Annotated in this window: 49 protein-coding genes and 3 pseudogenes (1 of these 52 running past the window's edge); 33 read left to right on the top strand and 19 right to left on the bottom strand. The window is 62.7% G+C overall.

Annotated elements, in window-relative coordinates; all coding sequences use genetic code 11:
• The 4 genes from F3H98_RS08665 to F3H98_RS08650 all read right to left on the bottom strand — a co-directional run.
• Window positions 1-68 carry the 5' portion of a GNAT family N-acetyltransferase gene (locus F3H98_RS08665; protein WP_149759742.1) on the bottom strand. It extends 439 nt beyond the left edge of the window, so the window shows 68 of its 507 coding nt (coding positions 1-68); it begins with the start codon at window positions 66-68; its stop codon lies beyond the left edge, outside the window.
• Between the two features lie 88 nt (window positions 69-156).
• Window positions 157-792, bottom strand: coding sequence for a TPM domain-containing protein (locus F3H98_RS08660; protein WP_149759741.1), 636 nt, complete (start codon window positions 790-792; stop codon window positions 157-159).
• A gap of 9 nt (window positions 793-801) precedes the next feature.
• A complete protein-coding gene (locus F3H98_RS08655; RefSeq protein ID WP_188130373.1) occupies window positions 802-1,698 on the bottom strand; it encodes a TPM domain-containing protein in 897 nt (298 codons plus the stop codon).
• A 133-nt stretch (window positions 1,699-1,831) separates the two neighbouring features.
• Window positions 1,832-2,473: a LemA family protein gene (locus tag F3H98_RS08650; RefSeq protein WP_149759739.1), complete on the bottom strand. Its 642-nt coding sequence runs from the start codon at window positions 2,471-2,473 to the stop codon at window positions 1,832-1,834.
• A gap of 192 nt (window positions 2,474-2,665) precedes the next feature.
• Here F3H98_RS08650 and F3H98_RS08645 point away from each other — a divergent pair, with 192 nt between their 5' ends.
• The 6 genes from F3H98_RS08645 to F3H98_RS08620 all read left to right on the top strand — a co-directional run bounded on the left by F3H98_RS08645 (window position 2,666) and on the right by F3H98_RS08620 (window position 6,267).
• On the top strand, window positions 2,666-2,914 hold the full coding sequence (locus tag F3H98_RS08645) for a hypothetical protein (protein ID WP_149759738.1): 249 nt from the start codon (window positions 2,666-2,668) through the stop codon (window positions 2,912-2,914).
• Window positions 2,915-2,919: 5 nt separating this feature from the next.
• The gene (pdxY, locus tag F3H98_RS08640) at window positions 2,920-3,804 is read left to right on the top strand and encodes a pyridoxal kinase PdxY (protein ID WP_149759737.1); all 885 of its coding nucleotides are present in this window, start codon (window positions 2,920-2,922) and stop codon (window positions 3,802-3,804) included.
• Complete coding sequence (locus F3H98_RS08635) at window positions 3,804-4,562, top strand: DUF429 domain-containing protein (protein ID WP_149759736.1); 759 nt, start codon at window positions 3,804-3,806, stop codon at window positions 4,560-4,562. Before pdxY ends, F3H98_RS08635 begins: the two co-directional genes overlap by 1 nt.
• A gap of 32 nt (window positions 4,563-4,594) precedes the next feature.
• A complete protein-coding gene (locus F3H98_RS08630; RefSeq protein WP_149759735.1) occupies window positions 4,595-5,011 on the top strand; it encodes an OsmC family protein in 417 nt (138 codons plus the stop codon).
• 33 nt (window positions 5,012-5,044) lie between these two features.
• Complete coding sequence (locus F3H98_RS08625) at window positions 5,045-5,689, top strand: carbonic anhydrase (RefSeq protein WP_149759734.1); 645 nt, start codon at window positions 5,045-5,047, stop codon at window positions 5,687-5,689.
• Window positions 5,690-5,859: 170 nt separating this feature from the next.
• Window positions 5,860-6,267: a nuclear transport factor 2 family protein gene (locus tag F3H98_RS08620; RefSeq protein WP_149759733.1), complete on the top strand. Its 408-nt coding sequence runs from the start codon at window positions 5,860-5,862 to the stop codon at window positions 6,265-6,267.
• Here F3H98_RS08620 and F3H98_RS08615 read toward each other — a convergent pair.
• Both F3H98_RS08615 and F3H98_RS08610 read right to left on the bottom strand, forming a co-directional pair.
• Complete coding sequence (locus F3H98_RS08615) at window positions 6,261-7,484, bottom strand: multidrug effflux MFS transporter (protein WP_425294824.1); 1,224 nt, start codon at window positions 7,482-7,484, stop codon at window positions 6,261-6,263. The genes F3H98_RS08620 and F3H98_RS08615 overlap by 7 nt on opposite strands.
• Window positions 7,485-7,507: 23 nt before the next feature.
• Entirely contained in the window at window positions 7,508-7,987 is a 480-nt protein-coding gene (locus F3H98_RS08610) for a MarR family winged helix-turn-helix transcriptional regulator (protein WP_149759731.1), read from the bottom strand.
• Window positions 7,988-8,136: 149 nt separating this feature from the next.
• Here F3H98_RS08610 and F3H98_RS08605 point away from each other — a divergent pair, with 149 nt between their 5' ends.
• The 5 genes from F3H98_RS08605 to F3H98_RS08590 all read left to right on the top strand — a co-directional run bounded on the left by F3H98_RS08605 (window position 8,137) and on the right by F3H98_RS08590 (window position 14,911).
• Window positions 8,137-10,191 (top strand): M3 family metallopeptidase, encoded by a 2,055-nt coding sequence (locus tag F3H98_RS08605; RefSeq protein WP_149759730.1) that lies wholly within the window; start codon window positions 8,137-8,139, stop codon window positions 10,189-10,191.
• Between the two features lie 255 nt (window positions 10,192-10,446).
• A complete protein-coding gene (locus F3H98_RS08600) occupies window positions 10,447-10,857 on the top strand; it encodes a hypothetical protein (RefSeq protein ID WP_149759729.1) in 411 nt (136 codons plus the stop codon).
• Between the two features lie 102 nt (window positions 10,858-10,959).
• Window positions 10,960-11,130, top strand: a complete 171-nt coding sequence (locus tag F3H98_RS31030) for a hypothetical protein (RefSeq protein ID WP_188130372.1) — start codon at window positions 10,960-10,962, stop codon at window positions 11,128-11,130.
• Window positions 11,131-11,275: 145 nt separating this feature from the next.
• A complete protein-coding gene (locus F3H98_RS08595) occupies window positions 11,276-13,162 on the top strand; it encodes an MFS transporter (RefSeq protein ID WP_149759728.1) in 1,887 nt (628 codons plus the stop codon).
• A gap of 171 nt (window positions 13,163-13,333) precedes the next feature.
• Window positions 13,334-14,911 (top strand): alkaline phosphatase D family protein, encoded by a 1,578-nt coding sequence (locus tag F3H98_RS08590; RefSeq protein ID WP_149759727.1) that lies wholly within the window; start codon window positions 13,334-13,336, stop codon window positions 14,909-14,911.
• A gap of 165 nt (window positions 14,912-15,076) precedes the next feature.
• On the opposite strand, the gene F3H98_RS08585 is transcribed toward F3H98_RS08590, so the two are convergent.
• Window positions 15,077-16,795: an adenylate/guanylate cyclase domain-containing protein gene (locus F3H98_RS08585; protein ID WP_149759726.1), complete on the bottom strand. Its 1,719-nt coding sequence runs from the start codon at window positions 16,793-16,795 to the stop codon at window positions 15,077-15,079.
• 231 nt (window positions 16,796-17,026) lie between these two features.
• Between F3H98_RS08585 and typA the strand changes: the two genes are divergently transcribed.
• The 3 genes from typA to F3H98_RS08570 all read left to right on the top strand — a co-directional run bounded on the left by typA (window position 17,027) and on the right by F3H98_RS08570 (window position 19,964).
• Window positions 17,027-18,853, top strand: a complete 1,827-nt coding sequence (gene typA / locus F3H98_RS08580; RefSeq protein WP_149759725.1) for a translational GTPase TypA — start codon at window positions 17,027-17,029, stop codon at window positions 18,851-18,853.
• A gap of 64 nt (window positions 18,854-18,917) precedes the next feature.
• Entirely contained in the window at window positions 18,918-19,265 is a 348-nt protein-coding gene (locus F3H98_RS08575; RefSeq protein WP_149759724.1) for a hypothetical protein, read from the top strand.
• A gap of 84 nt (window positions 19,266-19,349) precedes the next feature.
• Window positions 19,350-19,964, top strand: coding sequence for a LysE family translocator (locus F3H98_RS08570; protein ID WP_149759723.1), 615 nt, complete (start codon window positions 19,350-19,352; stop codon window positions 19,962-19,964).
• A 39-nt stretch (window positions 19,965-20,003) separates the two neighbouring features.
• Here the strand turns inward: F3H98_RS08570 and F3H98_RS08565 are convergent, their stop codons facing one another.
• Complete coding sequence (locus F3H98_RS08565) at window positions 20,004-21,401, bottom strand: MFS transporter (RefSeq protein WP_188130371.1); 1,398 nt, start codon at window positions 21,399-21,401, stop codon at window positions 20,004-20,006.
• A gap of 27 nt (window positions 21,402-21,428) precedes the next feature.
• A complete protein-coding gene (locus F3H98_RS08560) occupies window positions 21,429-26,207 on the bottom strand; it encodes an NAD-glutamate dehydrogenase (protein WP_149759722.1) in 4,779 nt (1,592 codons plus the stop codon).
• A 110-nt stretch (window positions 26,208-26,317) separates the two neighbouring features.
• Here F3H98_RS08560 and F3H98_RS08555 point away from each other — a divergent pair, with 110 nt between their 5' ends.
• Window positions 26,318-26,884 carry a peroxidase-related enzyme gene (locus F3H98_RS08555; RefSeq protein WP_149759721.1) on the top strand — a complete coding sequence of 189 codons (567 nt, stop codon included), beginning with the start codon at window positions 26,318-26,320 and terminating at the stop codon, window positions 26,882-26,884.
• 139 nt (window positions 26,885-27,023) lie between these two features.
• Here the strand turns inward: F3H98_RS08555 and purH are convergent, their stop codons facing one another.
• The 4 genes from purH to htpX form a co-directional block, all read right to left on the bottom strand.
• A complete protein-coding gene (gene purH, locus F3H98_RS08550) occupies window positions 27,024-28,640 on the bottom strand; it encodes a bifunctional phosphoribosylaminoimidazolecarboxamide formyltransferase/IMP cyclohydrolase (protein ID WP_149759720.1) in 1,617 nt (538 codons plus the stop codon).
• A gap of 161 nt (window positions 28,641-28,801) precedes the next feature.
• Window positions 28,802-30,568 carry a heparinase II/III family protein gene (locus tag F3H98_RS08545; protein WP_244621650.1) on the bottom strand — a complete coding sequence of 589 codons (1,767 nt, stop codon included), beginning with the start codon at window positions 30,566-30,568 and terminating at the stop codon, window positions 28,802-28,804.
• A 116-nt stretch (window positions 30,569-30,684) separates the two neighbouring features.
• Window positions 30,685-32,109, bottom strand: a complete 1,425-nt coding sequence (locus F3H98_RS08540; RefSeq protein ID WP_149759718.1) for an RsmB/NOP family class I SAM-dependent RNA methyltransferase — start codon at window positions 32,107-32,109, stop codon at window positions 30,685-30,687.
• Window positions 32,067-33,080: a zinc metalloprotease HtpX gene (htpX, locus tag F3H98_RS08535; RefSeq protein ID WP_149759717.1), complete on the bottom strand. Its 1,014-nt coding sequence runs from the start codon at window positions 33,078-33,080 to the stop codon at window positions 32,067-32,069. The genes F3H98_RS08540 and htpX overlap by 43 nt, the downstream gene beginning before the upstream one ends.
• Before the next feature lie 111 nt (window positions 33,081-33,191).
• On the opposite strand from htpX, the gene F3H98_RS08530 reads away from it, so the two are divergent.
• Window positions 33,192-33,404 (top strand): DUF1674 domain-containing protein, encoded by a 213-nt coding sequence (locus F3H98_RS08530; RefSeq protein WP_188130370.1) that lies wholly within the window; start codon window positions 33,192-33,194, stop codon window positions 33,402-33,404.
• Window positions 33,405-33,422: 18 nt separating this feature from the next.
• Here F3H98_RS08530 and F3H98_RS08525 read toward each other — a convergent pair whose 3' ends face one another.
• Window positions 33,423-34,094, bottom strand: coding sequence for an HAD family hydrolase (locus F3H98_RS08525; RefSeq protein ID WP_149759715.1), 672 nt, complete (start codon window positions 34,092-34,094; stop codon window positions 33,423-33,425).
• A gap of 237 nt (window positions 34,095-34,331) precedes the next feature.
• Between F3H98_RS08525 and F3H98_RS08520 the strand changes: the two genes are divergently transcribed.
• The 3 genes from F3H98_RS08520 (at window position 34,332) to F3H98_RS08510 (ending at window position 37,260) form a co-directional block, all read left to right on the top strand.
• Window positions 34,332-35,201 (top strand): transglutaminase-like domain-containing protein, encoded by an 870-nt coding sequence (locus tag F3H98_RS08520; RefSeq protein WP_149759714.1) that lies wholly within the window; start codon window positions 34,332-34,334, stop codon window positions 35,199-35,201.
• Window positions 35,202-35,319: 118 nt separating this feature from the next.
• Window positions 35,320-35,586, top strand: a complete 267-nt coding sequence (locus F3H98_RS08515) for a PepSY domain-containing protein (protein WP_149759713.1) — start codon at window positions 35,320-35,322, stop codon at window positions 35,584-35,586.
• A 411-nt stretch (window positions 35,587-35,997) separates the two neighbouring features.
• On the top strand, window positions 35,998-37,260 hold the full coding sequence (locus F3H98_RS08510) for an SAM-dependent methyltransferase (RefSeq protein ID WP_149759712.1): 1,263 nt from the start codon (window positions 35,998-36,000) through the stop codon (window positions 37,258-37,260).
• Between the two features lie 166 nt (window positions 37,261-37,426).
• On the opposite strand, the gene F3H98_RS08505 is transcribed toward F3H98_RS08510, so the two are convergent.
• The 4 genes and pseudogenes from F3H98_RS08505 to F3H98_RS08490 form a co-directional block, all read right to left on the bottom strand.
• A complete protein-coding gene (locus F3H98_RS08505; RefSeq protein WP_149759711.1) occupies window positions 37,427-38,938 on the bottom strand; it encodes a tripartite tricarboxylate transporter permease in 1,512 nt (503 codons plus the stop codon).
• Between the two features lie 10 nt (window positions 38,939-38,948).
• Window positions 38,949-39,421: pseudogene (locus F3H98_RS08500) on the bottom strand (tripartite tricarboxylate transporter TctB family protein).
• A 48-nt stretch (window positions 39,422-39,469) separates the two neighbouring features.
• On the bottom strand, window positions 39,470-40,450 hold the full coding sequence (locus tag F3H98_RS08495; protein WP_149760032.1) for a Bug family tripartite tricarboxylate transporter substrate binding protein: 981 nt from the start codon (window positions 40,448-40,450) through the stop codon (window positions 39,470-39,472).
• A gap of 233 nt (window positions 40,451-40,683) precedes the next feature.
• Entirely contained in the window at window positions 40,684-40,932 is a 249-nt protein-coding gene (locus F3H98_RS08490) for a hypothetical protein (RefSeq protein ID WP_149759710.1), read from the bottom strand.
• Window positions 40,933-41,396: 464 nt separating this feature from the next.
• On the opposite strand from F3H98_RS08490, the pseudogene F3H98_RS08485 reads away from it, so the two are divergent.
• The 14 genes and pseudogenes from F3H98_RS08485 to F3H98_RS08425 all read left to right on the top strand — a co-directional run.
• Window positions 41,397-42,608: pseudogene (locus F3H98_RS08485) on the top strand (acetolactate synthase large subunit); the annotation flags it as partial.
• Between the two features lie 87 nt (window positions 42,609-42,695).
• A complete protein-coding gene (locus tag F3H98_RS08480) occupies window positions 42,696-43,916 on the top strand; it encodes an iron-containing alcohol dehydrogenase (protein WP_149760031.1) in 1,221 nt (406 codons plus the stop codon).
• The gene (locus tag F3H98_RS08475) at window positions 43,867-44,553 is read left to right on the top strand and encodes a poly(R)-hydroxyalkanoic acid synthase subunit PhaE (RefSeq protein ID WP_149759708.1); all 687 of its coding nucleotides are present in this window, start codon (window positions 43,867-43,869) and stop codon (window positions 44,551-44,553) included. The genes F3H98_RS08480 and F3H98_RS08475 overlap by 50 nt, the downstream gene beginning before the upstream one ends.
• A gap of 14 nt (window positions 44,554-44,567) precedes the next feature.
• Window positions 44,568-45,668 (top strand): class III poly(R)-hydroxyalkanoic acid synthase subunit PhaC, encoded by a 1,101-nt coding sequence (gene phaC / locus F3H98_RS08470; protein WP_149759707.1) that lies wholly within the window; start codon window positions 44,568-44,570, stop codon window positions 45,666-45,668.
• A 2-nt stretch (window positions 45,669-45,670) separates the two neighbouring features.
• On the top strand, window positions 45,671-47,674 hold the full coding sequence (locus F3H98_RS08465) for an acyl CoA:acetate/3-ketoacid CoA transferase (protein WP_149759706.1): 2,004 nt from the start codon (window positions 45,671-45,673) through the stop codon (window positions 47,672-47,674).
• Window positions 47,625-48,209 carry an alpha/beta fold hydrolase gene (locus F3H98_RS08460; RefSeq protein WP_188130369.1) on the top strand — a complete coding sequence of 195 codons (585 nt, stop codon included), beginning with the start codon at window positions 47,625-47,627 and terminating at the stop codon, window positions 48,207-48,209. The genes F3H98_RS08465 and F3H98_RS08460 overlap by 50 nt, the downstream gene beginning before the upstream one ends.
• A 44-nt stretch (window positions 48,210-48,253) precedes the next feature.
• Window positions 48,254-48,544, top strand: a complete 291-nt coding sequence (locus tag F3H98_RS08455) for an alpha/beta fold hydrolase (protein ID WP_149759704.1) — start codon at window positions 48,254-48,256, stop codon at window positions 48,542-48,544.
• A gap of 98 nt (window positions 48,545-48,642) precedes the next feature.
• Complete coding sequence (locus F3H98_RS08450) at window positions 48,643-50,454, top strand: sensor histidine kinase (RefSeq protein ID WP_149759703.1); 1,812 nt, start codon at window positions 48,643-48,645, stop codon at window positions 50,452-50,454.
• Window positions 50,451-51,329 (top strand): annotated as a pseudogene (locus F3H98_RS31715) (sigma-54-dependent transcriptional regulator); the annotation flags it as partial. The gene F3H98_RS08450 and the pseudogene F3H98_RS31715, both read left to right, overlap by 4 nt.
• A gap of 84 nt (window positions 51,330-51,413) precedes the next feature.
• Entirely contained in the window at window positions 51,414-51,776 is a 363-nt protein-coding gene (locus tag F3H98_RS31710; protein WP_244621662.1) for a helix-turn-helix domain-containing protein, read from the top strand.
• A 650-nt stretch (window positions 51,777-52,426) separates the two neighbouring features.
• Window positions 52,427-53,332 (top strand): AraC family transcriptional regulator, encoded by a 906-nt coding sequence (locus tag F3H98_RS08440; protein ID WP_149759701.1) that lies wholly within the window; start codon window positions 52,427-52,429, stop codon window positions 53,330-53,332.
• Window positions 53,333-53,556: 224 nt separating this feature from the next.
• A complete protein-coding gene (locus tag F3H98_RS08435; protein WP_149760030.1) occupies window positions 53,557-54,159 on the top strand; it encodes a (2Fe-2S)-binding protein in 603 nt (200 codons plus the stop codon).
• Between the two features lie 3 nt (window positions 54,160-54,162).
• The gene (locus tag F3H98_RS08430) at window positions 54,163-55,140 is read left to right on the top strand and encodes an FAD binding domain-containing protein (RefSeq protein ID WP_149759700.1); all 978 of its coding nucleotides are present in this window, start codon (window positions 54,163-54,165) and stop codon (window positions 55,138-55,140) included.
• Complete coding sequence (locus tag F3H98_RS08425) at window positions 55,137-57,353, top strand: xanthine dehydrogenase family protein molybdopterin-binding subunit (protein WP_149759699.1); 2,217 nt, start codon at window positions 55,137-55,139, stop codon at window positions 57,351-57,353. The genes F3H98_RS08430 and F3H98_RS08425 overlap by 4 nt, the downstream gene beginning before the upstream one ends.
• An 18-nt stretch (window positions 57,354-57,371) precedes the next feature.
• Here F3H98_RS08425 and F3H98_RS08420 read toward each other — a convergent pair.
• Window positions 57,372-57,671: transposase (locus tag F3H98_RS08420; protein WP_149759698.1), on the bottom strand; the 300-nt coding region annotated here is incomplete at its 5' end.

The following is a 57,671-nucleotide window of genomic DNA, read 5'->3' as shown; positions in this document are numbered from 1 at the left end:
TGCACGTCGGCGATTGCGTCCGCGTCCCTCGGTTCAGCCTTGCGAATATCTACCGTCAGCGTGGTCATGATTTGTTAACCATAGCTGCGTCGGCAGCCAAAGCGCAAGACGACCAAGAGTAGCAGTCAACCTTTCGCACAAGCGACAAAACGGGGGTCAGATCTCGACCAGATGATCGTCCAGTTCGTTGATGTCGTCTTCGCCGACGGGAAAATGCGTCGAAAGGAGGACGCCGACCGTTTCGATGGCCCCGACGAAGCCGTCGGCCAGCCGGCCTTCGCGCGCACCTTCGACAAGTTGCGTTACCACGCCGTCCCAGGTTTCCTGCGGGACTTTCTGGTTGATGCCGGCGTCCGCCACGATCTCGGCATATCGTTCCGCCAACGAAACGAAAAGCAGAACGCCGGTACGCGCGGTGGTGATGTGGACATTGCGGGCGAGGAACTGCTTCACCGCGTTGGCATGCGCATGACGGTATTTCAGCCGACGCGGCACCAGCCAGATGCGCAGCCGCGGAAACAGGAACAGCACCAGAAGCGCGGTGGCGAAGGCCAGCAATTGCGCTGCGACAAAGACGTGCATCTTCAGGTCGTACCACCAGTATTCGAGCAGGAAGGCGATAACCAGGCCGACGGCCAGCATGGCGAGCGCCAGCATGAAAGCCGCGGGGAAGAAGTAGCTGTCGCTGGATCGGGCAACGACACAGTAGATCTCGCCGGCGGTCTTGTCCTCGGCGTTGCGAATCGCTTCGGTGACACGGGCGTGTTCGTCTGGCGACAAGGTTTCGGTCATCGCTCTCCCCTACCAGCTTCCCGACGAGCCGCCGCCGCCGGACGAACCGCCACCACCCGAAAACCCGCCGCCGCCACTGCTGCCGGATGACCAACCACCGCCCCCCGATGACCAGCCACCACCGCCGCCGCCCCAGCCGCCTGACGAACGGCCTGAACCGGAGTTGTAGCTGAAATCCATGCCCAGCCAGCGATAGCGGCCGGGGCCGATCTTGCGGCCGAAGATCGGCGGCAGGATCGCCATGGCGAAGCCGCCGAAGAAGATGGTGCCCCAGATCACAAGGAAAATGACGACCTCGACCGGGATGCCATCGCTTTCCTGCCGTTCGTTGCGTTTGGCGCGCGCTTCGAGTTCGGCGGCGTTGCCTTCCAGCACCATGACCATGTCGTCGACGGCGCCCGATATGCCAGCCGAAAAGTCGCCGGCGCGGAAGGCCGGCACCATCGTGTTTTCGATGATCAGCTTGGTGTGCAGATCGGTCAGCGTGCCTTCGAGCCCGTAGCCGACCTCGATGCGCATCTTGCGGTCGTTCTTCGCGACCAGCAGCAGGACGCCGTTGTCTTCGCCGGCCTGACCGAGTTTCCATGCCCTGAACAGGCGGTTGGCATAGTCTTCCAGCGGCTCGCCATCGAGGCTGGGAATCGTGGCGACGACGATCTGGTCGGAGGATTTCTGCTCGAAGGCCTGCAGTTTCCGGGTGAGTTCGGCTTTCGTCGCCGGGTCGATCATGCCGGCATTGTCGACCACGCGGCCGGTAAGGGCCGGCAGTTCGGCGGCAAGCGCGGCGAGGGGAAGGAGGAGGACAAAGAGAAGGGCGCCGAGCAACGTAAGGCAGGCGCTCCATGTTGCCCCCCTCTGTCCTGCCGGACATCTCCGCCTCAAGGAGGGAGATCGGCTGTCATCCATGTTTCTGCCAGTTTCAAGGGCTGAGACCGCGCCGAAGCTGCCAATCTCCCCACCTCTGGGGGAGATGCCCGGCAGGACAGAGGGGGGCGCGAAGAAACGCAATGTTGACGGGCTCAAATTGGCTGGCGGGGACCTACCCGCCCTGCTTCGGCGCGCCGAAATCGACCTTCGGCGTCTCCATCTTGTCCTCTGCGACCGTGAAATTCTGGAACGGCTCGTTATCGGTAAACCAGAGTTTTGCCCAGATGATCGACGGGAAGGTCTTTAGCGTTGTGTTGTAGACGCGTACCGTCTCGATATAGTCGCGCCGGGCCACCGCGATGCGGTTCTCGGTGCCCTCGAGTTGCGCCTGAAGCGCGAGGAAGTTCTGGTTGGCTTTCAGGTCGGGATAGTTCTCGACCACGGCGAGCAATCGGGAAAGGGCGCTGGTCAGGCCCGCCTGGCTGTCCTGGAAAGCCTTGAAAGCATTGGGATCGCTTAGCGTCTCCGGGGTGACCGTCACTTGCGTCGCCTTGGCGCGCGCCTCGACCACACCTTCCAGCACCTCTTTCTCATGGCTGGCATAGCCCTTCACCGTCTCCACCAGATTGGGGATGAGGTCGGCACGGCGCTGATACTGGTTGAGCACCTCGCTCCAAGCAGCCTTGGCCTTTTCTTCTTCCGTCGGAATTGTGTTGTAGCCGCAGGCGGAAAGAACAGGCAGGACAAGCATCAGGAACAGCACTGCCGGCAGGACGCGCAGGCTGGAAGGCAAAGACGCTGTTTGGGCGAACATCGGTAATTCCTCGCATGACGATCGACGCCACGACCATAGTCACATTCGCCGTGCAAGGAAACGCTATGCGGCGTGTTGTTGCCGTTGCGGATTGCCCATGGCTGGGGCTTGCTGGCCCAGACGACCGCCCTGAAAACCGATTCCTGTTTTCGGAGCCATGGGCTAAGCTAACAGATATGGGGACGGAGACAGATGAGCGGCAGGGATAAGGACAGCGAAGCCGAATCACGGCGCATTCTCGACCGTGCTGCGGGCGAATCCGATCTTGAGTCGTCGATAATTTCGCGCACGGTATCCCGCGTCCGCAATCACGTAGCCGCGGAGGATGCTGACAAGGATGACTGGGCGGAATATTGGGGAACCCGGATCGGCCGCGGCATAGGCATGGCGATCGTCGTCGGTCTGGTGGTCTGGTTTTTCGTCTTTCTCATGCGCGGATAGAATTCATGGAAATGCAGCAGACCGATACACCGCGCGCGGTGATCGTCATATCGAGCCATGTGGCGCGCGGTTCTGTGGGCAACCGGGCTGCTGTCTTCGCGCTTGAGACGCTTGGCTTTCCGGTCTGGGCAGTTCCGACGGTGATCCTGCCGTGGCACCCCGGTCATGGCCGCGCAACACGTATCGTTCCGGGTACGGAACAGTTTTCCAGCCTGCTCGGCGACCTTGAAAGGGCGCCCTGGCTGGGCGAAGTGGCCGCCGTGCTGTCGGGTTACCTGGGCGATGCCAGGCAAGCGACCGCGGTTGCCTCGCTGGTTGCCGCGGTGCGGGTGAAGAACCCCAAGGCGCTCTATGTCTGCGATCCCGTGATGGGCGACGTGGGCGGCCTCTACGTGCCGCAGGAGATTGCGGAGGCGTTGCGCGACACCTTGCTGCCGATCGCCGACATCGCCACCCCCAACCGTTACGAACTGGCGTGGATGGCCGGCGCCGAACTCGGCGACATCAAGTCGGTGATGGCCGCGGCACTGGTCGCGGGGCCGTCGACCATGCTGGTCACCTCGGCGCCGGCGATGATGGCCGGCGGCACCGGCAACCTGCTTCTGACCGCTTCGGACGCGCTGCTTTCCGAACACCGCATCATCGAGCGGCCGCCCAACGGGCTCGGCGACCTGACGGCGGCGGTTTTCCTGGCCCGGCTGCTCGACGGCCAGCCGGCCGCCAAGGCGCTGCAATCGACGACGGCCTCGGTGTTCGAAATCCTGGCGCGCACCGCCAAGCGCGGCGCCGACGAACTGACGCTCGAAACCGATGCGCAGAGCCTGTCGCATCCGATGGCGATGGTGCACCTGCGCCATCTCATGCACCCGGGCAAGGATCGCCGGGCCTGATGCCGACGATCGCCGGCGTCGACGGCTGCAAGGCCGGCTGGGTCACCGTGGTGCTGGCGCCGGGTAGAGAACCGGAGGCTTCGGTGTTCGCACATTTCGCCGCGCTGGTCGCGTCGTTGCCGGACGACGCCGTCATTGCCGTCGACATGCCGATAGGGCTGCCCGACTTCACCCGCCATGGCGGGCGCGGGCCGGAGGTACTGGTGCGGCGCCTGCTCGGCGAGCGGCAGTCGAGTGTATTCTCCATCCCTTCGCGCGCCGCCGTTTACGCCGTCGACGAGGCGTTTTCCACGATCGAGCGCTGGTATGCTGCGCATCGCGAGGCCAGCCGCATCGCCCGCGAGACCTCGAATCCGCCGCGCGGCGTCTCCATCCAGGCGTTCGGCATCTTTTCCAAGATCCGCGAACTCGACCGTCTGTTGATCGCGCGACCCGAACTGCGCGGCAGGGTCGTCGAATCGCATCCGGAAGCGGCGTTCCGGCAGCTGAACGGCGGCAGGCCGATGGCGTTGCCGAAAAAGATCAAGGGCAGGATCAATCCGGCCGGCATGGAGGAGCGCAAGGCGCTGCTTGCAAGATGCGGCCATTCGCGGGCATTCCTTGCTTCGCCAGCTCCGCGGGGCGCAGGCGAAGACGATTTTCTGGATGCCGCCGCGATGATGCTGGTGGCGCAGCGCTTCGCGCAGGGTGAAGCTGTTAGTTTCCCCGATCCGCCAGGAGCCGACAGTTTCGGCAATCCGGTCGCGATCTGGACCTAGGAGCCATGAGTTGAAAATGAAAGGAAATTGCCATGAAGGCGCGCATTAAGTGGGTTGAGGGCCGGACGTTCGTCGGCGAGTCCGGCACCGGGCACAAGGTGGTGCTCGGCACCGCTTTCGGCGAGGATGGGCGCACGCCCGGCCCGAGCCCGATGGAGATGGTGCTGATCGGTACCGGCGGCTGCTCGGCCTACGATGTCGTCCACATATTGGAGAAGGGCCGCGAGGCGGTAGAGGATTGCGTTGTCGAGATGGATGCCGACCGCGCCGAAACCGATCCCAAGGTTTTCACCCGTATCCACATGCATTTCATCGTGAAGGGCAGGAACCTGGCGACGGCCAAGGTGCAGCGCGCCATCGACCTGTCGATCGAGAAATATTGCTCGGCCTCTGCGATGCTCGCCAAGACGGCCACGATTACCCACGATTTCGAGGTGATCGACACTTGATCGACGCTGACGTTTGCCGTTAATTGCCCGCCGATGTCCAATCTCCCCGACCAACTCCTCGCCGGTTACCGCAACTTCATGGGCGGCCGTTATATTTCCGAGAGCGGCCGCTATCGCGAATTGGCGCGAGAAGGACAGACGCCGGAAACGATGGTGATTGCCTGCTGCGATTCGCGCGCAGCGCCCGAAGCGATCTTCGACGCTGGACCGGGCGAACTGTTCGTGGTGCGCAACGTCGCAAATCTGGTGCCGCCCTACGCGCCGGACGGCGAGTACCATTCAACCTCGGCCGCACTCGAGTTCGCGGTTCAGAGCCTGAAGGTGAAGCACATCGTGGTGATGGGCCATGGCCGCTGCGGCGGCATCAAGGCAGCGCTCGCCCCGGACGCCGAACCGCTGTCGCCGGGCGACTTCATCGGCAAGTGGATGAGCCTTGTCGCGCCGGCAGCCGACGCGGTCAGCGGCAATACCATGATGACGGCAGGCGAGCGGCAGACCGCGCTGGAACGCATCTCGATCCGCTATTCGATTGCCAATCTGCGGACGTTCCCGTGCGTCAAAATACTTGAGAGCAAGGAAAGGCTGTCGCTGCACGGCGCCTGGTTCGACATCTCGACGGGCGAGCTCTGGGTGATGAACCGCGAGACCGGCGATTTCGAGCGGCCCGACCTGGATTGAGGCTGGCATTAAACCGGCGCTGTCGGAGGCGACGCACTACAGCGCGGCGCGCCGAATGGGATTCGGCGGCCGCGCTGTAGCTTCTTGTTTGCGCATGTCGTTATCGCAAAACCGCTGCACACTTTTGCGCGACATGCGTTAGGCTATAATACCGCCCGGAGGACGAGAAGATGACTTTGTCACGCTTCTTCCTGGCCATGGGTGCGGCATTGCTGCTGGCGGTTTCGGCGCGCGCCGACGAGGCTGTCATCGACCGCTGGTATGCGGCGCTGCTGGCCGTCGACCGCACGGCGATCTCGGATCTGCTTTCCGACGACGCGCGCATAAGGCTCGACGATCTGGGCATCGAGCAGAGCAAGGCCGAGTTCGTCGCTTCCATGGACGAATGGCAAACGGCGGGCGCCGGCGCGACGATCCGGCACAAAGTGGAGAAGACCGAGGCCGGCGTCGTGACCGTGATTGCTTGTTATGATTTTCCGGCGAACGACATCCTGATGCGGGAAACCTTCGCCATCGCCGGCAACGCTATCACCGCAAGTTCGCAAGCGGCGGTCGCGGAAAACTGCGACGCCTATTGAGCGATCGGCGGCTCGATCCGTTCGCGCGGCGAGATCACCGGCTGCACCGGTTCGGGCAAGCGCCGCCATAAGAACCATGCGATGACGGCGGTGAAGCCCATCGTCGGGATGACGGTGGCCATTGCCACCACCGCGTCGCCCAGCCACGCGGCAATCATGCCGCCGAGCAGGCCCGATCCCATCTGGACAAAACCGGTGAGCGATGCCGCCGCCCCGGCGATCTTCGGGAACGGCGCCATTGCGGCGGTGGTCATCGCCGGCATGACGAAGGCGATGCCAAACGCATAGGCGCCGACAGGGCCCATCACGGTGAGCAGGGAAGGCTCCTGGAGCCGCAGCAAGGTGGCCAGGAGCACGCTGCCGATGGCGACAAACCCCAGCCCGATCGGCACCAGGCCGAAAGCGCCGAGCCGCGGCATCAGGAAGCGCACAGCCACCGAACCGGTAAAGAACATGCCGGTCTGAGCCAGCATGGAGGCGCCGAACGCGGTCGGCGACAGGCCGACCCGGTCGATGAGGATGAAGGAAAGTATGGTGGCCTGCGCATAGATCGCCCCGGTGGTGCCGGCTATGATCAGGCTGCACAGCACGAAGTAGCTGCTGCCGAACAGCGTGTAATACGATGCGAGCAGCGCCCTCGGACGGATGCGCGAGAGATCGCGGGTCACCGTTTCTCGCAAGCCGAAAATCGCCACCAGCACGATGGATACGCCCATTACGACCATCAAGATGAAGACGGCATGCCAGCCGAAAAACTCCATGGTGACGCCGCCGATCACCGGCGCAAATGCGGGTCCGATGGCAAGTATCATGCCGATCAGGTTCATGATGCGCGCCGAGCGATCCTGGGTGAAGAGATCGCGCACGATGGCGCGCGACATGGCGACGCCGACAGCCGCGCCTATGCCCTGCATGAAACGGGCGGCAATCAGGATTTCAATGGTCGGTGCAAACAGCGCCATAAGGCTGGCGGCGAGATAGATGCCCATGAAGGCGACGGTAACCGGTCGGCGTCCGAACCCATCCGAAAGCGGCCCGCAGACGAGCTGCGCGAGGGCAAAGCCGGCGAAATAGAGCGAGATCGTCATTTTCACCGCAGCCTCGGTGGTGCCGAAGGCAGCGACGAGTTCCGGCATCGCCGGGGTGAACAGCGCCATCGAAACCGGTCCGATGGCGACCAGAAGGGCGCCGATCAGGCTGACCCGGCGTTCACTCATCAGCGGCGCTATCTCCTGCTGGTTCATGATGCCGAACCCGGAGATCGCCGCTGCGGCTCGCCGCGTTGTTCTGCCAGGTTATTGCGCACTGTTTTCAGCACCGACAGGAAGCGCTCCCATTCGGCCGGGTCGATGCCGCGCGCCGCCCTGTGCCGAATCGAGGCCGACATCGACTGGATATCGCCGATCACGGCGTCGGCGGCTTCGGTGATCTCGATCAGATTGGCACGGCGATCGGCGGGGTCGGGCCGGCGGGTGACCAGACCGCGCGCCTCCAGCCGATCGAGGAAGCTGCTCAGGGTCATCGCCTCGACGCCCATGCGCTCGGCCAGCACGTTCTGGCGTACGCTGCCGGCGCGCGCAGCATGGATCAAGGTGCGTCCCTCACCCGCCGTCAGGCCGATGCCTGTCTCGCCGATACGGCGGTCGAGGTCGGCGCGGATCAGCCGTGAAATGTCGGTCGCCAGAAATCCGAATGTGTCGGTATCAATCTTGCGTGCCATCGAATTTAATAAGCTTACCTGATTATCATGATCCCTTATTGATTCGTCGACCCGGCGTCAAGACGGTTGCAGCGGCGGAGCAGTCGACCTACATCGGTTGCGTCATTCTCCATGGCGATGGAAAACCATCCCAGCACGAAAGAGCCTTCATGTCCGAGAAACGGCCAGACCTCTCCGCCCATCCGCTTACGCACTGGACCGGGCCGCTCGGCCTGCCGGATTTTTCGAAACTGACCGATGATGCTTTCGGGCCGGTTTTTGATGCGGCACTTGCCGCCCATGACGCGGAAATCGACAAAATTGCAGGAAACGTCGCGGCGGCGACCATCGACAACACGCTCGCCGCGCTCGAATTGTCAGGGCGGGCGCTCGACCGCGTCTCCTCTATCTTCTGGTGCCGGGCCGGCGCCCACACCAATGACGAAATCCAGGCGATGGAGCGTGAGATCGCGCCGAAGATGGCCAAGCACTGGTCGGCAATTTCGATGAATGCCGCCCTTTTCGCCCGCATCGACGCGCTTTACCAGAAACGCGCCGACCTCGGGCTCGATGCCGAGACGTTGCGGGTCCTGGAGCAGAGCTGGAAGAATTTCGTGCGCGCCGGCGCGAAGCTCGGCGATGCCGGCAAGAAGCGGCTCTCGGCGATCAACGAGGAGTTGGCATCGCTGGGCGCGACATTCGGCCAGAACGTGCTGGCCGACGAGAAGGAATGGGCGCTGTTCCTCGATGCCGGCGACGATCTTGCCGGCCTGCCGGAGTTCTTGAAGAGCGCGATGGCGGAAGCCGCAGAATTGCGCGGCCAGAAGGGCAAATACGCCGTCACGCTGTCGCGCTCGATCTACGAGCCGTTCACGACGTTTTCCGAGCGGCGCGACTTGCGCGAAAAAGCCTTCCGCGGCTTCGCCATGCGTGGCGAGAATGGTGGCGCTACCGACAATACCGCCGTGGTGAAAAAGACGCTCGAGCTGCGCGCCGAGAAGGCGAAGCTGCTCGGCTACGCCAACTACGCGGCGCTGAAACTCGACGACACGATGGCGAAAACGCCTGACGCGGTGTTCGGCCTGCTCGATCCGGTCTGGGACAAGGCGCGCGAGAAAGCCGCCGAGGACCAGGTCGAACTGCAGCGGCTTGCTGCCGCTGGGGGCCACAACCATGCGATCGCCGGCTGGGACTGGCGCCACTACGCGGAAAAGCTGCGCACCGAGCGCTTCGCCTTCGACGAGGCGGCGCTGAAACCCTATCTCCAGCTCGAACGCATCATCGAAGCCTGTTTCGACGTGGCGACCAGGCTGTTCGGCATCCGTTTCGAGGAAAAGCGGGGGATCGCGACCTGGCATCCCGACGCACGGGTCTTCGAGGTGAAAAACGCCGACGGCAGCTTGCGCGGTACGTTCGTCGCCGACTATTTCGCACGGCCGTCGAAGCGCTCCGGCGCCTGGATGAGCGCGCTGGAATCCGGCCATAAGCTGGGTAGCGGCGCCAGGCCGATCATCTACAACATCATGAACTTCGCCAAGCCACCTGCTGGCGAACCGGCGCTGCTGTCGGTCGACGAGGCAAAGACGCTGTTTCATGAGTTCGGCCACGCGCTGCACGGCATGCTGACCGAGGTGACGTGGCCGTCGGTCGCCGGCACCTCGGTGTCGCGCGACTTCGTCGAACTGCCGTCGCAGCTCTACGAACATTGGCTGACCGTGCCCGAAGTGCTGGCCAAGCACGCGCTCCACTACAAGACCGGCGAGCCGATGCCGAAGGAACTGATCGACAAGATGCTGGCGGCCCGCACCTTCAATGCGGGCTTCAACACGGTCGAGTTCGCTTCTTCCGCGTTGGTCGACATGGCCTATCATTCGCGCCCCGATGCCCCGGAGGATCCGCTTCGTTTCGAAGCCGAAACGTTGAAGAAGCTGGAAATGCCGGATGCGATCATCATGCGCCACCGCACGCCGCACTTCCTGCATGTGTTTTCAGGCGACGGTTACTCGGCTGGCTATTATTCCTACCTGTGGTCGGAGGTACTCGATGCCGATGCCTTCGCGGCCTTCGAGGAAACCGGCGATGCCTTCAACCCGGCGCTTGCCGAAAAACTGAAGGAACACATCTATGCCGCCGGCGGCTCGGCCGATCCGGAAAAGCTCTACACCGCATTCCGGGGCAAGATGCCGACGCCGGATGCAATGATGGCCAAGCGCGGGTTGCTCTAGCCCGGCCTTTCCCGCAGACAGCTCGCCTCAAACCTGGCGAGGACCGGGCATTGCCGCATAAGGGCGTGTCCGGCTCCGGTTTTTGCACCGTGGGCAAAACCGAGGGCGCGGCGTAGCGGCCGGGGCCCGCCGCTTCAGGTCCGAACCAAAGATTCTCCTCCTATCCTGCCAAAGGCGCACTGGCCTTGCAGTGCGTCAACAGGTAGTGTTTGTTCGACAAACGTTGCCGATGGTAGGAATCGCCTTAGCCAGGTCATGCTGATCGAGCCGCCCCAAACAATTGGGTACAAGCGACCACGAGCCTTACTCCGGCTGCTGGCGCTGCTTCTGCTCGCGCTGGCGATCGCGGAGGTGCCGTTTGGCACCGCAAGGGTTTCCGCGCAGGCAAGCGAACCGGCCGGAAATGCGTGGCTGGCGCAGCCTGACACCGGACCTGCACGTCATTCCCTGTCGGAAAAAACGGCTCTGGAAATCTGGGTCGACGCAACTCTTCAAGCCGTCACCAGCTATCCCTACGGCCATACCGACGAACCGGTTCTGGCGGCGGCAGGCCCAGGGGGCGGACAGATAAAATGCGTTGCCGCGCACGGCTCCCTGCTTGCCACTTATGTCTTTCCGGTGTCGGCCTGTCTCAGCAGCGCCCGCGACCCGCCTTTGACGGCCTGACTGCCTGCTTCCACGGAAGCCGCAACCCAAACCAACAATTTGCCGCTCCCGCATGCCGACGCTTCAATGGCCGATCGCGGCAACCATAGTCAGGAAAACATCATGTCAAAGACCCATCCGCTCGGATTCCGCATCGAACGCGATATCAAGGAAGCCCTTGTGAAGGCCGCCAAGGACGACCATCGCTCGGTCTCCTCTCTTGTCGAACTGGTGATGGCGCGCTGGCTTCGCGAAAGAGGCTATCTCGTCGACAGCAAGGATAAGGCCGCCTGACCGGCGTATCATACTAAGGTCATAATCCCAAAGCCGCGCTGGTTCGTCCTGCCAGCCGGCGTTACTAAAACATCGCGAAAGTTGCTCGCGCGTCGTCGGAATTCTTCGGTCGTGCGAGCAACGGATGTTTTTGGGAGGACACACAATGGCAATGGCATCGACGGCCGGTGGCGCAAGCCGCGGCATGACGAGAGAGGAAAAGAAGGTCATCTTCGCTTCCTCGCTCGGCACCGTGTTCGAATGGTACGATTTCTATCTCTACGGATCGCTCGCCGCCTTCATCGGCGCGACCTTCTTCGCCTCCTATCCGGAAGCGACACGCAACATCTTCGCGCTGCTGGCTTTCGCCGCAGGCTTCCTGGTGCGCCCGTTCGGCGCGCTGGTGTTCGGCCGCATCGGCGACCTTGTCGGCCGCAAATACACCTTCCTGGTCACCATCCTGATCATGGGCCTGTCGACCTTCCTGGTCGGCCTGCTGCCGGGCTCCGCTACCTGGGGCATCGCGGCGCCGGTCATCCTGATCGCATTGCGCATGCTGCAGGGCCTGGCGCTCGGCGGCGAATATGGCGGCGCGGCGACCTATGTCGCCGAGCATGCACCTGACGACAAGCGTGGCTTCTACACGTCATGGATCCAGACCACGGCGACGCTCGGCCTGTTCCTGTCGCTGATCGTCATCCTCATCGTGCAAGGCTCGATGACCAAGGAAATGTTCGCGGCCTGGGGCTGGCGCATTCCGTTCCTGCTTTCCTTCATCCTGCTCGGCATTTCGGTCTGGATTCGGCTTTCGCTGAACGAGTCGCCGACCTTCGTGCGCATGAAGGAAGAGGGCAAGGGCTCCAAGGCCCCGTTGTCGGAAGCCTTCGGCCAGTGGAAGAACGCCAAGATCGCCATCCTGGCGCTGCTCGGCCTCACCGCCGGCCAGGCCGTTGTGTGGTATTCCGGCCAGTTCTACGCGCTGTTCTTCCTGCAGAACGTGCTCAAGGTCGACGCCCGCTCGGTCAACATCATGATCGCGATCGCGCTGGCGCTCGGCACGTTCGGCTTCATCCTGTTCGGCTGGCTGTCGGACAAGATCGGCCGCAAGCCGATCATCATGGCCGGCCTGGCGCTCGCCATCGTCACCTACTTCCCGCTGTTCAAGGCACTGACCTGGGCCGCCAATCCGGCGCTCGCCACCGCGCAGCAGAACACGCGGGCAACGGTGACAGCCGCTCCGGGCGACTGCAAGTTCCAGTTCAACCCGGTCGGCACGGCGAAGTTCACGACGTCTTGCGACATCGCCACTTCGTTCCTGACCCGCAATTCCGTTCCCTACGATGTGGTCGCGACCGCAGCGCCGGGAACTGCTGCAACCGTCAAGATCGGCGAGGAAACGGTAACGTCCTATGATGCGGTTGCCGCGGGCGACAAGGCGGCCGGTCTCGGCAAGGCGTTCGAGAAGGCCGTCAACATTGCCCTCCATGACGGCGGTTATCCGCTGGTTCGCGGCGCGGCAACGGTTGCCGACCAGAAACTCGACGCCTTCATTGCGGCCAATCCGGAAGTCACCCTGGATGCCGCGGCGATCCGCGCCGGCGAGAAGAAGACCATTCCTCTCGACCAGGCGGTGAAGGACAAGGTGTTGACCGCGGAAGAGGCGGCTGGCGCAACCGAGATCACGGCCTACAGCATCCCGGCTGCCGGCGCCTTCACGATGGTTGCGGCTGCCGACCAGGTGAACTGGCCGATGGTCATCGCCATCCTGTTCGTGCTCGTCATCTATGTGACGATGGTGTACGGCCCGATCGCGGCGATCCTGGTCGAGATGTTCCCGACCCGCATCCGCTACACCGGCATGTCGCTGCCTTACCACATCGGCAACGGCTGGTTCGGCGGCCTGCTGCCGGCGACAGTCTTTGCCATGAGCGCGGCGAGGGGCGATATCTACTACGGCCTCTGGTATCCGATCGCCATAGCCGCGATGTCGCTCATCATCGGCACGCTCTTCGTCAAGGATACGCTGGGCACCGATCTGCACGCCAAGGACTGAACGGCTGATCCGAACCGAAATTGCACCCGGCGCGGCGACGCGCCGGGTGTTTCCGTCTGGCGGCATCGCGACGTCACGGAAGTTTCAACAAAAATTCACGCAACTGAAATCGTCCTGCCACCCGGGCAACGGAGTGTGCGCGCTCCGTTCAACGCCATCCCGGAGACAGCCATGAACCCCCGCCTGAAACTGACCCGCCGCGCTTTCGTGACCTCGGCGAGTGCCGCCGGCCTTGTCGGCGCCTCCGGACTGGCGCTTCCCTTCTATTCCCGCGCCAATGCGCGGCCCCAGTTCACCCACGGCGTGCAGTCCGGCGATGTCGACACCACCTCCGGCGTGATCTGGACACGCGCGGACCGGCCTTCGCGCGTCATGTTCGAAGTGTCGACCACCGAAAGCTTCGCCAATGCGCGCAAGCTGGCGACGCTCGACGCCGTGCCGGAGAGCGATTTCACGGCGAAGCGGCTCCTGACCGACCTCGCTTCGGATCAGGATATTTTCTACCGGATGACGCTTGCCGATCTGTCCGACCTCAATGTCGTCTCGGAACCGATCGTCGGCCGCTTCAAGACGGCGCCGATGTCGAAGCGCGACATCCGTTTCGCCTGGTCCGGCGACACGGTCGGCCAGGGCTGGGGCATCGACGACAAGGGCATCTACACCTATGCGACGATGGCGAAACACACGCCGGACTTCTTCCTGCATTCGGGTGACACGATCTATGCCGATGGGCCGTTGAAGGCGGAAGTCGACCTGAAGGACGGCACCAAATGGCAGAACAAGGTGCTTACCGAGGAGAAGAGCAAGGTCGCGGAGACGCTCGCCGAGTACCGTGGCCAGTGGAAATACAACATGATGGACGAGCATTGCATGGCCTTCAACGCCGTGTGCCCGACCTTCTTCCAGTGGGATGACCATGAGGTGGTCAACAACTGGTCATCTTCGAAAGACCTGACGGCGGATGACCGCTACAAGGAAAAGTCGGTGGCGCTGCTGCAGTCGCGCGCCGCGCGCGCCTTTCATGAGATGACGCCGATCCGCTTCACGCCGGCCGAACCGGGCAGGGTCTACCGCAAGATCGCCTACGGGCCGCTGCTCGACGTGTTCTTCCTCGATTTGCGCTCCTATCGCGGCCCCAATGGCGACGCCGTCGAAACCGAGATGACGCCGCAGTCGCGTATTCTCGGCGAAGAGCAGGTGAAGTGGCTGAAGCGCGAGCTGGCCAATTCCAAGGCAACCTGGAAGGTGATTGCCTCGGACATGCCGCTCGGCATCATCGTATGGAATGACGCGGCCAACAAGAAGGGCGCCGAAGCGATCGCCAACGGCCAACCGGGAGCTGCAAGCGGCCGCGAACTCGAGATCGCCGATCTCCTGCGCTACATCAAGACCGCCGGCATCGACAACACGGTCTGGTTCACCGCCGATGTCCACTACACCGCCGCGCACTACTACAATCCCGACAAAGCGGCATTTCAGGACTTCAACCCGTTCTGGGAGTTCGTCTCCGGCCCGCTGCACGCCGGCACGTTCGGTCCCGGCGATCTCGACCCGACCTTCGGGCCCGAGCTGAAATATGTGAAGGCGCCGACCGCCGAGCAGGGTCAGAACCTTCCGCCTTCGGCCGGTCTGCAGTTCTTCGGCCTGGTGGACATTAACGGCGCCGGCGAGCAGATGACGGTGCGGCTGATGGATCGCGACGACATCGAGCTCTACAAGGTGACGCTCGATCCGGTCCGTTCGGCCTGATTGCCTTCCTGGAGCGGTTCACGATTCCATGGAATCGTTCAGCCGCTCCAGGTCTTCGTTTTGTCGCGTTTCCGAACCGGAAAACCGCTACTCACTTTTCCTGGAAACGCTCTTGGCGGCGCCTGCATGACGATGGCCAGCCGTTCGGCCGGCCATCGTTGCCCGTCAAGCCGCGCTGACCAGTTGCGATTGGCCGGCGATGGCGATCGTCGATCCCTGCGGCACGACGCGCACCTGCAGTGGCTGGGCGCGGCCGCGAATGTCGACTTCGCGGATATCGAAGGCGGAAAGGTCGAGGCCCGAGAGCCGCACCGCCTGTTCGGAGACGACCACCGAGGCGTCCAGCTCCTTGGCGACCAGTTCGAGCCGGCTGGCGACGTTGACGGTGTCGCCGATGGCGGTGACGTGCATGACTTCGCGGTAGCCCATCGCGCCGACGATGGCCGGGCCGGCGTGGATGCCGATCGCCACCCGCAGCGGCGCATTGATCTCGCCGGCGAGCTCGTCGTTGAGCCGCTGGAGGTCATCGAGGATGACGGCCGCGGCGACCAGGGCCTGCCGGCAGGCCTCGACATTGGTGGTGTCGACGCCGAACAGCGCCATTGCGCCGTCGCCGATGAATTTGTCCATGCGTCCGCCCGCTTGTTCGACAGCCTTCCCAACCATTGCAAAATAGCGGTTGAGGAGGAACACGATATCGAAGGGAAGCCGGTGATCGGAGAGTTCGGTGAAGCTCCTGATGTCGCAGAAAAGGATGGCGATCTCGCGCTCGCGGCCGGGCGTTGCAGGCTGCGTGGCAAGCGTAAGTGCGCGGCGGCGGTCTGGAATGAGCAGCGGCGTGACGCTGAGATCGCTGGTTGGATGCAGCTGGCAGGCGAGCCGAACGTCCGGGTCGGCGCCAATCCTGGCAAGTGTCGCCCGTTCGATCGGACCCGCGGGAGGCATATCGTCCAGTCCCTCGGATATCTTGATGCGGCAGGTCGAGCAGCGGCCTTTGCCGCCGCAGACCGCATAATGCGGGATGCCGCCCATGCGGCTCGCCTCAAGCACGCTGTGGCCTTTGGCGACACGCACGACATGGCCGTCGGAATAGCGGATCTCAACGAGGTTGCGGCGTTCGCGCCGCATCCGCAACGCCCGCAGCGCGAATACCGCCGCCAGCATCGCCGCGAACGAGCCCCTGACTGCCGGCAGAAGCCAGCCTTTCACGCGTACGCCCTGCTCGATGATTGCGGGGTCGACAGCCGACGCGACGTAGTCGGTTTCCGCCACCGCCCTGCCGCCATCGGCAAAGCCGAGCAAGGCCAGCACGGGAACAAGCACGGCGGCAACTAGCAGCCAGGGCGCGGCGCGCGGATACCAGGGCCGGTAGCGCAGCCAGAAATACAGGCCGAGGCAGCCATGCCCCCACACGACGACCACAGCAACCGCCTGCCAGAACCCGACCACGGGATTGTCGATCCACAGCGCCCGCAATACGTATTTATAATCATCCTCGACGCCGGTCAGCGTATGCATGACGCGGGTGCCGATGACGTGTTCGGCCAGCAAAAGCGGTATCGCCAGCCCGAAAAACACCTGGAGGGCCTCGCGCGCCGGCATCACCAGCGAACGCCGCCGGTAGAGCGCCAGGAGCACCAGCAGGAGATGGACGACGACAGCGCCGTAAAGGACGACGCTACCCAGCGGATTGCGCCAGATCAGCAGGAACCACGGGCGGACGGCCTCCGCCGCCGGAATGGATACCAGCAACAGCGCGTGGTTCAGGAGGTGCATGGTGACAAAAGCCATCAGCACCAGTCCTGATGCCAGCCGGGCTGTCCGCAGCTTCTTGTCGGACAGCCATTCTTCCGCTCGAGCCTGCGATAATTGCGGTACGGCCATAGGCAGTTCTGTACTCCTTGTTGACAGCCTGCGGCAGAGATTCGGCAGTTTCGGCCAATAAGCGCCAGCTGCCGCGTCCGGTCAATCCACGGTTGCCATCACGAAACCGTGGAGCTGCATTGCTTGCCGCGCCAATCCGTCCCCCTTTCGCAGCTGCGAAAAAACCTGTATGAGCGCGCCAACGAAATTGGGCGCCATCGGTTCGCGCCCCTTAATCTCCCGAGTGAAACCATGAATCTCCGCAATATCGCGATCATCGCACACGTCGACCATGGGAAAACCACGCTGGTCGACCAGCTTCTGAAGCAATCCGGCTCGTTCCGCGAAAACCAGCGCGTCGCTGAACGTGCGATGGACTCGAACGACCTCGAAAAGGAGCGTGGCATCACCATCCTCGCCAAGGCGACCTCGGTCGACTGGAAGGATACCCGCATCAATATCGTCGACACTCCGGGCCACGCCGATTTCGGCGGCGAGGTGGAGCGCATCCTGTCGATGGTGGATTCGGCCATCGTGCTGGTCGACGCCGCCGAAGGCCCGATGCCGCAGACCAAGTTCGTCGTCGGCAAGGCGCTGAAGGTAGGCCTGCGGCCGATCGTGGTGATCAACAAGATCGATCGCCCCGATGCCCGCCATGTCGAGGTGGTCAACGAGGTGTTCGATCTTTTCGCCGCGCTCGACGCCACCGACGAGCAGCTCGACTTCCCCATTCTCTATGGCTCGGGCCGCGATGGCTGGGTCTCGGAGAACCCGGAGGGTCCAAAGGACCAGGGCCTGGCGCCACTGTTCGATCTCGTGCTCAAGCACGTTCCGGCGCCGACCGTTCACCCCGGTCCATTCCGCATGATCGGCACCATCCTGGAAGCCAACCCGTTCCTCGGCCGCATCATCACCGGCCGCATCGAGAGCGGTTCGCTGAAGTCGAACCAGGCCGTAAAGGTGCTGCACCATGACGGCTCGTTGCTCGAAACCGGCCGGGTCTCGAAAATCCTGGCCTTCCGCGGCCTGGAACGCCAGCCGATCGAAGACGCGCAGGCGGGCGACATCGTCGCCATCGCCGGCCTGTCGAAAGGCACCGTCGCCGACACCTTCTGCGACCCGTCGGTGACCGAGCCGCTGCACGCCCAGCCGATCGACCCGCCGACCGTCACCATGTCTTTCCTGGTCAACGACAGCCCGCTCGCCGGCACCGAAGGCGACAAGGTGACCAGCCGCGTCATCCGCGACCGCCTGCTGCGCGAAGCGGAAGGCAATGTGGCGCTGAAGATCGAGGAATCGGCGGACAAGGATTCCTTCTTCGTCTCCGGCCGTGGCGAATTGCAGCTCGCGGTGCTGATCGAGACGATGCGCCGCGAAGGCTTCGAGCTTGCCGTGTCGCGCCCGCGCGTCGTCATGCAGAAGGGCGAAAACGGCGAACTCCTGGAGCCTGTCGAGGAAGTCGTCATCGACGTCGATGAGGAGCATGCCGGCGTCGTCGTGCAGAAAATGTCGGAGCGCAAGGCAGAGATGATCGAGCTGCGTCCCTCGGGCGGCAACCGCCAGCGCCTGGTCTTCCATGCGCCGACCCGCGGCCTGATCGGCTATCAGTCGGAACTTCTGACCGACACGCGCGGCACGGCGGTGATGAACCGGCTGTTCAATTCCTACCAGCCCTACAAGGGCGAACTGCCCGGCCGCACCAACGGCGTTTTGATCTCCAACGAACAGGGCGAGTCCGTCGCCTATGCCATGTGGAACCTCGAAGACCGCGGCCCGATGGTCATCGACCCGGGCGTCAAGGTCTATCAGGGCATGATCATCGGCATCCACTCCAGGGACAACGACCTGGAGGTCAACGTTCTCAAGGGCAAGAAGCTGACCAACATCCGCGCCGCCGGCAAGGACGAGGCGGTCAAGCTGACGCCGCCGATCCGCATGACGCTGGAGCGGGCGCTCGCCTGGATTCAGGACGACGAGCTGGTCGAGGTGACGCCGAAGACCATCCGCCTGCGCAAGCTCTATCTCGACCCGAACGAGCGCAAGCGGTTCGAGAAGACCAGGGTAAGCGGCGCGGCCTGAAGACAGCCTCGGCGCTTCGCCTTCCGGCGTCGGCGCGTTATGCTCCCGGTGACGAGGAGCATGCATGCCGAGCCGGACATACCAGCTTTTTGCCGAAGCCATGGCGGCGCGCCGGCCGGTCGTTTGCATGTATGACGGCTATCCGCGCGCCATCTGCCCGATCATCCTCGGCCATTCCGACGGAGCCGAGAAGGCGCTTACTTTCCAGTTCGACGGGCTGGGCAGCAAAGGGCCGGTGCGCGGTGACTGGCGTTGCCTCGAGTTGGACAAGGTCAGCCATGCCGAGTTGATCGACGGGCCTTGGCATTCCGGTCAGCGGCACAGCCAGGCGCAAAAATGCGTCGGGGATGTCGACCTCGACGTCAACCCGGACAGCCCATACGATCCGAAGCGGCGGCTCGGCAAGCCGTAGCGGCTAGCAAGATCGCCCTGGCCCCCAGCCTCGACGAAAAGCGCAATTTGTGGCAAAGACGCACCGGTTTGGAGGAGTTTCGTCATGCAGCTCACCTCGCTTCTCATTTTCGCCGCCGCATTGTTCGTCGCCGCCGGGTCGCCCGGCCCATCGATTGCGGCCCTTGTGGCGCGGGTGATTTCCAAGGGTTGGCGCGACGTGCTGCCGTTTCTCGCGGCGATGTGGATCGGCGAGGCGATCTGGCTGTCGCTTGCGGTGTTCGGGCTGGCCTTCGTGGCGCAGACTTTTCACTACGCCTTCCTCGCCCTGAAATGGGCGGGCGTGGCGTATCTTCTCTATCTCGCCTGGAAGATGTGGACCGCGCCGGTCGCGGTGGCGGAAGGCGCGCTGCCGGAGAAGGATTCGCTGGCAAAACTTTTCTTCGCCGGCATGGCCGTGACCCTCGGCAATCCGAAGATCATGATGTTCTACCTGGCGCTCCTGCCGACCATCATCGATCTTGGATCGGTCACCGTGCTCGGCTGGGCGGAACTGACTGCAACGATGGTGGTGGTGCTGATCGCGGTCGATGTAGCCTGGATCGTCGCCGCCGCCCAGGCACGGCGTCTCCTGAAAAGCGCCCGCGCCATGAAGATCGCCAACCGCATCAGCGCCGCGACGATGGGCGGTGCTGCGGCTGCGATCGCCGCGCGCTCCTAGAGCCCCCCTTCACGCTCCCCATGTGGGAAAAGTACAGAGTTAATCCGACACCCTGTCCGCCGGATAGGGTGTCGGCCACAGCACGGCCATGCCACCGATCAGGAACACAAGGATCATCGCCATGCCGAGGCGCGGCGAACCGCTGAGCGCGGTGACCGTCGCCACCAGGAGCGGCCCCAGGAAACTCGTAGCCCGGCCGGCCAATGCATAGATTCCGAAGTAGCGCCCCGCCTCGGCGGACGTGACGCTGCGCGCCAGATACGAGCGCGACGACGCCTGCACCGGACCGAATGCCAGGCCGATCAGCAGGCCGAAGACGATGTAGGCCTTTTCCGCCGGCGTTCCGAACAGCCCGCCCGTGTCGGCGCCCGGCAGCATCAATGCGCCGAACAGAGTATAGCCTGGCCCGGTCGAAACGATGCCCACCGTGGCGATGATCAAAAGCCCCAGCGCGATCATCACCACGGCTTTCGAGCCCAGCCCGGTGTCGAGCCGGCTGGCGACGAGACAGCCGAAAATCGCAACGACGTTGAGGATGATCCCGAAAACGCCGATCTCGGTGATCGACCAGCCAAACATTGCCGCCGCGAATACGCCACCGAGGCCGAGCAGCGCGTTGACACCGTCCTGGTAGATCATCCGCGCGATCAGGAAGCGCAGGATACCTGCGCGCCGGCGCACTTCGCCAAGTGTCGATTTCAGCTCCGCGAGGCCCTCGCGCACCGCCGGACCGACAGGCATACCTTTCCTGCCATCGGGGGTGAAGAAGAACATCGGCAGGATGAAGACGAAATACCACAGCGCCGACAGCGGGCCGGTGGCGCGTGCATCCTCGCCGAGGCTGGGGTCGAGGCCGAACAGCGGATCGGCGCCGATGATCGTCTTGCCCGTTTCCGGCGAGCCTGCAAGCAGCGCGACGACGAAGATCAGCGCGATCATGCCGCCGAGGTAACCAAGCCCCCAAGCGATGTTGGAAATCTTGCCGATCTCGGCCTTGGGCACAAGCCGGGGCATCATGGAATCGTTGAAGACGGTCGAGAACTCCGCCGCGATCGAGGCCAGCGAGAAGAAGAAGACGGCGAAGAACAGGCTTGATCCGGGTGCTGCAAACCACAGCATGCAGAGGCTGAAGATCTTGATCGCCGCGAAGACCGCGATCCACGGCTTGCGCGGGCCGGTCTGGTCGGCGATGGAGCCGAGCACCGGCGACAGGATGGCGATGACGAAGCCGGCCGCCGCGATGCCGTAGCCCCAGGCCGCCTGCCCCATGGCCGGATCGGCAGCCATGCGCGAGACGAAATAAGGACCGAAGATGAATGTTGTGACCACCGTGAAGAACGGTTGCGCCGCCCAGTCGAAGAGCATCCAGCCCCAGATGCCTCGCCGCGGCGCGCGCCGGGTTTCGGCGGCGGAAACCGCATCCATGCTTTCAGCCATGTCCCCTCCCGCGAATACCGCCGGTGTCTACTGACCGGTCAGGTCGCCCATCAGTCCCGATGCCACCGACAGCCGCGACACGGTGATGTCGCCGCCTTCGGTCAGCGCCTGCAGACGCTCGCGCGTGCGGGCGATGCGTCCGCCCCCGGCTTCGAGCCAGGCGGCGACCGGGTCGGCCTGTTTGCCGAAACCGGCGAGCGCCGAGGTCGCGATGCCCCTGCGTGCAGCGCCGATCATGTCGGTCGCGCGCGAAAGCGCCAGCCCGTCATAGTAGTCGGCTGGCGTGATCGAACGTGCGGCGTCCTCGATGCGGGGAATGCGGAACGCATCGCTCACCGCGAAGAAGGCGCGTGCCGAGGCGAGCAGGTCGGCGCCGGCATTGCGCGAAACAAGCGCGATGTCAGGCAGCAGTTCGGCCACCGTCAGGGCGGCGAGCTGCTCGGCGAGCCGCTCCGGCGCGCCGGCCCGGAAGAAGGATTCGCGCCGCTCGTCCAGCCTCTCCTTCATGAAGGGCGGCAGCAACTGTCCAATCTTCGGCTCGAGGATCTTGCGGGCCTCGCGCAGTTCGGCGATGCGCGTGCCGAGCGGCGCGTCGCCATGGTCGTTCTTGAGGAACCATGCGGTCGCCGCCGCGATCAACCGCCCGGCGGTCTGGTAGAGGTCGAGCTGCGCCTGGCCATCGATCTTGTTATCCAGCGCGTCGATATCGGCATAGACGCTTCCCAGCGCGAAGCCATCGCGCACCACGGTGAAGGCGCGCACCACATCGCCGGCGCTGCGGCCGGTCGAATCCTGCAGCCGGCTGACGAAGGCCGGTCCACCGCGGTTGATCAGATCGTTGGCAAGCACACGCGCGACGATTTCACGCCGCAGTCGGTGGCCATTGATCTCCGCATGGTATTTCCTGGCCATGCGCTCGGGGAAGTAGGCGAGGAGGTCGCGCTCGAAATGCGGATCGTCGGCGACGTTGCCGGCAAGGATGTCACTGAACAGGACGATCTTGGCATAGGCGAGCAGTACGCCGAGTTCGGCGCGCGTCAGCGGCTCGCCGCGCACCTGGCGTTCGGCGAGTGCTGCCGGCGACGGCAGTGTTTCCACTGCCCGGTCGAGCAGGCCGCGTGCTTCCAGCGCCGCCATGAAACGCGCCTCGTGCGGCATGTCGGCGATGCCGCGTTTGCGCGCCAGCGAAAGCGCCAGGGTCTGCTGGTAGTTATTGGACAGCACCAGCGAGCCGACTTCACCGGTCATTTCGGCCAGCAGCTTGTTGCGGGCCGGACGCGTCAGCGCACCCTTGCGCATCGCCGAAGCCAGCGCGATCTTGATGTTGACCTCGACGTCGGAGGAATTGACGCCGCCCGAATTGTCGATGGCGTCGGAATTGCAGGCGCCGCCGAGCAGGTTGAACTCGATGCGGGCGCGCTGGGTGACGCCGAGATTGGCGCCCTCGCCGATGACTTTCACGCGCAGCTCGGCGGCGGTGACCCGGATGCCGTCATTGGCGCGGTCGCCGACTTCCTGGTTGCTCTCGCCGGTGGCGCGCACATAGGTGCCGATGCCGCCGAACCAGAGCAGGTCTACCGGCGCCTTGAGGATGGCGTTCATGATCTCGGCCGGCGAGGCGACCGTCTTCGCCAGGCCGATCGCGGCTGCCGCGGCTGCCGGCAGGGCGATCGACTTCTGGGCGCGAGAAACGATGATGCCGCCGGCTGAAAGCTTCGATTTGTCGTAATCCTGCCAGCTGGAACGCGGCAGGTCGAACATGCGCCGGCGCTCGGCCATGGAAGCCGCCATGTCCGGATCCGGATCGATGAAGATGTCGCGGTGGTCGAAGGCGGCGATCAGCCGCGTCTGCTCCGACAGGAGCATGCCGTTGCCGAACACGTCGCCCGACATGTCGCCGACGCCGATCACGGTGAAGGGGGTGGTCTGGATATCGCGGTTGATTTCGCGGAAATGCCGCTTCACCGCCTCCCAGGCGCCCTTGGCGGTAATGCCCATCTTCTTATGATCGTAGCCGGCCGAGCCGCCCGATGCGAAAGCGTCGTCGAGCCAGAAGCCATGCGCCTCACTGATGCCGTTTGCAGTGTCGGAAAACGTCGCGGTGCCCTTGTCGGCAGCCACGACAAAATACGGATCGTCGCTGTCGCGGCGCACCACGTTCGCCGGGGGGATGACCGTAGCGCCATCGAGATTGTCGGTGATCGACAAGAGGCTGGAGATGAAATTGACATAGGCTTTGGTGCCGGCCGCAAAGGTTGCGTCGCGGCTGCCGCCGACCGGCAGACGTTTCGGGAAGAAGCCGCCCTTGGCGCCGACCGGCACAATGACGGCGTTCTTGACCTGCTGCGCCTTGACCAGCCCGAGCACCTCGGTGCGATAGTCCTGCGCCCGGTCCGACCAGCGCAGGCCGCCACGCGCCACAGGACCGAAGCGCAGGTGCACGCCCTCGACCTCGGGCCCGTAGACGAAAATCTCGCGCCACGGCCGCGGCTCGGGCAGCCCGTCGACCTTGCGTGAATCGAGCTTGATCGCCAGCGAGCGGCCGTCGGTTCGCGTCGCCGGCGCGAAATGGTTGGTGCGCAGCGAGGATTCGATCAGGTTGAGGTAGCGGCGGATGATCGTGTCGTCGTCGATGTTCGGCACCGCGTCGAGCTCGTCCTTGATCTTCGCCTTCAGGTGCTTTGCCGTGACCTCGGCCTCTGCCTGCAATGCCGGATCGAAGCGGGTGACGAACAGCTGGAAAAGTGCACGCGCGAGTTCGGGATAACGGTTCAGCGCCGCCGCGATGAAATCCTGGCTCTGCGGAATCCCGGCCTGCTGCAGGTAGCGGCCGTAGGCGCGCAGGATGCCGATTTCGGCCGAACGCATCGACGCGGTCTGTGCCAGCGCATTGTAGCCGTCATTGTCGGCGTCGCCGCGCCAGACGGACAGGAACACTTCCTCGAACAGGTCGCCGCCGTCGTCCAGCCTGATCGGCTTGCCGAAGGCGTTTTCCAGCTCCATGTCGTGCACGAAGACGGTATCGCCGTCGGGGTCTCCGACCTCGAACGTGCGTTCGCTGATGACGCGGAAGCCGGTGTTTTCAAGGATCGGCACGCGCCGGGAAAGCGCCACCGGCGTGCCGAAATGATAGATCTTCAGCGACGCCTGCTCGGGCTGCTGGCCGGGCTGCCGGTAATAATCGATGGCGATCGGATTGGCCGCATCGAGCTTGGCGATCTGCCGGGCATCGCCAAGCGCTTCCGCTGGCGTGAAGGTGCCGCGGTAGCTTTCCGGGAAACGGCCGGCGATTCCGGCAAGCACCCCGTCGGCGGCGGCGTCCGCGGCAGCCTCGCGCAACCCGTCCTCCCAGGTCCGCACGATGTCGCGCAGGCCCGCCTCCAGTTCCTGCTGGTCGACTTTCGGCGTCTTTCCGCCCGAGCGCCCGATGATGAAATGCACGCGCGCCAGGCTGCCTTCGGGAAAAGCTGGGTAATAGGCCGACAAACGGCCGTCGAACTTCTTCTTAAGGAAATCGCCGATGCGCTCGCGCACGATGGAATCGTAGCGGTCGCGCGGCACGAAGACGAGGATGGAGACGAAACGGTCGAACTGGTCGGCGCGCACCAGAGCCCTGACGCGCGGCCGTTCGCCGAGCGCCAGGATCGCCTCGGCGTGCTTGCGCAGCGTCGGCACCGCGACCTGGAACAGTTCGTCGCGCGGGTAGGACTCCAGCACGTTGATCAGCGCCTTGCCGGAATGATCGCCGGGGTTGAAACCCGACTTGGCGATCACCGTCTGGGCCTTGGAGCGCAGATAGGGGATCTTCAGCACGGAGCGGGTGTAGGCGGTGGAGGTGAACAGGCCGACGATGCGCAGCTCGCCGGCGAGCTTGCCCTTCTTGTCGTAGGTCTTGACCCCGACATAGTCGAGATAAATACGCCGATGGACCACCGACTTGGCGTTCGCCTTGGTGACGATCAGCGGCTCGGGTCCGTGCAGGAAGGCGCGGATTTCAGGCGTTGTCGTCACCGCTTCGGTGCCGCGCCGCAGCACCAGAACGTCGGGATCGGCCAGGATGCCGAGGCCGGGCTTCTCCGCCCGCTCCAGTGTGCCGCTCTTCTCGCCGCCCGAATACTTGAATTCGCGCATGCCGAGGAAGGTGAAATTGTCGTCGCGCAGCCATTCGAGGAAGGCGATCGCCTCGTTGACATGGTCCTTGTCCAGCGGCACCGGCGCGTAGCGGAATTCCGAGATCGCCTGGTCGAGCCGGGCAAGCATCGGCTTCCAGTCGGCCACGGCGGCACGAACCTGCGAAAGAATGCGCTGCAGGCGCTGGCTGAGGCCGACGGCTGCATCTTCCGACAGCGGCCCGACATGCACCTGGATGACGCTGACCCGGTCGGCTTCGTGGTCGCTTTTGGCCGTGCCGGCGTCGCCCAGAATGTCGCTGACGCCAGTCTTTCCGTGTTTCACCAGCACCACGGGATGCAGCACCAGCGTCGGCTCGCCGGCGGCTTCAGTGATCTCGCCGAGGATGGAATCGAAAAGGAAGGGCATGTTGTCGTTGACGACCGTGACCACCGTCACCGGTCGGCCAGCCCTTTCGATGCCGGCGCCGGCGTCGATTGCCACGACGCTCTCGCCCTTGCGGTGACGGGCAACCGCCCGCCGGGCGAATTCCGCAGCCTGTTCAAGCACCTGGGGTCGGTAGGTGGAAATATCCTCGGCCGGCGCGCGCGCCAGAAGGATGTCCGCAAAACCGGTCCTGGCCTTGGCGGCCTCCGGCGTTTTGGCTGCTGCCTTGGTGGATTTTCTGGCTGCCATCACGTTCTCTCCCACCGTATGCTTTTGCGACTATCGTAGCAGACTAAAAGTGTTTTGCGACCGCGATCCGTGCATGGAATGTGCAAATTTCAGATGAAGAGGAGATGACCGTGAGCGAAAAGATAACGGCGCTGGATCTGCCGCCTGCGGGCGAATTGAGCGAAGCGACGAAGGCCTATTTCGACAAATGCCGGGAAAAGCTCGGCCTGGTGCCCAACGTGCTTCTCTCCTACGCCTTCGACGAGAAGAAGCTGCGCGCCTTCACAGACACCTACAACGACCTGATGCTCGGCGATTCCGGCCTCTCCAAGCTGGAGCGCGAGATGATCGCGGTGGCCGTTTCGTCGGTCAATCACTGCTACTACTGCCTGACCGCGCATGGCGCTGCGGTGCGCCAGCTTTCCGGCGACCCGGCGCTCGGCGAGATGATGGTGATGAACTACCGTGCCGCCAACCTGCCGCCGAAACAGAAGGCGATGCTCGACTTTGCGGTGAAGCTGACGGAAACGCCGGCAAAGATCGAGGAGGCCGACAGGGCGGCATTGCGGCAGGCCGGCTTCAGCGACCGCGATATCTGGGACATCGCTTCCACCGCCGCCTTTTTCAACATGTCGAACCGGGTCGCCGCGGCCATCGACATGCGGCCGAACGCCGAATACCACGCCATGGCGCGGTGAGGCTTCCGTTCCCGACGGGGAAGAAGGCCGTACCTAGCTAGGCCAGTTCCGGTTCTTTCAGAACCGGTAACTCGCTCTAACTATTTGTTTTGCCGCATTTATGCGGACGCCAAATGATTCCATTTGGCTGCAAAATGCTCTAATGCCGGAAATGCCGTACGCCGGTGAACACCATGGCGATGCCGTGGGCGTCGGCGGCGGCAATCACCTCGTCGTCACGCATCGAGCCACCCGGCTGGATGACGGCGGTGGCGCCTGCCTCGATGGCTGAAATCAGCCCGTCGGCGAAGGGGAAGAACGCGTCGGAAGCGACCACCGAACCCTTGGTCAGCGGTTCGGAATGGCCCGCGGCTTCCGCAGCGTCGAGCGCCTTGCGCGCCGCGATACGGGAAGAATCCACCCGGCTCATCTGGCCGGCGCCGACGCCGACCGTGGCGCCATCGCGGACATAGACGATGGCGTTCGACTTGACGTGTTTGGCCACCCGGAAGGCGAATTTCAGGTCGGCCAGTTCCTGCTCGGTCGGTGCGCGCTTGGTCACGACCTTCAGTTCCAGCCCGTCGACCACGGCTATGTCCCTGCTCTGCACCAGAAGCCCGCCGGCGACAGACTTCACCACATGGCCCGGCGTGCGCGGATCGGGCAGGCCGCCCGTCACCAGCAGGCGAAGGTTCTTCTTGGCGGCGATGATCGCCTGCGCTTCCTGGGTGGCATCGGGCGCGATGATCACCTCGGTGAAAGTCTTGACGATGTCTTCTGCCGCTTCGGCATCGAGCGTGCGGTTGGTGGCGACGATGCCGCCGAAGGCCGAGACCGGATCGCAGGCCAGCGCCTTGGCGTAGGCCTCCTTCAGCGTGGCGGCTTCGCCGACGCCGCAAGGATTGGCATGCTTGATGATCGCCACAGCCGCACTCGCTTCGGGATCGAACTCGCCGACCAGCTCGAAGGCGGCGTCGGTGTCGTTGATGTTGTTGTAGGAAAGCTGCTTGCCCTGTAGCTGACGCGCCGTGGCGACGCCCGGCCGCTTGTCGCCGTTGATATAGAAGCCGGCCGACTGGTGCGGGTTCTCACCATAACGCATGACCGCCTCGAGCTTGCCGCCGAACGCCCGCCATGCCGGCTGTTCGATGTCGAGCGCCTCGGCGAACCAGCCGGAAATGGCCGCGTCGTAGGCGGCGGTCCGCGCGAAAGCCTTGGCCGCGAGCTTCTTGCGGAAATCGAGCGACAGCGAACCAGTGTTCATCTCCAGCGCATTGAGCACCGCAGCATAGTCGCCGGGATCGGTGACGATGGCGACATAGGCGTGGTTCTTGGCCGATGCTCGCACCATGGCCGGGCCGCCGATATCGATATTCTCGACGATCGACGGGTAATCGCCGCCGGAGAAGCGGACCTCCTCGAAGGGGTAGAGATTGACGACGACGAGATCGATGCCTTCGATGCCGTGCGCATGCATGGCTTCGACATGTTCGGGGTCGTCGCGCACGGCAAGCAGGCCGCCATGCACGGCCGGATGCAGCGTCTTTACGCGACCATCCATGATTTCGGGAAAGCCGGTCACGTCGGAAACGTCGGTGACCGTGATTCCGGCGGCGGCGATCGCCTTGGCCGAACCGCCAGTAGAGATCAGCGTCACGCCTAGCTCCTGCAACGCCTTGGCAAATTCCACCAGGCCGGTCTTGTCGGAAACCGAAAGCAGCGCGCGGCGCACGGGCACGAGATCGGGCGCGGGGATCTTTTTGGATGCGACGGCCATGCGGTTCTCCAAGGGGCAACATTTGGATAGAGCGGAATGCATTCAAGTCGAACCGGCATTCCGCTCTATCTGCTTGTTTTAGCCGCATTTGTGCGACGCCAGGTGATTCACCTGGCTGCAAAATGCTCTCTAGCCGCGCCCTATCACAGGGCTGCCCGGAATCAAACCGGCGTGTTGCCGAAAACCGTTTTGTGACTTCGGGTTTCGGATCGCGAAGGCGGCTCGACGATGCGTGTGCGCGTCAACTGCCAGGCGATCTCCGGCATTTCGGAAGCCCGAAACGAGATGACGATCTGGTTGGCGCGGCGCGGGCCGCTGAGGCCGGCGAAAAAAATGGATTCCTCGATCTCGGCCGCCGCTCCGTCGCAGGAGAACGCCCAGCTGTCGGCGCCGCCGGCGGCAAGCACCAGCCGCCCCTGGCCATCGCGGTAGATCTGGGTTTCGGGATGCACATGGAAACGCAAAGTGACGAGGTCGCGGCCGTTGTTGCGCGGCGCTTCGCCGCCGGCGCGGAAGAAACGGTCGACGCCTTCCAGGAGGTTGCCGCCATCCGAGAGCGTCAACTCGCGCTCGTGGAAGAGGCCGAAGCGCGAGACATAGCCATCATGGCTCGCGACGAAGCCTTGCGCGCCGTCGGCGTCGGTACGCTGGCAGGGAACATGACGAGGGCCGGCGACCAGCGGCGTGCGCAAGAGGCCGTTGACCCTGGCCGAATGCGTGAAACGCGCCGACGATGTGTCGTTCAGCGTTGCGGTCGAATGGGCGGCGGTGGCGCGCGCCAGCGGCCGGAACTCATCGGCGCCGAAATTGTCCACGCCGGCGTTGACGACATAGTGGTTGCGCCCGGAAGACAGTTCGAACGAAAGGCAGCCGGCATGCGCGTGGCCCGAAACGTCTGGCGGGGGTACCGCGCCCGTATCGGCGATTACCGTGGTGCCGCCCATCGACAGGCGCTCGTAACCCGAATGCGGCGCGTGGAGCAGCGGCGCGCCCGCAGTATCGTCATGGCGCAGCACGGCGGCGATGCGGTCCTGGATTGTCGCGCCCATGCCGTTGAAGCGGGCAAGGCTGCCGTCCTGGTGGCGGAAGAAGCGCAAGGCCGGCAGCATGCGCTCTATGGCGCCGATCAGCGCGTCGGGCGGTGCTTCGGCCTGGTTGGCGTAGGTGTGGCGCAGCGGCAAAAGGTCGGCCAGAAGCTCCAGCACGATCATCGGATTGCGCGAGATATGACCGCCGTCGGGGAGAATTTGCCGGTCGAGTTCCTCGGCGAGGTTGCGCGTCGCGTTGCGAACGGCAGAACTCGGCGCCGGCAGCGACAAGGCGGCAAAGGCAAGTGCGACGCGGCCGCGCAGCCGCTCGCTGCCGTCCGGCATGTCGCGCGCCATCGACCGCAGATAGCGAATCTGCACCGCCAGTGAGCGCAGGAAGGCTCGGTAGAACGCAAATTCCGCGCCCTGCAGGACGACCGACGAATGCTGCAGCCAGGCGATGATGCGGCGGGCCGTCGTTGCCGGGTCCCATGCGACGCCGGAAATCTTTCCGCCATGCGTGGCGATCCAGTCTGAGACCAGCGCGCGGGCGTTGGCTGCGGCAAGATCAGTGCCGGCGGCGCGCATGTGGCGCAGCCAGCGGAACCCGTGCAGCGATTTCAGCCAACCGCGATGCACCACCGGCATCTGGAACGGCGATTGGCCGCCGGTGTCGACCAGGTGGCCGGCAAGCGGAAAGCGTCCGTAATAGATTTCGAGCGCGATCTGCTGGTCGGCAAGCCTCAAATCCGGTGGCGCGATGAGAACGCGTTCGGGCGTGCGGCCGGTATAACGCCAACGGTAAATAGGGCCAGCGCGCAGCCTGCGGCGGGTCCGTCGCCAGACCTCCCGCGCCACAAGCACCCAAAGATGCGGTGCGTTGCCCGCTGCACTAGTCAAAAACCCGAATCCTGTCGTCGCCGCCTTGCTCCCCTTATCCATAATTTATGGTTAGCGAATGGTTTAGAGCGTCCGAAATCGCACCGCCGGGCCTCGAAGAATACATGTAGGCAATGTCACAAACGGCGGAAACGAGCGGCAAAGAAACCGTCGAGGCCGGAAATGCCGGGCCTGCCGAGGTCGAGGTCGGCTGGCGTGGTGCGCAGAGCCCCTGACGCGGTGACGAACGGCGCGATGCCGGCAATCTCTTCCGGCAGCACCGGATCGTGCTCCACCAGGCTGGATTCGCGCAGCAGCGCTTCGACCAGCGCCTCGCCTTCCTCCGGGTCGAGCGAGCAATTGGAGAAGACGATGCGGCCGCCGGGCTTCACCAGCTCGATCGCCTTGTCCAGCAGCCTGCGCTGCAGCGCCGCCAGCTTGACGATGTCTTCCGCCGACTTGGTCCATGGCACGTCGGGGTGACGGCGCACCGTGCCGGTCGAAGAGCAGGGCGCATCGAGCAAAACAGCGTCAAAAAGTTCCGCCGGCTGGTATTGCGCGATATCGGCCTGGACGATTTCTGCCTTGAGGCCGAGGCGGTCGAGATTGGTCGCCAGCCGGGCGAGCCGGTTCTTCGATGTGTCGACGGCGGTGACATCGGCGCCGGCGACGATCAGCTGCGCCGTCTTGCCGCCAGGAGCTGCGCAGAGGTCTGCGACGCGTTGGCCGGCGACATCGCCGAGCAGCCGCGCGGGAAGGCTGGCGGCCGCATCCTGCACCCACCATTCGCCATCGCTGTAACCCGGCAGGTCGGCGACGTTGGCGGCAAGCTTTTCCACCCGCACGGTGCCGGTCGGCAGCACTATGCCGCCGAGCTTCTCGGCCCAGCCACCCGCTTCGGATTTCACGCTGAAATCGACAGGAGCTTCGGTACGATGCGCGGCGAGGATGGCGTGCGCCTTCTCGTCGCCATAGGCGGCCGTCAGCCGTTCGATGAACCAGTCGGGCGCATCGCCGGTGGCGGCGAGCATTTTCGGCAGCTGATGGTCCTTGGCGCGCGCGATGCCGCGCAGCAGGCCGTTGACCAGCCCGGCGAAGCGGGCGGTGCGCGGGTCCGACTTCGCATGGGTGACGGCGAGGTCGACGGCGGCGCTGTCGGGAATGTCGAGAAACAGAATCTGCGCCGCCCCGACATGCAGCAGGTGCGACAGCGAATGCGCGTTGCCGGGCAGCGGCCGCTCCAGGCGGCGCGCGATCAGCTTGCCGATGGTGACCCGGAACCGCAGCGCGGTGACGAGGATGGCGCGCACCAGCGCCCTGTCGCGCATGTCCAGCGCGCGAAACTGCGGGTGGCCGTGTTCATGATCGGTCAGCCCGTCGAGCGGGGTTTTGGCGTCGATGACGGCGGCAAGCAGTCTCGCCGCCGCTTTTCGCGCGGGCAGGCCGGGAACGAGAAGATCGTCTTCCGCCGCTGCGGCGCCATGGTGTCTCGGGGGTCTGCCGGCGACCTTGGCCTTCGTCACGATGCCGGGCCTTTCGGCCCGGTGGGATTGCGACCCCATTTGCCGGCAGGACGCGTCGGCTTCTTGGCTTGCGTCGACGGAGCGCCCCACGGGCCGGATGGCGCTGGCCGTTCGGCCGCCGGCGTCTCGGGCGCACGCGGTGCGGTACGGCTGGACATGCCACCGCCCATGCTGCCCGCCATCTGCTGCAGGGCGGCGATGCGGTTCTCGGTGTTGGGATGGGTCGAGAAAAGATTGTCCATACGCTCGCCGGAAAGGGGATTGATGATGAAGAGGGGCGCGGACGCAGGATTGCGTTCGGCGTCGGGGTTGTGGATGCGTTCGACGTTGCGGGCGATCTTGTCAAGCGCCGAAGCAAGCGAAAGCGGATTGCCGCAGATTTCGGCGCCGCGCCGGTCGGCCGAATATTCGCGCGTGCGGCTGATCGCCATCTGCACCAGCATCGCCGCCAGCGGCGCCACGATCATGGCGACCAGCACGCCGATGAAGCCGAGCGGATTGTTGTTGTCGCGGTTTCCACCGAAGAAGAAGGCGAAGTTGCCGAGCATGGAAATCGCGCCGGCCAGCGTGGCGGTGATCGTCATGGTCAGCGTGTCGCGGTTCTGCACATGGGCAAGCTCATGCGCCATGACGCCGGCCACCTCGTCATAGCTCAGCCGGTCGAGCAGCCCGGTGGTGGCGGCGACCGCGGCGTTCTGCGGGTTGCGGCCCGTGGCGAACGCGTTGGGCTGTGGATTGTCGATAAGGTAGACCTTCGGCATCGGCAGGCCGGCGCGCTGAGCCAGATCGCGCACGATGCCGTAATACTCAGGGGCGTTGCGCTCGTCGACCTCGACGGCATGGTGCATGCGCAGCACCATCTTGTCGGCGTTCCAGTAGCTGAAAAGGTTCATGCCGGCGGCGATCAGGAATGCGATCGTCATGCCGCCCGATCCGCCGATCAGATAGCCCACGCCCATGAAGAGGGCGGTCATGAAGGCCAAAAGCATGGCGGTGCGCATCACGTTCATCGTCAGCTCCTTGTCGTCCAGAGGCGGTTGTTTGGGGTCGATCCGGTCCAAAACCCAGTCTATATGATGGGAAAGCCGTGCCGTTCTTTCAATAATAGCCCGAGTATGCCGATGCCCGAAGCCGAAGACCAGGAAAAGGCGCAGCCCGCGGAAGAGAAAGCGCTGACGCCGGCCGCAAGGCGCGCGCTTCAGGAAGCCGAGGCGCGCCGCAAGGCCTATCTGCAACATGAGGCAGAGTTGCCGAGGGAACTCGGCGGCCGCGGCGGCAAGGAACCCGGCCGCTACGGCGACTGGGAGGTCAAAGGCCTGACAAGCGATTTTTGATCCCGGACGCCGCCGGGATCAGCAGGCTACGGCGGCCGTCTCGGTGGCCAGCAGCATCAGGCCCTCGTCGTCCGGAACGGCCCGGATGCCGTCGTAGCTCGCAATCATCAGATGCTCGGTCTCGACCGGATGCTGATGGGTGGCTGTGATGACGACCACGTCGGCGCCGGCAGCCCGTCCTGCATCGATGCCGGCAGGCGCATCCTCGAAGACGAGGCAGTCGCTGGCATCGACACCCAGCCGCTTCGCGCCCAGCAGATAACAGTCAGGCGCGGGCTTGCCATCCGAAACATCTTCGCCGGTGACCATGGTCCGGGGAAACGGAATGCCGGCTGCGGCCATGCGCTTCAGCGCGAGGTCGCGAGGCGCCGAGGTGACGATCGCCCAACGCTCCGGCGGCAGCGCGGCGAGGAAAGACAGCACGCCCGGAATCGGAAGGATGCCGTCGATATCGGCGATTTCGTCCTCCAGCAATTGCAGCGCTTCTTTCTGCGCATCGACGCCGGGAAGGCCGAGCCGGTTGATCGTGTCGATGGCGCGAATGCCGTGCACTGTTTTCAGGAAGGCCTCGACATCGAGGCCATGGCGCTCGGCCCAGCTTCCCCAGACCCGCTCGACCACCGGAATGGAGTTGAGCACAGTGCCGTCCATGTCGAAGAGGAAAGCCGCGAATTTCTTGTTATTGAACATAAGGTCCTCGATGCACAGGTCACGGGAATGCCGTCGCTTCGACGGCGATGTGTTCCCGATTTCAGGAATGGGATGGGATTGCGGGGAACCTATGGCATCGGCCGGCCGATGAAAACCCTGCACGCGCAAAGTTTCGCCGGCGTATCAATGGGCCGTTTTTGTTAGCCGGTGGAACCCGGGCGGCGGTTTGACGTTGTGAGAAAACACGTTTTTCCCTCAAACATCGAAAGTGCCGCGATGCTGATCAGGCTCGGCTATGAAATCGCCATCGAGTGCCCGCAACCCATGGCGGTCATCTCGCTCCTCGATGTCAATCCCGACCGCAAACACGACATCAAGCGCCAGACCAAGGTGCTGACCTCACCGCATGTGCAAAGCAGCGTCTATCGCGACGGGTTCGGCAATGCCTGCCGGCGCTTCATGGCGCCGGAAGGCGGCTTGCGCATTCTTTACGACGCGGTAGTCGAGGATAGCGGCGAGCCCGACCCGCTCAACACGCTGGCGCAGGAGACGCCGATCCAGGACCTGCCGCCGGAAACGCTCGTTTTCCTGCTCGGCAGCCGCTATTGCGAGACGGATCATCTCGGTGATCTTGCCTGGGGCCTGTTCGGTCACCTGCCGCAGGGCTGGGTGCGTGTGCAGGCGATCTGCGACTATGTCCACAACCGCCTGTCCTTCGGCTACGGTTATGCGCGAGCGACCCGCACGGCGGCGCAGGCGCATGACGAGCGCGTCGGCGTCTGCCGGGATTTCGCCCATCTCGCGATCACTCTCTGCCGCTGCATGAACATCCCAGCCCGCTACGTGAACGGCTATCTGGGCGATATCGGCGTGCCGCCGGATCCCGCGCCAATGGATTTCAACGCCTGGTTCGAGGCCTTCCTCGACGGCAAATGGTATACGTTCGACGCCCGCCACAACGTTCCACGCATCGGTCGTGTCGTCGTGGCGCGCGGCCGCGACGCCACCGACGTGCCGCTGCTGCACAGTTTCGGTGCGCACAAGCTCACCACCTTCAAGGTGTGGACCTACGAGCAGGACAGCCATCCGGCCGGTCCGCCCGAGCATGGAATCGACCGCACGCTGACGACGCCGCTGCTTGCCTGACCGCTAATAATACGAGCAATGCTGAGGCTCAGCCCGCTTCCCCGACGATGTTGCGGAACCGGTTACAGGGCTGGCTCGTTCTGGTTGCGGCACAGACATCTGGAAGGAGCCGCCAACCATGCGCATCGCGATCCCTGGACTTCTCATGACGGCGCTTCTTTTGACCGCTCCCGCTGTGGCGCAAACCCAGCCACAGCCCATGCCGCCCGACAAATCGCTGAAACTTTCCGAGATCATCGCCAAGATCGAACAGCGCGACCAGTTCCGCTACATCCACGAAATCGACTGGGACAGGGACGGCTACTACGACATCACCTACTACACCTCCGACAAGGCCAAGGTGGAGATCAAGATCGATCCGGTGACGGGCGAGACGAGGATGTAAGCATCGCGGCCTCAACCTCGCGGTATCGCAATTGCGCTCTGCAGCGTGATATTCCAAAGGAAAAGGCCGTTTCTCAGGGAGAAACGGCCTTCCGTGTTTCCGTCCGTGGCGCGGCCTGTGGCTATGCCCTCTTCGGGATCATACGCCGCGCATCTCGCGCCTTAACGGGAAGACTGCTTCCCGAAAGTGCAATCCGCTGAGGCCACGTTCTGGAAAACGAAATCACTCGACATCGGATCACCTCCTTTCGATCTGTTGAACACAACCATATGATGGGGGCTCGCGGCCGGTTTGACAAGAGCACCCGCAACCTGCCGGCGAACATGCACGGATCGAGCCGGCCCGGTGAGGCGGTCGGCACTTAGCCATCGCCGTTCGGACGGACTCGATTCCAGGGTCAAGGGAGGGGGCATGGACGCAGGCGAAAGGGCGGCGCGTATCGTCCGCACCGTGGTCGAGACGCTGAAACCCGGCTTCGCGGTCAGGCTGTGGACGGGCGAGCGGATCGGACCGGCGACTGGGCCGACGCTTGTTCTGAACGATCAGAACATCGTCTGGCATGGGCTGCGCCGGCCCAGCGTGTCGACGATCATCGAGATGTGGGTGTCCAAGGCGGTCGACATCGAGGGCGGAACGCTGTTCGACATCTTCGACCTGCGCTCGGAAGGCAAGCTGCGCACCAAGCTGAAGACACTGCCCAAGCTGCAGTTCCTGCGCGACCTGCCGGTCGTGCTGTTTTCGGGGCCAGCCAGGCAGGCGGGCCTTACCGGCCGCGACCCCTTCGCCAGCGGCTCCAACGCCGAGGCGATCCGCCACCACTACGACATTTCAAACGACTTCTACCGTCTCTTTCTCGATGAGCGCATGGTCTACAGTTGTGGCTACTTCACCGATTTCGCCAACGGCATCGACCAGGGGCAGGCCGACAAGCTGGAGCATATCTGCCGGAAGCTGCGGCTGAAGCCGGGCGAGCGCCTGCTCGACATTGGCTGCGGCTGGGGCGCCATGCTGATCTACGCCGCCAGGCATTACGGCGTCACCGGTCACGGCGTCTCCCTGTCGCCACAGCAGACCGCGCTCGCCCGCGAGCGCATCCGCGCCGAAGGCCTCGAGGATCGCATCACGATCGAGATCAAATCCTATGCCGATCTCGAAGGCAGCTTCGACAAGATCTGCTCGATCGGCATGTTCGAGCATATCGGGATCGCCAACCACGCGGCCTATTTTGCCAGCGTGCGCCGGCTGCTCAAGCCTGACGGCATCTACCTGCATCACGCCATCGCCAAGCGTTCCAAGGGCAGCCTGCGCAAGACGCTGCGCAAGGGCGCCGAATACCGGGCGCTGCTCAAATACATCTTTCCCGGCGGTGAGCTCGACACCATCGGCATGACGCTCAGCGGCCTCGAAACGCATGGGTTCCTCGTCTACGACGTCGAGAACCTGCGCGAGCATTACGCCCGCACCTGCAGGCTTTGGGCGGAGCGGCTGCAGAGTCGCTTCGACGAAGCGATCGCCGAAGTCGGCGAGCCAAGGGCGCGGCTCTGGCTTCTCTACCTCACCGGCAGCTCGATCACGTTCCAGCGCGGCTCGACGCAGATATTCCAGACTGTGGCGGTCAAACGCGGCCACGGCCTGAGCGTGCTGCCGCCAACGCGGGTGGACCTCTACCGGTAGGCCCGCCGCATGAAGAGCATCGACGGCAAGGTGCCTTGCCCGCTTTCGTGCGTCGCAGGCGCTCGTAGAAACCTGACACCATCCGCGGCAGTCCCCTGATGCCGCGGATGGTGCCTGGCCAGCTGCGCGCCTTATGGCGGGCAGTAAGGGGGTGCACTACGCCGGCCTATCCCTCTTCTTCCACGAAGACCTCGTCCCGCTTCTTGCGGACGGATGGCAACAACACGACGACGAGGACCAGGATGGCGATGGCAATGAGCGTCGCGCTTATCGGGCGCGTCACGAATGTCATTGGATCGCCATGCGACAATTTCATTGCCCGCCGCAGGTTCTCCTCCAGCATCGGGCCGAGCACAAACCCCAGCAGGAATGGCGCTGGTTCGCAGTGCAGTTTGACCAGGATGTAGCCAAGCAGGCCGAATCCGGCAACCGCGAACAGATCGTACGGGTTCGAGTTCACGCTGTAGACGCCGATCGCGCAAAACGCCATGATGATCGGAAACAGCACATAGTAAGGAACCTTCAGCAGCCGGACCCACAGTCCGATAAGCGGCAGGTTCAAGATCACCAGCATGATGTTGCCGATCCACATCGACGCGATGATGCCCCAGAAGAGCGCCGGTTGCTCGGAGGCCACATTTGGCCCAGGCACAATCCCCTGGATAATCATCGCTCCAATCATCAATGCCATTACGGGATTGGCGGGAATGCCGAGCGTCAGCATCGGGATAAACGACGTCTGGGCGCCGGCGTTGTTGGCCGACTCGGGTCCCGCCACGCCGGCAATGGCGCCGCGTCCGAACTCCTCGGGCGACTTCGAGAGACGTTTCTCGATCGTGTAGGAAGCGAACGCGGCGAGGATCGCTCCTCCGCCGGGCAGGATGCCCAAAAGCGAGCCCACCCCGGTGCCTCGCAGGACAGGCCCGACGATGGCTTTCATTTCCTCGCGTGTCGGTAGCAGGCCGCTGATCGTTGTCTGCATGACTTCCCGCGTCCGCTCACTCTCAAGGTTGCGCAATATCTCCGCGACGCCGAACACGCCGATCGCCACCGCCACGAAACTCAACCCATCCGTATAGGCGCTGATGCCGAGGATGAAGCGCGGAACCCCGGTGAATACATCCGTGCCTACCAGGCCAAAAAGCAATCCCAGCGCCAGCATACAGAGCGCCTTGATGACCGATCCATGTGCAAGGGCGACAGACGAGACGAGACCGACGATCATGAGCGAGAAGTTCTCAGCCGCTCCGAATTTCAACGCGATGATGGTCAGGGGAGGCGCGAAAAGCGCGACCAGAAAAGTCGAGATTGTTCCCGCGAAGAAAGAGCCGATAGCCGCGACTGCCAAGGCCGTGCCCGCACGCCCCCGTCGCGCCAACTGATAGCCATCGATCGCTGTCACCGCCGAGGACGACTCACCCGGCATATTGATGAGGATGGCGGTGGTCGAGCCGCCGTACTGAGCCCCGTAGTAGATGCCAGCAAGCATGATCAGCGCGGATACGGGATCCCCGAGCTGGAACGTGATAGGCAGCAGCATGGCGATGGTCGCCGTGGCGCCGATGCCGGGCAACACCCCGATCAACGTGCCCAGAAGGACGCCGATCAGGCAGAAGCCGAGATTGCCCAACGTCGATGCAGTCGCAAAGCCCAGGGCAAGATTCGAAAAGATCTCCATTTGCCTGACCTCAGAAATCCAGCCAGGGGCCAAAGCGCTGATACGGCAGGCCAAGGCCGTAGCTGAATACAACAATGGCGAAGAGCGCCACAGCGACGGCGATCGCCAGCGCTTGCGATGCCCGAAGCTTTACGCTGGCGAAACCGGCGATCAACGCCGTGCAAAATACCGCCGGAACGAACCCCAGGCCCCGGACTGTCAATCCGAACACGATGGGGCGGGCAGAATCAGGAGCATGCCCCGCCACGCAATCGCACCGACAGGCTCGCTTTTCGTGCGTAATGAAAGGCCGACGACGACGGCTCCAAGCATGATCAAAACGCACGCCAGGATCAGAGGGAAATAGCCGGACCCCATGTCCGTAGCGGTGCCCAGATCAAGGCCTAGCGATTGGGTCCCGAAAAAGAGTCCGAACCCAATGAATATGGCGCCGCACGCCAAATTGGATCTGTCGACCGTCAATGCCACCGATACCTCCCCCATGTAGCGAACCGCCACCTCCCGTGGCGGTTCGCATTGCCCCCGCTGAACCTAGTCGAGGGTAACGCCAACGCTTTTTACGATAGGCTCCCACTTTGCCATTTCGGCCTGAACATGCTTGCCGAGCTCCTCTGGAGTAGAACCCACGATGGTGGCGCTGAATTCCCCCATTCGCGCTTTCACATCCGGATCCGACAGAGCGGCCAGCGCAGCCTTGTTGAGCCGCGCGACGTTTTCCGGCGGCGTGCCGGCAGGCGCAAACAGCGCGTTCCAGGTGTAGGTCTCATAGCCCTTGACCGTCTCGTCGATCGACGGCAGTTCCTTGAAGGAGCTGGCGCGCTCCTTGGTCGTGACGCCAAGCCCCTTGAGGGTTTTCGCCTTGATATGGCTGGAAGACGAAGGGAGGTTGTCAAACATGATCGGCACCTGATTGCCAATCACATCGTTCAAGGCCGGGCCGGCCCCCTTGTAGGGGATATGCTGCATTTCGACCCCGGCCATGCTTTTAAACAGTTCGCCGGACAGATGCAGCGGCGTCCCGTTGCCCGACGAGGCGTAGGAGTATTTGTCGGGATTGGCCTTCAGGAGATCGACGAGTTCCTGGACGGAATTGACGGGCAGTTCAGGATTGACCATCAGCACATTGGGAACAAGAACCAAAAGCGAAACCGGCGCGAAATCCTTCTGAGGGTCGTAGGGCTTCGTCTTCAGCATCAACGGGTTGAGCGCATGCGTTGCGACCGTACCCATCAGGATCGTATAACCATCCGGCTCGGCCCGGGCCACCTGACCCGCTCCAAGATTGCCGCCGGCGCCGGCGACATTTTCAACGATGACCTGCTGGCCGAGATCCTTTGACATGCTCGCCGCCAGAACCCGCGCCACGAGATCGGTCGAGCCTCCCGCCGCGAACGGAACCACCAATGTAACCGTGCGCTCCGGATAGGTCTGGGCCCAGCCGGACGTAGCCCACGCCATACCGCAGGATAGCGCCAACCCGAGGGCCGATCGTCTATTGAGTTTCATTTTCATTCCTCCGCGTTGATCGCCGGGAAGATGTGCCGTCATATCCAAGAGCAACCGTTGCAGCAGCGTCCGCAGGCGGCGGACACCGACTGCTGAACAGGCTGAACTCGCTTCAAAAGGGTTGACTTCCTCCCGAAAATCGAAGGAGCAAATGTCATGCCAGTCCCCTTGGGGCCGGCGATTCAAGGCCCTTGGCGTGTTTGGACACTCAAGCCGGGCAATATGTTGCCCGGGCCGAGTCAATTCAGGCGGTTATTTGCCTCGTAAGAGTCTGGCGCCGATTGACACAGCCATGATCTCGCCACGCCCGGATTGCTGGAAATTGTTGCGTACAAGCGGTGGTCTTTCTGCTCACCAAACAGCGTGGCCAGGCGGCGCAGCGCCGCGATCCGCCTGTAGGGCGGCAACCATTGGTTCCTGTCAGCAAACGTCTGCGCAGCCAGGTCGATCTTCGCCTCCAGCGTGCAACCCGGATGACGGGTAAACATCCGCTCGTCGCAGCCTGACGATTGGCGATTCTCCGCCCGTATGTGTGAAGCGGAGCAAAAGACGGGAGCCCAGGAGCCTAATAAGCGCGGCAGGGGCTACTCCCGACGCTGGTGGGAATGGCCTATCGCCTTGGAAGCGCAAGCGAGAATTTGCCGCATCGGTATTTAGTCAGGCAACAAATTGCCAAAACAAGAAGAGGCCTAATACATCCCGCTGCAAGAAAACAAGGGAAATCAGCAGCTTACACTTATCTCGGCGAATATCGAAGGCAAGGATTTGAATTGGCACATTGGTTGCTTCGACCTGAAACAAAGAAGTTACATAGGGATGGAGACCAAGCCGTGATCCAGTCGTTCAGCCTATCAACCAGGCGCAGTTTACCGGCCGCGTGCAGTGCCGCTTACGGAAAAAATCCAGACGCGCGCGCGGCCGACACCCTCCGCTTCCACGCGAAAAGCTTTGCCGGCCCGGGCCGGTTCATCTCGAGCTTCCGGAAGACGTTGCGGGCATGGAGATCGATGACGTTCCGCTGATCCCTCCACATCCGATCGATCGGGCAATCCCGGCCCCGGCAGCTGTGGACCGAGCCGTCGACATGATCCTGGCCGCAAAGCGCCCGATCATCCTGATAGGCGCCGGCGGCAACCGTCCTCAGTTGGTAGAACCGCTCTCTGCATTCGTGCGCCGTGTCCGTCTTCCGTTCTTCAACACCCAAATGGGCAAGGGCGCGGTCCACGGCGGATCCAACCTTTATCTGGGCACGGCTGCATTGTCGGAGCGCGACTATGTCCATGCGGCTGTCGACAAGGCCGATCTGATTATTTCCATCGGGCACGATACGGTCGAAAAACCACCGTTTCTGATGCGCAGCGCCGGCGGACCCAGGGTGCTTCACGTCGGGTATTTCTCGGCGACAGTCGAACAAGTCTATCATCCGGACGCCGAACTTGTCGGGGATATCGGAGCCAGCGTAACGCTGCTCGCCGACCGAATGGGCGGCAAGCTGGATCCGGATCCCACCATCCTGAAGCTGCGCAAGCAGATCCTCGAACGCATCGCCGAACGCGCCGATGAAGATCGGTTCCCGATAGCGCCACAACGGATCGTGCGCGATGTTAGGGCCGTCATGCCGGACGATGGCATCGTGTGTCTCGACAATGGCATGTACAAAATATGGTTCGCGCGAAACTTTCGCACCTATACCGCCAACACGCTGCTTCTCGACAATGCCTTGGCGACCATGGGAGCGGGTCTGCCGTCCGCGATGATGGCCGCCATGCTTTTTCCGGAGAGGCGCGTGATGGCCGTCTGCGGCGATGGCGGGTTCATGATGAACTCCCAGGAGATCGAAACCGCGGTCAGGCTGGGCTTGAACCTCGTTGTCGTCATTTTGAATGACAGTGCTTACGGGATGATACGCTGGAAGCAGGCCGTGGACAATTTCCCGGACTTTGGCATGACATTCAACAACCCCGATTTCGTAAAGTATGCCGAGGCCTACGGGGCGGACGGAACACGGATCACAAGCACCGATGAACTGGGTCCTGTGCTTGAGGCGGCATTCCAGAAGGGCGGCGTCCATATCATCGATGTGCCGATCGACTACTCGGAAAATACGCGTGTGCTGGTCGAGGAGTTGAGAAACAAGTCGATCGACAGCGAAGTTGTCGCCTGACGCTGGCGCGGTCGGCCTCTTGCCGGCTGCGGTTCGAAGCGGGCGTTCCCCATCCACAACGAAATTTGCCTGGAGAATCGCGTGCCACTGAATTTCCAGTTTCAAACCGTTCCCAATCTGATCTGCGAGCCGGGCGCTTCGAGCAAGCTTGGCGAAATCGCCTCGCGCTACGGCAAGCGGATCATGCTCGTGACCGACAAGGGGGTTCGCTCCTATGGGGTGACCCGGCCCGGTGAGGAGAGTCTCCTGGCCGCCGGACTCGAACTGGTCGTTTTCGACGAGGTCGTCGCCGATCCGCCGTCGCACCTGATCGAAAAAGCCGCCGGCCTCTGCCGCCAGGCAAAGATCGACGTGGTCGTCTCCATCGGCGGCGGAAGCTCGCTCGATACCGCAAAGCTGGTTGCCTATCTGGCCAGGTCGGATGATCGTCTCGAAGACATTTATGGTGTTGGCCTCGCCAAGGGGCAGCGCTTGCCGCTCATTCTGCTGCCCACCACCGCGGGTACCGGTTCCGAGGCGACCCCCATAGCCATCGTGACGACGCCGACGACCGAAAAGAAAGGCATCGTGGCTCCAGTGCTCTATCCGGACTGGGCCATTCTCGACGCCTTTCTCACTCTCGGTCTGCCGCGACCTGTCACCGCCGCCACCGGCATCGATGCAATGGTTCATGCCATCGAGGCCTACACCAGCAAGATCAAGAAGAACCCGATCTCGGATCAGCTTGCGTTGCAGGCATTGCGCCTGCTCGCAGCAAACATACGAACCGTCTGTGCGCAGGGCGACAATATCGATGCGCGATCGCAGATGCTGCTTGGTTCCACACTTGCCGGAATGGCCTTCGCCAATGCACCGGTGGCCGCGGTGCATGCCCTCGCTTACCCAATCGGGGCCCTCTTTCACGTGCCGCATGGCCTGTCGAATGCTCTGGTCCTGCCTCACGTTCTCGCATTCAACGCGCCGTATGCAGCGGAACTTTATGCCGAGCTGGCCGAAATCATGCGACCTGGCTACCGGAGTGCGTCGCCGGCTGCCGGCAGTTCAAGCTTCATTGCGGACATGACGGCGATCTGCCGCGACTGCGGCGTGCCTAGCACGCTGTCGGCAGTCGGCATTGGCGAAGGTGACCTGCCGAGGCTTGCGGATGACGCGATGAAGCAGACGCGCCTGCTCGTCAACAATCCGCGGGAGGTGAGCCACAGCGATGCATTCAACATCTATGCGGCTGCATTGAAAGCTATTGGGAGGTGGCAGCGCAATGACGACAGGCGCGGAGAATGCCACCGAAAAAACGTCGCGTGCATTTGAGGAGATGGCGGAGTTCTGGAAATCGATGGTGCAGACCAGCGGCGACGCGGGCAAGGCCTGGGCGGATTCGATCATGCCGTTGTTGTCGTCCAGGATGGCGGAAGCCAATCCCCTCGGTGCGACGCAGGGAGGTGGCATCGCCGAAGCGATACGGCAGTTGGTCGAAGGACCAAAGCTGGCGGATGTTTGGGACATCGACAGGCAGCTGATCTCGCTGTCGGCTGCCTGGTTCGAAATGCGGCAGCGGATGGCGAGTTATCAGGTAATCGCGGCCGCTCCGTGGGCGAAGACATTCGAGCGCTACAACGCGGCACTGGCCGCCGAAGTCACGGATGGCGAAAAGCGAAAAGCAGGCTGGCGCAAGGATTTTGCCGATTGGTCGGCAATCGCCAACGAAGAGATGACAAAGAACCAGCGGTCGGAGGAGTTTCTGGCGGCTCAGCGCGACCTGCTGCGCGCTGCGCTGACACTGCGCGCACAACAACAGCAGTTCGCCGACACGGTGGCGAAGTCGCTTGGCTATCCCACGCTGAAGGATTTCGACGAACTGACGCGCCAGTTGGCCGAACTGCGGCGTGAACTGCGCCGCCGCGTGCGCGCTGACCGAGACCGATACACGAACGGCGATCTCGCGTAGCAAGGGGTTGGGGCATGGCTATGGACACGCCGTTCGATGAATTTCTGAAGGAATGGTCGGACAACATCGACAAGGTCCGAACCGGCGCCGGCTTGCTGTCCAAAATTCGCGATGCGGATGTCGATGTCGGCACCACGCCGAAAACACTGATCGAGCGCCGCGATAAGGTGGAGCTGTTTCGCTACGATCCGATCGCGGAAAGAAGCGTCGATACGCCCGTCCTCATCGTATACGGCCTGATCGGCCGCTACACGATGGCCGACCTGCAGCCCGACCGGTCGCTGGTTCGCAGCTTGCTGGCGAAGGGCATCGACCTGTGGCTGATCGATTGGGGACAGCCGGGTCGCGGCGAGCGCTGGCTGACCATCGACGACTATGTCGATGACTATATCGACGAGGCCGTGGAACGAATCTGCGCCGAGACGGGACACGAAAAGATAACGCTGCTCGGAATTTGCGAGGGGGGTGTCTTCACCACTTGTTATGCAGCGCTTCATCCCAGGCGCGTCAAGAACCTCGTCTTGACCATCACCCCCATCGATTTCCATGCCGATGTCGATGACCCGGCGCTGCACCGTGGCTTCCTGAACGTCTGGATTCGCAGCCTCGAAGCCAGCGATATCGATCTCATGGTCGATGCGCTGGGTGTCATTCCCGGCGAGTTCATGAGTTCGGTCTTTTCGCTGATGACGCCGATGCGCTCGATCGCCAAATACAACGTCGATCTGATCGATACCGTCGACGATCGAGACAAGCTTATGAATTTTCTGCGCATGGAAAAATGGTTGGCGGACCGGCCCGATCATCCGGGATCCGCCGGCCGCCAGTGGCTGCACGATCTCTACCAGGAGAACAAGCTGATCAAAGGCGAGTTCGCACTGTCGGGACGAAAGGTCGACCTCGGCGCAGTGAAAATGCCGATCCTGAATGTCTTCGCGCTCGACGATCACATCGTCCCGCCCAACTGCTCCAAAGCGCTGGGACAGAAGGCTGGCAGCAAGGATTATACCGAAATTCCGCTGCCAGGCGGGCACGTTGGTCTCTTCGTTTCCAGCAGATCGCAGGGCGGACTGACGAAGAACATTGCCGACTGGCTAACAGCGCGCGACGGTTGAAGATGCTTAGCAAGGTTGTCTCCGCCGAAGAGGCTGTCGCCATCATCAGGTCCGGCGATACCGTCGCTTCCTCGGGATTTGTAGGCGTGGGCACGCCCGACGGCGTTCTCAAGGCGCTCGAGCAGCGATTCCTTGAAACGGGTGAGCCGCGCAACCTCGAACTTGTTTTCGCGGCTGCGCCGGGCGATGGCAAGGAGCGGGGCCTGAACCGGCTGGCCCGGCCGGGCATGGTGGCGCGCCTGGTCGGCGGCCATTTCGGCCTCGTGCCGAAATTGGCTGAAATGGCGGTGTCGGGTGCGTGCGAAGCCTACAATCTGCCGCTCGGATGCGTCTCGCATCTGTTCCGCGAGATAGCCGGACGGAAGGCCGGGCTGCTGTCCAAGGTCGGATTGCGCACCTTCGTCGATCCCCGCAACGGTGGCGGCAAACTCAACGCAAGGACAACGGCAGACCTCGTCGAACTGATGAACATCGATGGAGAGGAGTGGCTGTTCTATCGCTCATTTCCGATAAATGTAGCGATCCTGCGGGGCACTACGGCTGACCCTGACGGCAATATTACGCTGGAGAAGGAGGCGCTCACGCTCGACAACTTGTCTCTCGCCATGGCAGCCAAGAACTGCAAGGGTTTCGTGATCGTCCAGGTGGAACGTATCGCCGCCGCCAAATCGCTCAATCCGCGTCATGTCCGCATCCCTGGCGCGCTTGTCGATTGCGTTGTGGTCGCGTCGAGCGAACATCACGCGCAAACATATGCGACGAGCTATAACGGCGCGTTTTCCGGAGAACTGCGCGCACCGATAGACCGTACACCCAATCTTGTGCTGGATGAGCGCAAGGTGATAGCGCGACGGTGTGCCTTCGAGCTCCCCATGGGCGGCATTGTCAACCTCGGCATTGGTGTGCCGGAGGGCGTCGCGGCCGTGGCCGCCGAGGAAAAAATCCTCAACCTTGTAACCTTGACGGCGGAGCCGGGGATTATCGGCGGAATACCGCAGGGCGGGCTCGATTTCGGCGCGGCGCTAAACGCCGATTCCATTATCGACCAGAACCAGATGTTCGACTTCTATGACGGTGGGGGCCTTGATCTGGCCTGCCTCGGATTGGCTCAAGTCGATCAGTCAGGCAACGTCAATGTCAGCTTGTTCGGTGGGCGGTTGGCCGGCGCGGGAGGTTTCATCAACATTTCCCAGAACGCGCGCCGTGTCATCTTCTGCGGAACCTTTACGGCGGGAGGCCTGCGGGTTGCGGTTCGCGAGGGCAAGCTTGAAATTCTGAAAGAAGGCAGCCAGGCCAAATTCGTGAGTTGGGTCGAACATGTGACGTTCGCCGGCGACCTAGCCGCCGAATCGCGCCAGCCGGTACTGTTCGTGACCGAGCGCTGCGTCTTCCAACTGCGGCCCGAGGGGGTGGAGCTCATCGAGGTTGCACCGGGGATCGACATCGAGCGCGATATTGTGGCGCATATGGAATTTCGGCCCATGATACGCGATCCCCGCTTGATGGCGCCCGAAATCTTTCTGGACAAGCCGATGGACCTGGCGTCCCTGCTTCTCAATCGGCCTATGTCCCAGCGCATGAAATTCACGGCGGAAAGCAATACGCTTTTCCTTGGATTGGATGGTTACCGTGTCACGACGACACACGATATCGAGGCCGTGAGGGAGGCCGTTCTGTCCTTGTATCGGAATGTGGGCAAGCGATTCTCGGCCATCATCAACTACGATGCGATCGAGATCGCATCACACTTGAACGATGCCTGGTACGGCATGGCCAGTGACCTTGAAAATCAGTGTTACGACAAGGTCTCGCGTTATACGACCGGAGCTTTCCTGCGCCTGAAGATGGGTGCGGCGCTGTCGGGACGGAACGTAGCGCCTCATATTTTCGAATCCGAATCTGAGGCCGTGCGCTTGTGCTGGGACCGTCATGAAACGTGCGGGGCGCAAGCCAATTTTGAAGAAGAGAAACCGCGCGGCCCCAGCTTTGCCGGCGACGCCGCGTGAACGTTCGGTATCGGGCATCTCTGCCGCCGGGTTTCACCGGCTGGCTTATGTCGATTGGGGACCGGCGAACGGCGATACGCCGGTCTTATGCGTTCACGGCGTCACGCGGCAGTCGCGGGACTTCGACTTCCTCGCCAATACGCTGACGAGGATGGGGCGCCGTGTGATCTGTCCGGATTTGCCCGGACGCGGCAGGAGCGAGCGTCTCTCCAATCCAGATGACTATGCGCTTCCCCAGTATTGCGCGGACATCAACACGGTTATAGCCCGCACCGGGGCGCAAGCGGTAGACTACGTCGGTACGTCCCTTGGAGGCCTGATCGGCATGATCCTGGCAGGGATGGTGGGAACAAACATACGCCGGCTTGTGATCAACGATATCGGTCCTTACGTATCGTCGACCGGGCTCAGCCGTATTGGAGCCTATCTGCGGGAACTGCCGGTGTCCTTCACGACGCTCGAGAAGGCCCAGGCCTATTTCAGGTCGGTGCTTGAACCCTATGGTGACCTGACGGAGAGCAGTGGCATCACCTAACCGTCCATAGCGTCGAGTGGAACCCGGTTCGCTACAACTACCAGATGCGCTGCGACCGCGCGATCGCGAAGGGGTTTCGCGCTGCCTGGTTCACGTCGCTGAACCTCTGGCAATACTGGGAAGCGATCGAGGTTCCTATCCTCATTCTGCATGGCGCAAAATCGGACTTGCTTACATACGATCTTTGCAACGATATGATCGAGCGCAACCCTAACGCGACTTTGCACCGATTCCATGATTGCGGGCACGTGCCGCCGTTGATGACCACGGACCAGGTCGATGTCGTCACGAATTTTCTGACCCGGGATATGAACCCTGGCAAAGAAGCGGGTTGAGGAAACCGCCTGACGGGCCGGCGGCGCATGGGAGGTGCGGATGCCATCGACAGTGCAATGGGGCGTGACGGACGCGAGCGTCTCCGGAGCGCGGCTGCATGGCTGAACGGATATTCAGAAGTCGAAGAGTGTTTTTGCCGGTTGTGGCTTTAGGGACTACGGCCGCCATAGGGATCGCGACATGGCTCGCCGTGGAGCATGCGGGAATGGGCAATCTTGCTGCCGCACTCGACAGCGAGACAGCCGTTCTTTCTCGCTCGGTATCGAATGAAATCGAACGGTATCGATACCTTCCTGCGATCGTCGCGAGGGATAGCCGCCTTCAGGATACGCTACGCCACCCCATACCGGCAAAAATCCAGGCTTTAAATGAATACCTGCGTGGCGTAGGCAATGATTCGGGGGCCGATGAGGTCTATGTGTTGAATTCGGTCGGCGTCACGATCGCCGCCAGCAACTATTCCGAAGCAGGCAGTTTCGTCGGCCAGAACTATCAGTTCAGGCCTTACTTCAGTGACGCCATGAAGTATGGAAGCGGCCGTTTCTACGGAGTGGGCGTAACCACGGGCATGCCAGGGTATTTCTTGTCGTCCGTTGTCCGGGACAGTGGGCGAAACATGGGTGTCGTCGCCGTCAAGATCGACCTTTTGGGGATCGAGCAAGCCTGGGAAAAAGACAGCACGAATACGGCATTGGCCGACAGCGACGGGATCATCTTTCTCAGTGGATATCCTCCTTGGCGCTATTCGCCGCTATTCGAGCTCAATACCGATACCCTTGCTCAAATCGACTCGGTCCGAAAATATGATGGGAAATCGGTGGCGATGAAGGCGCCGGTCCTGACCGGTTCCCACCGGTCGGTCACCGCATTGGATCGTGTGGAAATCCCCGGCAAGGGCGCCTTCATGATGCGGTCTCGTTCAATCAATCCTGATGGCTGGCGGCTGTGGTCGGGATCGAGTTTGAGCCCGGTGTGGTCGACCGCAGCACTTTCTTCGCTGTCGGCGACGCTTGCCGGTCTGCTGGTATGGGGCGCCGGGTTGTATATGCACCAACGCCGCCAGCTGGTGCGGACACGGCTTATGCAGGGGCAGGTGCTTGAACAGCGTGTCGTCGAACGCACCGCCGAACTCAATCGCGAGATAGAAGAGCGCAGGCGCACCGAACTGGAGCTTCGAACCACCCAGGATTCCCTGATCCAGTCGGCAAAGCTTGCCGCGTTGGGCCGAATGTCGACGGCCATTGTCCATGAAGTCAGTCAGCCTCTCGCGGCCATGGAAAATACTCTGGCGGCTGCGGGAAAGCTGACGGATCGCGGCGATACGTCAGGCACGTCCTTGAAGGTGAGGCAGGCACGCGATCTCGTGAAGCGTATCCAGCAGATCGTGAAAACGCTGAAGTCATTCGCGCGCAACGAGGCCGGCACAATGGAGGATGTCGACGTCGAAGCCGCCACCGCATCCGCACTGGAGCTTATTCAACCTCGCATCCGGACGGATGGCGTCATGCTGAGGTTCGAAGGCTTGCCGGAACCGGCGATCGTTCGCGGCAATTCGATACGCCTCCAGCAGGTGGTTCTCAATCTTGCAGCCAACGCGGTCGATGCTTTGAAGGGCCGCGAGGATCCCATGCTTGAAGTCTGGATCGAGCAGGGCTCGTCGGAAATATCGATATTCGTCCGTGACAACGGCACGGGCATGGAGCAGTCGGTCAAGGAACGCGTGGCCGAACCTTTCTTCACGACGAAGGTCACCGGGGACGGCCTGGGGTTGGGGCTGTCAATTTCCCGCGCCATGATTGCGGATGTCGGCGGAAGACTGGAATTCACTTCCGTTTCCGGTGAAGGATCAACCTTTGCCATTCATTTGCCGAAGCCTATTGCACCCACCCGGTATCAAGCAGCGCTATGAGACAGCGAGTTCTTTTTGCGGACGACGACGCCGCCATGCGCCAATCGGCATCCGATTGGTTGGAAATGTCGGGTTTTGCCGTGGATACGGCCGATGATGGCGATCAGGCGTTCCGCAGCCTGCGCGAGCAACGTTACGATGTCGTGATCGCGGACGTCAGGATGCCTCGCATCGACGGTATGGAATTGCTTGTCATGGTCGAGGAGTTCGATCCCCAGCTTCCGATAATTCTTCTGACCGGACATGGTGACATCGCCCTTGCCGTAGAGGCGATGCGTCGCGGTGCACATGACTTTCTCGAAAAGCCTTATGACGCTGACCACCTGGTCGCGGTTGTCGAACGTGCTTCGGCCGCCCGCCGCATGAGTGACGAACTCATTCGTCTGCGCAACGCGGATGCGGCCGGCATCGAAGGGCGCTTTGTTGGAACATCGCCGGGCGCGCAAGCCGTTAGGGCGCGCATCGAGCAGCTCAAGGATCTCGATATCGACGTTTTGATCCGGGGCGAAACCGGAACCGGAAAAGAGGTGGCGGCACGGGCACTCCATGATTTCGGTCGCCGGGGCCGTCGCCCCTTCGTGGCGATCAACTGCGCGGCTATTCCCGAAACCGTCTTCGAAAGCGAAATGTTCGGGCACCACCGCGGTGCCTTTACCGGCGCGTCCGACAAGCGGGTCGGGAAAATCGAGTATGCGGACGGTGGAACGGTTCTCCTCGATGAGATCGAGAGCATGCCGCTCAGCCTCCAGGCAAAGATGTTGCGCGTGATACAGGAACGTGTCGTCGAACCTCTGGGTGGCAACCGGGAAGTCCCGTCCGACGTGCGATTCATTGCGGCCAGCAAGGTGGACCTGAAGGTTGAAAGCGAGGCCGGGCGGTTCCGCAGCGACCTCTACTTCAGGCTTTCGACGGTGGAGTTGCACATTCCCCCGCTGAGAAATCGCCGCGAGGACATCGCGATGCTGTTCAAGCTGTTTGTGGCGGCGGCTGCGGATCGACACAAGGTCGAGCCGCCGGAGCTACGCCCCGCGACACTGGACAGGCTCTCGGCGCAGAACTGGCCTGGCAATGTGCGTGAATTGAAAGCCGCGGCCGAGCGATTCAGCCTGGGCCTGGCGATCGATGGCAACAATACGTTAGGCGCCGGCCAGCAGCCACCGGGCACATTGCCCGAAAGGCTTGTCGCGTTCGAGACGCAGTTGATCCGGGAAGCTCTCGAAGCCTGCGGTGGCAGCACGCAGGCCGCCGCCACTCGGCTCGGCATCCCCGTACGAACGCTCAACGAGAAGATTGCGCGCTATGGCGTGGTCAGGGCGATATAGCTGGCTTCGCTCAGGGCGATCCACTGGTCGCAACGGTCTAGGCCTCGACAAGGCTTATGCCCTCAGCCGATGCTTTGGTGCGGACGGAACTGATCGTTCTGCCAAGTACGCGTGCAATTGCAGGCACGCGAACGCGTCCGCGCGCTAGGAGACGCAATTGGTCCAGCTCGTTTTCAGTCCAGCGTTGGAATCGGCGCGGCGTCATACTCAAGCCTCCCCGCGCGACAAAGTTCGCGCGTTTCAGAGGCTCAGGCCGGATGAACTGCCGTCGTCAGGAAGGCCCACGTACATCTGAGCATCATACACGCTGCGATGCCTTACGCTGCGTGACAACAGCGTGATCGAACAGGCTCCGCACCGAATTCGTAGAAGTATTTGATCAGGGGTCGATCGATCCCTGGTTGCTCCTCTAGAGCGGTTCCGGTTCTTTCAGAACCGGTAACTCGCTCTAACCATTTGTTTTGCCGCATTTATGCGGACGCCAAATGATTCCATTTGGCTGCAAAATGCTCCAGAGCAGAACATTCACACACTGCCACGGCGGGCGGCATGGCGTATCGCCAGTCGTCGCTTATCCTCATGGAGATTTAGATTGAGTTGCCGATCAGCTCCGTTAAGCTTCGAGTTTACCTTCATAACTTGAGAGTGCGATGGGAACGGAGATCGTCCGCAGCATAGGCAGATTTGTCGGACTCGAAGAGCCGCGAACCCTCTCCACGCGTTACTTGCATCTGGCGGAAATCGTCGGCAGCCGGCTCCAATGGGATGTGCCGGGCGCCGGACACCCCGTCCGCATGGAAAGGCGCGACGGCTATCTCATTTGCCTGCAGCGAAATGCTCTGCCTTCGATCCCATACTGGGTCAACGATGTGCCGACCCCGATGATGCCGCTTCATCGCGGGCAGTTCCTGTTTCTGGATCTGAATGACGAGCACGCATCGGTGACACGTGGAAACGTGGACTGCATCTCGATGTATATCTCACGCGGGGTTCTGCGGAACTTCCACGAGGAAAACGGTCTGCGACGGGTGGAATCCCTTCGGACAGCCAGCGGCGTGGCGTTCCACGACGACATCGTCAGAAATCTTGGCGAGTGTCTCGCGCCCGCCTTCGAGCAACCGAACGCCGTCAGTCAGCTCTTTTCCGACCATGTCGCATTGGCGCTACTGACTCATCTCACGGCGTCCTACTCAGAGCAGCCGGCTGTGGTGCAACCGGTGCGCGGTGGCCTGGCGCGCTGGCAGGAGCGCCGGGCAAAGGACATGCTGATGGCAAATCTCAATGGGGAGATCGGCCTCGATGAACTTGCTCGCGCATGCGGCCTGTCCCGCAGTCACTTCGCGCGGGCGTTCAAGTCCGCAGTGGGCGTACCGCCGCTGCAATGGCTGCAGATCCAGCGTGTTGAGCGCGCAAAGGATCTGCTCCTGAACTCCAAGCTGCCAATCGATGAAATTGCATATCATTGCGGATTTGCCGATCAGAGCCACTTCACCCGCGCCTTTGTCAGAATCGTGAATATCACCCCTGGGGTATGGCGACGCATTCGCCGTCGTTAGGAGCACATCTTGCGATGTCATCACACTCGCGTGAACAAATTGCGGGGTCTTCGCACGACAGCACTGGGGTACAAAAAGCAGCACTTGGAGCGCTGGTTCGCAAGCGATGTGTGGCTAGCTTGTCCAACGGGAGCCGCAAGGCATTGCGGTCCGAGTCCCGTCACGTAGGCGGCCAGGAGGCGAATATGACCAACCGACACCTGACACCCTCAGGCAAGGCAGGAATGGACGAAAGTTCCCCCCTTGCCTCCTCACCATTATCACGGCGAGCCGTCCTGCAGTTGGCTGGCGGCGCTGCGTCGCTGGCGGCCATCCCTTCTGGAGACGCGCTGTCAGCCGACGCGGTTGGAACAGAAGCTCTGCCTGTTGGATCAATCAGGCTCATCGTCAATGGCGAATCGAAGGAACTGGAACTGGACACAAGGCAGTCGCTGCTCGACGTACTGCGCGAGACGCTGGACCTCCCCGGCACCAAGAAGGGCTGCAATCAGGGAGCTTGCGGGGCCTGCACGATTCTCGTCGATGGCAGGCGCATCGTCTCCTGCCTGACACTGGCGTCCATGTACGATGGTGCCGACATCCAGACTATCGAAGGGCTGGAAAAGAACGGCGAGCTCCATCCTCTTCAGCAAGCCTTCGTCGCACACGAGGGCCTGCAATGCGGTTTCTGCACCCCCGGCCAGATCATGTCCGGGATAGGTTGCATCGCCGAAGGTCACGCAGGATCGCCCGAGGAAATCCAGTTCTGGATGAGCGGCAATATATGCCGCTGCGGTGCCTATCCAGGCATCGTCGAAGCAGTCGCGGACGCAGCAAGGAGGACATGACCCATGTTTCCCTTCTTGTTGGATAAGCCCGGTAGTGCCCAAGAAGCCATCGCGGCCGCAGCTGCGGGCGGGCGCTATATTGCCGGTGGGACTACGCTTGTTGACCTCATGCGCGAAGAGGTCGAGCGTCCTGAACGCCTCATCGACATCAACAGACTGCCGTTAGGCGGCATCCGTGTGGAAGGTCAAGACCTGGTCATCGGCGCGCTCGCGCGCATGGCCGAGGTCGCCGCCGACAGCAATGTCCAGCGTCTGCAGCCGTTGGTCGCGGAAAGCCTGATCGAAGGCGCTTCGCCGCAGTTGCGCAACATGGCGTCCCTGGGCGGGAACCTGTTGCAACGGGTCCGCTGTCCTTACTTCCGCATGCTCGATGTCGGCTGCAACAAGCGCACGCCGGGATCGGGCTGCGCCGCGATCGAGGGACTGAACGCAGGACACGCCATCCTCGGCACGAGCAACTATTGCGTGGCGACGCATCCCTCGGATGTCGCTGTAGCTCTCGTGGCACTCGATGCCACCGTGCGGGTCCGAGGTCCGAAAGGCGAACGCAGCTTCCCGGTCGAGGAACTCTTCAGGCTGCCAGCGGACACGCCGCATCTCGAACACACGCTGCTGCCAGGCGAGCTGATCCTCGAACTGCGCGTGCCGGGCGGACCGCATGCACGCAATGCGCGCTACCTGAAGGTTCGCGACCGCGCTTCTTACGAGTTCGCCTTGGTATCGGCCGCAGCCGCCCTCGCAATCGAGGATGGCGTCATTCGCGAGGCGCGCATTGCAGTCGGCGGGGTTGGCACGCGTCCCTGGCGGCTGCGCGCGTGCGAGGCAGCGCTCGCTGGAAGAAAGCCCGACAGGCAGGCCTTCGTGGAAGCCGCTCAACTAGCGACCGAGGGCGCCCGGCCACTGCATCATAACGCCTTCAAGGTCACGCTCCTGCCCAGGACAATCGTCCGGACGTTGGAAATGGCGGGAGAGATCGCATGAACACGAACGTCATTGGAAGGCCGTTGACGCGTGTCGACGGGCACACGAAGACCACAGGCAAGGCTCGTTATGCCGCCGATTTCAACCAGCCTGGCCAGCGCTATGCCGTCATTGTGAGCGCGACTGTCGGCCTTGGTCGGGTCGTCGGATTCGAAGGCGGCGAGGTCGAGCGCATGCCCGGTGTCGTTGCGCTGATCACGCATCGCAATGCTCCGAAACTGCCCTATCTGCCCCACAAGGCAATCATCGATCCAGCGGTGGGCGAGCGGCTCCATGTGCTGCAAGACGACAGCGTGCTCTTCTACGGGCAGCCTGTCGCCATCGTCGTGGCGGATTCCATCGACCATGCCGAACGCGCCGCGGCTGCCCTGCGTGTCAGCTATGAAACGCGTCAACCCGTTGTCGATCACGCGGATCCGCAGGTAGCCAGAACCGTTCCGGGAGCGGGGGCGGATAAATCGCGGGGCAATGCCGATGCCGCCGTGGCAGGTGCAGCCGTCAAAGTGGACGAAATCTATGACATCGCCCGTGAAAACCACAATCCGATGGAGCCGCATGCGACGGTCGCCGCCTGGAACGGCGATCGACTGACGCTGTGGAGCAAGAGCCAGTTTCTCGTCAATGAGCAGGCCGAAATCGCTGCGGTTTTCGGGCTGCCGACCGAGAACGTCGAGGTCATCTGTCCCTTCATCGGTGGCGCTTTTGGCACGAGCCTCAGGACGTGGCCGCACGTGACGCTTGCCGCGCTTGCTGCGCGTCATGTCGGCAAGCCCGTCAAACTTGTGCTCACCCGCAAGCAGATGTTCTTCACCACCGGCCATCGGCCGCGCTCGCTTCAGAGGGTTGCACTCGGTGCAACGGCCGATGGCAAGTTTACAGGCGTGATCCATGAGGGCACCGGAGAGACAAGCCGCTATGAGCAGTTCAGTGAGGCCCTGACCGCCGTCACCGACTACCTGTATTCCTGCCCCAACGTGCGCACCCAGTATCGCCTGGCGCAACTCGATACGGGCACGCCCAACCATATGCGGGGGCCGGGCGAAGCAAGCGGCATCTTTGCACTCGAAAGCGCTATCGACGAGCTGTCCTACAAGCTCGGTATCGATCCAATCGAACTTCGACGCCGCAACGAGCCGAAAATCGATGAGGCTGAAAACAAACCGTTCTCGAGTCGCTCGCTGATCGAGTGCTACGAACTTGGCGCGGAGCGCATTGGCTGGGCGCAAAGGACTAGCGATCCTCGCTCGATGCGCGACGGACGCCTGCTGATCGGCATGGGCACGGCGACCGCGACGTATCCTGCTTTCCATGCGCCGGCGAGCGCCAGGGTACGCATCCTGGTCGACGGAACGGCCGAGGTCGAAGCAGCCGCCAGCGACATGGGGCCGGGCACCTACACATCCATGACGCAGGTGGCAGCCGAATTCCTGGGGTTGCCGCCGGAACAGGTGCGGTTTCGGCTGGGCACTACGGCTTACCCACCAACGCCATCCCACGGCGGCTCCTGGACCATGGCATCTGTCGGATCCGCAATTCGCGCGGCCTGTCTGGAGGCGAAGTCGGAGGCTGCCAAACGCGCGATAGCGGATCAGAGTTCGCCTGTCTTTGGAGCCTCGATGGAGGCTGTCGAATGGGCCGAAGGGAGGCTGCGTCGGCGCGGAGATACGTCGCCGGGGCTCTCCTACCAGGAGATCCTGACAAAGGCCGGTAACCCGATCGAAGCCGACGGTTCGGCTAAACGCGATCCGGAAACTGCCGAAAAATATTCGATGCATTCCTTCGGAGCGGTTTTTGCAGAAGTTGCCATCGACCCCGACGTTGGCACCATCAGGGTGCGCCGACTTGTCGGCGCGTATGGCATCGGGCGGGTGGTAAATCCCCTGCTTGCCAAAAGCCAATGCACGAGCGGCATGATCGGAGGCATGGGCATGGCTTTAATGGAACGGACCGTTCTGGATGCGCGCGATGGGCGACCGGTCAACGCTCATATGGCTGATTATCTCGTTCCTGTTAATCTCGACATTCCGAAACTGGAGGTGTTGTTCGCGAATGAGGTCGACCCCCATGTCAATCCGCTCGGCGTCAAGGGGCTTGGCGAGATTGCCCTGGTGGGCACCGCGCCAGCCATCGCAAACGCCGTCTTTCATGCGACAGGGACGCGAATTCGGAAGTTGCCGATCCTTATCGAGGACATTTTGAACGCCGAGGTCTAGGTTGTAGTGACGATTTAATTATTTGAGCCAGAGCATGATGCTGACGAGCTTTACGAAGCCGAGGAATGTGGCGGCGAGTTTGTCGTAGCGGGTTGCGATGCGGCGCCACTGCTTGAGTTTGGCGAAGAATCCCTCGATCCCCCAGCGCTGCCGGTAGGCGATCTTGTCGTAGCTGTGCTGGTATTTGCGATGGCGGCGTGGCGGGATGACGGGCTGGCCGCCTTCGTCGAGGATGGTGTCGTGGAGGCTGTCGGCGTCATAGGCGCGGTCGGCGATGACTTTGCCGGAGGCAAGCCCGGTGACGAGGCCGCAAGCCGG

This window comes from Neomesorhizobium albiziae, assembly GCF_900114255.1.
GTDB classification, from domain to species: Bacteria; Pseudomonadota; Alphaproteobacteria; order Rhizobiales; family Rhizobiaceae; genus Neomesorhizobium; species Neomesorhizobium albiziae.
The sequence above is the reverse complement of the archived record's forward strand: the minus strand, read 5'-3'. Positions and strand labels throughout refer to the sequence as shown.

Bases quoted from the DNA above. Each gene is read 5' to 3' on its own strand.
- F3H98_RS31710 (WP_244621662.1), top strand. From the start codon at position 51,414: ATGCTGTTCAAGCTGTTTGTGGCGGCGGCTGCGGATCGACACAAGGTC.
- F3H98_RS08610 (WP_149759731.1), bottom strand. From the start codon at position 7,987: ATGGCACGCAAGATTGATACCGACACATTCGGATTTCTGGCGACCGAC.
- F3H98_RS08525 (WP_149759715.1), bottom strand. From the start codon at position 34,094: ATGTTCAATAACAAGAAATTCGCGGCTTTCCTCTTCGACATGGACGGC.
- F3H98_RS08440 (WP_149759701.1), top strand. From the start codon at position 52,427: ATGGGAACGGAGATCGTCCGCAGCATAGGCAGATTTGTCGGACTCGAA.
- F3H98_RS08495 (WP_149760032.1), bottom strand. From the start codon at position 40,450: ATGAAAATGAAACTCAATAGACGATCGGCCCTCGGGTTGGCGCTATCC.
- F3H98_RS08575 (WP_149759724.1), top strand. From the start codon at position 18,918: ATGCCGAGCCGGACATACCAGCTTTTTGCCGAAGCCATGGCGGCGCGC.
- F3H98_RS08600 (WP_149759729.1), top strand. From the start codon at position 10,447: ATGCTGATCGAGCCGCCCCAAACAATTGGGTACAAGCGACCACGAGCC.
- F3H98_RS08425 (WP_149759699.1), top strand. From the start codon at position 55,137: ATGAACACGAACGTCATTGGAAGGCCGTTGACGCGTGTCGACGGGCAC.
- F3H98_RS08660 (WP_149759741.1), bottom strand. From the start codon at position 792: ATGACCGAAACCTTGTCGCCAGACGAACACGCCCGTGTCACCGAAGCG.
- F3H98_RS08450 (WP_149759703.1), top strand. From the start codon at position 48,643: ATGGCTGAACGGATATTCAGAAGTCGAAGAGTGTTTTTGCCGGTTGTG.
- F3H98_RS08565 (WP_188130371.1), bottom strand. From the start codon at position 21,401: ATGGCTGAAAGCATGGATGCGGTTTCCGCCGCCGAAACCCGGCGCGCG.
- F3H98_RS08490 (WP_149759710.1), bottom strand. From the start codon at position 40,932: ATGTTTACCCGTCATCCGGGTTGCACGCTGGAGGCGAAGATCGACCTG.
- F3H98_RS08430 (WP_149759700.1), top strand. From the start codon at position 54,163: ATGTTTCCCTTCTTGTTGGATAAGCCCGGTAGTGCCCAAGAAGCCATC.
- typA (WP_149759725.1), top strand. From the start codon at position 17,027: ATGAATCTCCGCAATATCGCGATCATCGCACACGTCGACCATGGGAAA.
- F3H98_RS08625 (WP_149759734.1), top strand. From the start codon at position 5,045: ATGTCCAATCTCCCCGACCAACTCCTCGCCGGTTACCGCAACTTCATG.
- F3H98_RS08465 (WP_149759706.1), top strand. From the start codon at position 45,671: ATGCTTAGCAAGGTTGTCTCCGCCGAAGAGGCTGTCGCCATCATCAGG.
- F3H98_RS08455 (WP_149759704.1), top strand. From the start codon at position 48,254: ATGCGCTGCGACCGCGCGATCGCGAAGGGGTTTCGCGCTGCCTGGTTC.
- F3H98_RS08630 (WP_149759735.1), top strand. From the start codon at position 4,595: ATGAAGGCGCGCATTAAGTGGGTTGAGGGCCGGACGTTCGTCGGCGAG.
- F3H98_RS08655 (WP_188130373.1), bottom strand. From the start codon at position 1,698: ATGGATGACAGCCGATCTCCCTCCTTGAGGCGGAGATGTCCGGCAGGA.
- F3H98_RS08435 (WP_149760030.1), top strand. From the start codon at position 53,557: ATGGACGAAAGTTCCCCCCTTGCCTCCTCACCATTATCACGGCGAGCC.
- F3H98_RS08645 (WP_149759738.1), top strand. From the start codon at position 2,666: ATGAGCGGCAGGGATAAGGACAGCGAAGCCGAATCACGGCGCATTCTC.
- F3H98_RS08505 (WP_149759711.1), bottom strand. From the start codon at position 38,938: ATGGAGATCTTTTCGAATCTTGCCCTGGGCTTTGCGACTGCATCGACG.
- purH (WP_149759720.1), bottom strand. From the start codon at position 28,640: ATGGCCGTCGCATCCAAAAAGATCCCCGCGCCCGATCTCGTGCCCGTG.
- F3H98_RS08570 (WP_149759723.1), top strand. From the start codon at position 19,350: ATGCAGCTCACCTCGCTTCTCATTTTCGCCGCCGCATTGTTCGTCGCC.
- F3H98_RS08590 (WP_149759727.1), top strand. From the start codon at position 13,334: ATGAACCCCCGCCTGAAACTGACCCGCCGCGCTTTCGTGACCTCGGCG.
- F3H98_RS08515 (WP_149759713.1), top strand. From the start codon at position 35,320: ATGCGCATCGCGATCCCTGGACTTCTCATGACGGCGCTTCTTTTGACC.
- F3H98_RS08605 (WP_149759730.1), top strand. From the start codon at position 8,137: ATGTCCGAGAAACGGCCAGACCTCTCCGCCCATCCGCTTACGCACTGG.
- F3H98_RS08475 (WP_149759708.1), top strand. From the start codon at position 43,867: ATGACGACAGGCGCGGAGAATGCCACCGAAAAAACGTCGCGTGCATTT.
- F3H98_RS08650 (WP_149759739.1), bottom strand. From the start codon at position 2,473: ATGTTCGCCCAAACAGCGTCTTTGCCTTCCAGCCTGCGCGTCCTGCCG.
- F3H98_RS08540 (WP_149759718.1), bottom strand. From the start codon at position 32,109: ATGGGGTCGCAATCCCACCGGGCCGAAAGGCCCGGCATCGTGACGAAG.
- F3H98_RS08510 (WP_149759712.1), top strand. From the start codon at position 35,998: ATGGACGCAGGCGAAAGGGCGGCGCGTATCGTCCGCACCGTGGTCGAG.
- F3H98_RS08585 (WP_149759726.1), bottom strand. From the start codon at position 16,795: ATGGCCGTACCGCAATTATCGCAGGCTCGAGCGGAAGAATGGCTGTCC.
- F3H98_RS08635 (WP_149759736.1), top strand. From the start codon at position 3,804: ATGCCGACGATCGCCGGCGTCGACGGCTGCAAGGCCGGCTGGGTCACC.
- F3H98_RS08595 (WP_149759728.1), top strand. From the start codon at position 11,276: ATGGCAATGGCATCGACGGCCGGTGGCGCAAGCCGCGGCATGACGAGA.
- F3H98_RS08520 (WP_149759714.1), top strand. From the start codon at position 34,332: ATGCTGATCAGGCTCGGCTATGAAATCGCCATCGAGTGCCCGCAACCC.
- htpX (WP_149759717.1), bottom strand. From the start codon at position 33,080: ATGAACGTGATGCGCACCGCCATGCTTTTGGCCTTCATGACCGCCCTC.
- F3H98_RS08560 (WP_149759722.1), bottom strand. From the start codon at position 26,207: ATGGCAGCCAGAAAATCCACCAAGGCAGCAGCCAAAACGCCGGAGGCC.
- F3H98_RS08615 (WP_425294824.1), bottom strand. From the start codon at position 7,484: ATGAGTGAACGCCGGGTCAGCCTGATCGGCGCCCTTCTGGTCGCCATC.
- F3H98_RS31030 (WP_188130372.1), top strand. From the start codon at position 10,960: ATGTCAAAGACCCATCCGCTCGGATTCCGCATCGAACGCGATATCAAG.
- pdxY (WP_149759737.1), top strand. From the start codon at position 2,920: ATGGAAATGCAGCAGACCGATACACCGCGCGCGGTGATCGTCATATCG.
- F3H98_RS08620 (WP_149759733.1), top strand. From the start codon at position 5,860: ATGACTTTGTCACGCTTCTTCCTGGCCATGGGTGCGGCATTGCTGCTG.
- phaC (WP_149759707.1), top strand. From the start codon at position 44,568: ATGGCTATGGACACGCCGTTCGATGAATTTCTGAAGGAATGGTCGGAC.
- F3H98_RS08530 (WP_188130370.1), top strand. From the start codon at position 33,192: ATGCCCGAAGCCGAAGACCAGGAAAAGGCGCAGCCCGCGGAAGAGAAA.